The sequence below is a fragment of the Clostridium sp. genome (assembly GCF_029267215.1).
Lineage (GTDB): Bacteria > Bacillota > Clostridia > Clostridiales > Clostridiaceae > Sarcina.
Map to the genome: position 1 here is coordinate 1 of NZ_JARIDH010000066.1, position 52,644 is coordinate 52,644.

Here is a 52,644-nt window from a genome sequence, read left to right on the forward strand (position 1 = left end):
TGGCCTCATAGCTTTAACTATAAAACCAGACCCTTTTATATAATCAGTCTAAATATTTAATTTTAAAAATTACTTAGAAACTAAGCATTTTAAAGTTCTGATTAATTGGTTAGTGTATGAAGCTTCATTGTCATACCATGAAGCAACTTTAACTAATTGTTGTCCGTCAACTTCCATTATTTTAGTTTGAGTAGCATCGAATAATGATCAGAAGCTTGTTCCGATAATATCTGATGATACTATTGGATCTTCAGTATATCCGAATGACTCGTTTGAAGCAGCTTTCATAGCAGCGTTTACTTCGTCTACTGTTACTTTTTTGTCTAAAGTACAAACTAACTCAGTTAATGAACCAGTTATTACAGGTACTCTTTGAGCGTTTCCGTCTAATTTACCAGCTAATTCTGGGATAACTAAACCTATAGCTTTAGCAGCTCCAGTTGAGTTTGGAACTATGTTAGCAGCAGCAGCTCTAGCTCTTCTTAAATCTCCTTTTTTGTGTGGAGCATCTAAAGTATTTTGATCGTTAGTGTAAGCGTGGATTGTAGTCATGAAACCTTTGTTTAATCCGAAGTTATCATTTAAAGCTTTAGCCATTGGAGCTAAGCAGTTTGTAGTACATGAAGCACCTGAGATAACATCTTCGCTTCCATCTAATATATCATGGTTTACATTGTAAACAACTGTTGGAAGGTCGTTTCCAGCAGGAGCTGAGATAACAACTTTCTTAGCACCAGCAGTTAAGTGAGCTGAAGCTTTCTCTTTTGATGCGAAGAATCCAGTACATTCTAATACTACATCTACTCCTAATTCTCCCCATGGTAATTCAGCAGGATTACTCTTAGCAGTTACTTTTATTTCTTTTCCATTAACTACGAAAGCTCCTTCTTTAACTTCGATTTCTCCATCGAATCTTCCTTGTGCTGAATCGTATTTGAATAAGTGAGCTAAAGTTTTAGCATCAGTTAAGTCGTTGATTGCTACAACCTCAAACTCAGGGTTGTTAATCATTAATCTTAATGCTAATCTTCCTATTCTTCCAAATCCGTTAATAGCTACTTTTACCATTATAAATACCTCCTAAAAGATGTTGTTTATTTTTATTTATATATAAAATATTAAAAAATATTTTAAACAAAGTTATTTTTAGAGATTTCTATTTTTTTTATTCATCTCTATCTAAAAAATTTAATATTTCATTTGCTGCTCCTTCATCGGTAACTAAAATAGCATTTGCATTCCCATATATTGTAGTTAATATAGCTTCTGCTTTATTTTTACCACCTGCTACAGCAATATGATTTTTTATTTTTCTTAAATCATTTATTGTAAATCCTAAAGTAGGCATTACATAAACAACTTCAGATTTATCATTGAAATAACATCCTACAGCTTCTCCAATAGCTCCTAATTCAAGAAGTTTCATAACTTCTTCCTTTGGAACTCCTCTTTTATCCGCCATTTTTTTAGCTTGACCTATTCCATATATCAGCATATCAGCATTTTTTATGTTTGATATAAGTTCTTTCATATCTTCTTGTTTCATCAAAGCATCCATTACTTCCTTGCTTATATTATCTGGAACATGAAGCATTTTATAGTTACCATTCAATTTTTTAGCTAAATTAGCAGCTAATGTATTTGACTGAGTTTCTACTTTCTTACCCATACCACCTCTTGCAGGTACCACTAATATATTATGTAGATTTACCATTTCCGGAAGTTCATCTATAACTTCTTTTACAGTACTTCCACCAGTCACAGCAATTGTATATCCATCTTCAATGATATTTTTAGAATAATTTGCAGCTGCTTTTCCAAGTTCTTTTATAGTACTCTCATCTTCACAGCTGTCTCCAGGAACAACTATTACTTCTCTTACATTTAGTAAATCACATAATTGTTTTTCCAGATTAGATAGGCCTTTTATTTCATGTATAAATCCTTTTAATGACTCTAGCATGAATTCCCCCTTTGAGGTTACAGACATACCCGGAGTGTTTATTTGAATAAGATTTTGAGATTTTAAAAAACCTATTTCTGTTCTTACAATTCTTTCACCTAAATTTAAATTATTTGCCAAAGCTCTTCTTCCTATTGGCTGATTATAATAAATTGTTCTGATTATATTGTATCTTTTTACTAATAGTTCAACCATTTCAGGAACTATTATTTTTTGCAATTTTAAAATCTCTAGCAAATCTAACAACTCCTTTGGACATTCAAAGTCCCACTAGTTTCTTAAATGTCCCACACGTTTATTATAAAACATATTAAAAAAAATTTAAAGGGTTTTTAGAAATTTTTTTAAAAAAATATAGAGAGATTACCTAATCTCTCTATATTTTTCAATATTAATAAGCTTTTTTTAAATTTTAATTGCAATTTATTTAACATTTACCTATTTTTAAAATCTTTTTCTTTTACTAGATGATTTTATACCAATTTCCTCTCTATATTTTGCTACCGTCCTTCTTGAAATAGCTAATCCTTTTTCTTTTAGTATTCCACTTATTGCTTGGTCTGATAATGGCTTTGATTTATTTTCTTCTTTTATTATTTCTTCTAGCGCCTTTTTTATATTTATTACTGTGATATCTTCTTCTCCACCTCCTAATTCTTTATTACTTATAGAATTCACAAAAAGATCCTTTATTTTTATGGTTCCCATAGCAGTTAAAATATACTTATCTCTTATTGCTCTTGATACAGTTGATTCATGCATTTTTAATTGTTCTGCAATTTCTTTAAGAGTCATAGATTTTAAATACTTATCCCCATTATCAAAGTACTCTTTTTGTTTTTCTAATATTTTTTCCAAAACTTTATATAGCGTACTTTTTCTTTGTTCTATACTTTTTATAAGAAACATAGCTTTTCCCATTTTCTCTTTTACATACTCAAAAGCTTCTTTATCACTACCACTCTCTTTTAATATGGATGAGTATAAAGGATTTACTGAAAGCATAGGAAGTACACCATCATTCATTATTATAAAAAATTCCCCATCAATTTTTCTTATTTCTGCATCTGGAATTATAAATCCAACTTCATCACCTGTATAAAAACCTCTAGATGGTTTTGGTTCTAATCTCTTTATTAAATCACCATAATCTTGTGCCTTTTTAGGAGTTATTCCTAAAGACTTAGCTATAACTTGATATTTATTATCTGCTAAATCGTCCAAATGATTTTCTATTATTTCCTCTAAAACTTCATCAAACTCACCTTTACGTTCTAGTTGTATTCTTAAACATTCTTTCAAATCCTTAGCACCAATCCCAGCTGGTTCTAAATTATGAAGAACTATAAGAACTCTTTCAAAAATTTCTTCAGAACAGCCAAGTTCTTTTAAAACTTCCTCTTTAGATATGTCTAAGTATCCTTTATGATCTAAGCATTGAACCATATAGCTACATACGCTTCTCTCATAATCATTAATAGGTAATTCTCTTATTTGTGATTCTAAATAATCTAAAAGAGATTCTGGTTTACTTATAAAAGTAAATGGAGAAACACTTTCTTTATCATATTCTCCATAACTTTGAGAACCATAATTATCTGATTCTAAATATTTTACCAATTCTTTATAATCTAATCTATCTTGCTCTTTTACTATTTCTTTTTGAGATTCATACTGAGCTTCTAAAACTGGATTTTCCGAAAACTCTTTTTCTATATATTCTCTCAAATCATATGTAGACATTTGCAAAAGCTTAATTGAAAGTTGCATTTGCTGAGTCATTATTAATTTTTGTTCCTGAGTTAAATTTAAATTAAAATCCATTAACATATATATCACCTAAAATTATATAAATTCTAAATTATTAGCTTTTAAATAACCTTCCTTATTTTAATTATCTACCATATTATAATATTTTTCAACATTGTAATATGGTAGATAATAATTCCTGTATTTATATTTCACTTAAAATATGTAATATACACGGTATAATAAAGTTTAAGACCTTCATATCTTTATCACCTTATTGTTCCTATTTTAATTAATGGAATTTTTATTTCTTTTTTTATTTTCTTCAAAATTTCCTCATTACACACAAAAAGCAATGCTGTAGAAGGGCCTGCTGATTTTTTTAGCAACTCTCCTTCATACTCTAATTCAATATCAACACCGTTACTTCTCTCTATTTGACCTATTTCATACAAAGCACCCTTAGATCCTATAGGAAGTATTTCTTTTATATTGTTTTTCAATAAAATTTTAATATCTTTAAAGCTTATTATTTCGCTTTTTTCACCTTTTATATCTTCTAGCAAAGCCTCTCCAACTTTAGGAATTCCAAGAAGAAATATATTTTCTCCTTTTTCTATCTTCTTTTTATCTTCTTTTCCTTTTTCTCCTATTATCGTTAAGCCCAAAAAGGTTTGAAGTGTTTTAATATTATCTTCTGTACTTCCAGTTAAACATTCTTTTAAATTTATTTTTCTTGAAAAACCTGCTTTATTATATTCCTTTATAGCTTTATTTATTCCCTTTATTATATTTTCACCATATTTCTCCATAGGCATACCTAAATTATTTACTATTACATTAGGATATGCCCTAAAGGCTAATAATTCAAAAATACAAACTCTTGCTGAAAAATATCCAACAATTTCATTAGATGTTCTTACAATATCATTTTCCATTTCACCTATTCCACAACAACTATCACAAGCTATAACAATCTTTTCGTTTTTTCCACTATCAATTATTGTTAGATCTCTAAATTTGTATATTTGCATTTCTTACCCCTTTGGCTATAATAAAAGCTAGTACTATATTAACGAAACTTGCTAAAGTAAGAGGAAGTCCCATTAAACTTAATAGTCCAATAGGTGTTGTTCCACCTAAGAATATCTTCATAAAAAATCCAGTTATCAAAGTAGAAACTATTCCATTTAATAATATTCCTGTTATTCCAGCTAATAAAACTTTTCTTCTCTTATATATAATTGATGTTATATACACTACAACAAACATTTCAAATCCTATAAGTATATGTATAGGTATAGTAAATGGAAATCCTTTCAAAAGTGATGTAGCCAAATGACCAATTAGACCTATAATTCCCCCAATAACCGGTGAAATTAATATTCCTCCTATAAAAGCTGGCATAGAATCAAAAGATATTGTAGAAAAAATAGTTACATTTGATAGTATTACACTCAATGCTATCAAAATAGCTGTAAAACACATCTTCCTAACACTAAATTTATTACTTTCATTAAATAATTTCACTGTAAGCCTCCTAAAACATTTAAAATAATATTTTTTTATTTTATCATAAATAATTTAATAAAAAAACTGATAGGAAAATTCCTATCAGCCAACAAAATGATATACTAACTATTTAAAATATTATTAAAGAAAAATTTTTTGTCACTTTCCCTGTTGTTTATTAACCTTAAAATTTTCTAATTCCTTTAATGTTTTAGGCACATCCAATTCTCCATTTATTATTAATTCTTTGTAGTTATTAACAATATTTAAAATTTCTTTAGGAACTAAATTTTTAGTTGATTCTGCAACCTCTATTCCATTATTCTTCAATCCATTTTCCATAACATTATCAGGTCCTGACTTAAAATTGCTATTTATAACTTCTTTAGATGTATTATAAATTGCTGTATCTATATTTTTAAGCATAGATGAAAGTATATTGTTTGCGTATTCGGGGAATATAGCTGCTGCATCAATATCAACACCTATAGCGTATTTATTACGTTCTTTAGCTGCCTTAAACATTCCTAATCCAACATCTCCTGCAGCATTAAATATAATATCTACTCCCTCATCATACATTTCATTAGCTATTTTATATCCATCCTCTTGATTTTCAAAATCCCCTACATATTTTATAAACTTAGCATTTTCCATATTTTTATAAGCTTCTTCATTTGAAATTTTGATTCCTGATAAATATCCTGATAAAAAATTTTCTATAACATCAGACTTAACCCCTCCAATAAATCCAACTTTATTACTTTTAGTCATGTTTCCAGCTATTAATCCCATTAAAAAAGAACCTTCTTCATCTTTAAAATCTATAGACTTTACGTTTGGCAACTCTGATATAGTATCAACTATAGTAAAATTTTTATTTGGATAATCCTTAGCCACATTATCTAAACTTTCTAGAAACTTAAATGTAGAAGCAAATGTTAAATCATTATTTTGAGCAGCTTCTCTAAGTCTTTTTTCATAGTCTTTTTGAGAATTTGTATCAAAAATTTCTATTTTAGCCCCATATTCTTTCTTTATTCTTTGTAATCCATCTACAGCTAAATCTGTGAAATAATTTTTTTCATTAACAAAATTATCCTTTATGAGAGCGAAATTGTAAGTTTTCTTTTCTATAATATCTAATTTTTCCACAGAAACAGACTTATTTGATAAACATCCTACGTTTAGGAAGCTAAATAAAAACAATATTAGTAATAAACCAATCTTTTTTAACCTCATATTAACTAACACTCCTTATCTTTTACATCAAATAATATTATTTCTATGAAACACTTAAATTATGTATAAAAAAAGTAATTTACCACTTGGTAAATTACTTTTAGTTTTAATATTCTTCTACATAGAATAAAGCACAAACCTTAGTACCTGAATGTATCGCAACAGAACATCCTAAAGGAAGTTTCATATACTCTATATTATTTTCTTCTAAATATTCTTTTATAGGAATATATATATCTTCGTTCTCAAGTTCAACTAAAATTATAGGTTCCCCCTCTTTTTTAGGAATAGAAGCAAATTGTTCAATCATTTCTTTAACCATCTTTTTAGTTCCTCTTATCTTACCTTGAACATTCATTTCTCCATTTTGAACATTTAACATAAGTTTTATTCCTAAAGCATTTACAAATAAAGCTTTTCCCTTTGAAAGTCTTCCCCCTCTTACTAGGTTATCTAAACTTTCAAAAGCTATTGTACTTTTTATATGATCTCTATATTCTAATATTTCTTTTTCTAATTCACTTAAACTTATTCCCTTTTCTATTAAATTAGCAGCTTTTAATATTACAAGACCTAATCCAACAGTTACATTTTTTGAATCAATTACAACAATATCATCACTTTCTAACTCGCTTTTAGCCAAACATGCTGATTGGTATGTTCCACTCATGTGAGATGATATATGTATAGATATAACTTTGTAACCTTCATCTAAGTACTTTTTATACCTCTCAATAAATCTACTTGGAATTATTTGAGCTGTTGTTGGAAGAGTATTTTCTCTTTCAATTCTATCAAGCATAGCATCAACTTTTATTTCAACACCATCTAAATAACTATCTTCCCCAAAATTTATTAACATAGGCATAACATCTATGTCATACTTATCTATAATCTCTTTAGATAAGTCACACGTACTATCCGTTATAATCTTTATTTTCTCCAAAATTTATTTCCCCCTTATTTCATACCTGGAAATCTTATTTGTCTTAATGCCTCATATGTTATTATGGCAACAGTATTTGATAAATTTAAACTTCTTGTAGTTGTATTTATCATTGGAATTTTTATTCCATGATGTGCATTATGAACATCTTCAGGAACTCCTGCAGTCTCTTTCCCAAACATAATAAATGATCCTTCTTCATACTTAACTTCATCATAATGATCAGTAGCATGAGTTGTTGATAAGTATATTTTGTTATGTCCGTATTTTTCCATAAAAGCCTCATAACTTTCATGTATTTCTATATCTAACTGATCCCAATAATCAAGTCCAGCTCTTTTTACACGCTTATCATCTATTACAAAGCCCATAGGTTTTATTATATGAAGCTTTGAATTTGTTAAAACACAAGTTCTTGCTATGTTACCTGTATTTTGTGGTATTTCTGGTTGATATAAAACTATATTAAGATTCACCTTTGTCCCTCCAAATAAATGTAAAAATATATAAATTTTTAATTCAAGTTATAAATATATCATAGTATCTAATCGAATAAATTGCAAGTTAATCATTTTTTAATATAAATTACCTTAATATAAAAAAACTGTATCAAAAAATTATTTTGATACAGTTTAGAAAAATCACTTTATTCTAAGCTTTGTTAGTAACCTTAGAACTTTCAGCATTTTGTGTATTCTGAGATGTTGTTGTACCTTGAGTAACTGGTTTCTCAGGTGTTTGGTTTGATGGCACAGGTTTTTCATTTTTTGATGGTGTTGGTGCTGGAGTAGGAGTTGGCGCTGGATTTGGTGTTGGTACCGGTTTTTCTTCTGCTTTCTTAGTTCCCACTTTTATTATTTCATCCTTCATCTTGTAAACATCATGAGCTATAAGTTTTTTATCAATTTCTTTTCCATCTTTATATGTTACCAAATAACCAGTTGACTTATATCCAGTAACAGGTCTTTGTTCAATAACTCTTTGCCCTACTGGAAGATTAGGATCATCTACAGTTTTGACAGATGGTGTTAATTTTTCATTTATTACTGTTTGTAATTTATATGTTTTTCCATCCATACCTTCTTTATTTCCATATATATTGAATACTACATGTCTATCACTTGTATATCCTTGAATATATATAGGAAAGTCATATGTATTTTTAAATTGGTAATCTAATGATCCCCATGCCACAGTAGAATCTCCACTAGGCCCAGAATAACTAGTTGTCATACTATGATTGTGTCTTTCTGTTGGTAATATACCCGCTCTTAAAACTGCTCTGTATAAAGTTGTTGAAACTTGGCATATTCCTCCACCAGTTACCATAACAACTTTATTAGCTATGTAAGCTGCTCCATCTCTATAACCTTTCTCTTTAGTTCTTTCTCCTAAAGTATTATTATAACTAAATGTTTCTCCTGGCATTAATATTTTCCCATTAACAGTTCTTGTTGCAATCTCAACATTCGCACTTCTGCTTGCATCTGAACTTGCATAACTAGTTGAAAAACTTCCTATTACTCCATCTATCTTTAAAAGCATATCTTTTGTAATTTTAGGTTTAGTTACATTTACAGGTATTTCCACAATATTATTTCCATTTGGATTAGTATTTATGGCTTCCTTAAGTAAAGTAGCCATTTTTTCTTTTTCTATCTCTTGTCCATCTTTTCCTTCAAGGATACTTATATTATCACCATTTATTTTTATTGTAGCATTTTTTGCATTCCTATTAACCATTTTAGATAACTTATTTTCATATTCAGCTAATTTGCTTTCATCGTATGTAAAATCTAAATGTAATTCTTTCTTTTCATCACCTGTTATTAAACTATTCTTTTCAAAAAGACCTAAATTCTTTCCATATTCCATAACTCTTTCAACAGTTGAATTTATATTGTATTTTGGAGATAAATCAGTATATTTTATTTTTATGCTTTTGTCTCCTGCCTTAACTGTTATAACCTTATTTTCTATAGGCTTCATTATCTTTTCATTCAAAAGATTTATTGCTTCTTCTTTATTTAATCCTGATAAATTTATATTTTCAACGTATATGTTAGGATATATCTTACCACTCCACTCTTCAACTCGTTTTTGAACACTTAATACATATACGCCTACCAAACAAGCTAAAATAGAAATAATAACTAAAATAGAAATTATTATTTTCTTTTTACTTTTAAAGAAGCTTGTATTACTTTTTTTATTTTCGCTCACAATAATTCTCCTCTCTTTAGTTCTTCTATGTATGATAATATAATGAAATTAAAAGTCATTATTTTATAATAACATTTTTATTATAACAAATTTCTTACAACTTTGAAAAAAAATTAAATAGAGTTAAAAACTTTTAACTCTATTTAATTTAAATAACTTTATTAATCTATTATAAATTCACTTCTCTCTTTAGAAAAATCCCCAGTAACATCAAATGCTTCTATAGAGATTTTAATAGGCTTTCCTTTTGGTAAGTAAAATTTATTTTTATTTATAACAAATTTAGTTGCTTTTCTTGATAATGTACCTGCATAATTATCATTAACAAATATATTATATCCGTTTAAATCATCTTCTTTGTTACTATTCCAATAAACATATATATTATCATTGTCATCATAAGCTTTTAGTCCAGTTACCTTATAAGGTGGCATAAGTCTAGCCACACTATTTGGTCCCCAGTTTAAATCTAGAGGATTTCCTACCCCATCTAATTTACCCTCATCTGTATATTGCCATATAGTCCATCTTCTCCACCCACCAATATTTGGTGGTATTTTAGGGTTTGAAGGTATTCTTTTATACATAGCAATCCATAGTGGCATATCACTTAGAGGATATCCTTTTCCTGTAACTTTAAAACCATCATACAAATCTATAAAGAATAATCCTGTATAAAGCATAAGTCGTCTTCTTGTTTTCTCCTCAAATCTATCTCTAAACTTATCAATCCAATTAACAAGTTCAGTAGTAGTTAGGGATTTATTAACAGGAACCTCAACATCCAAAACAGGAAACAAATCACCATAGTCTCCTTTTCCAAAACCTTGTTGAAGTACATCAATGAATTGATCAGCTTGTTGAACTGCCGTTTGTAAGTCCTTGTAAGGTTTTGCAAAGTGATATGCTCCACATGGAATTCCATATTTTCTACATTCTTTAGCAAACTCTATAAATTTTTTATCAATCCTTAGTTTTCCAGTTCCTGAACCAGATCCTCTTAAATATATAAAGTCTGAATTTTTTGCTAACTTCTCAAAGTTAACATCCTTACTAAATTCATTTAAATCAGGTCCAAATGTACTTAGTGGATTTTTATCTTGCATAAATACTCTCCTGAAAATTAATTCTCATTATAAAATATAATTTTCAAAATGAATATGTTCCTATTTAAGACTATTCTCTATTAACCTTTAAAGATTTTTCTATTATTGTATCTAAAAGATTTTCAAAACTCATTCCATCCCCTGCTGCACTTTTAGGGAATAAACTATTTTTAGTCATACCTGGTAATGTATTAACTTCTAATATATAAGGAACATTATCTCTTATAAGCATATCAACTCTAGCATAAACATCACATTTTAATAATCTATATGTTTCTAAAGCCATAAATTCAACTTCTTTATGAAGATCTCCATTTAAGTTTACTATAAATTCATCTGCTCCACCATCTGCATATTTTGATTCTATATCAAAGAATTTTCCTTTTGGTTTTATTGCAATAACAGGTAACATTCTACCATTAATTATAGGACAAGTTATTTCATCACCTTTTATATATTCTTCTATCATTACTTCTGTATCATATTTTAAAGCCTCAGAAACAGCATTTTCTACATCTTCTTTCTTCTCAACTAATGTAGTTGCAACTGAAGAACCTCCATTATTAGGCTTTATGAATACTGGATATCCTAAATTCTCTATTTCATCGTAGTTTATTCCTTCTACTGAATTAACCATAGTCCATCTAGCTGTTCTAACATTTCCAAAGGCTAATATTCTTTTTGTCATATCTTTATCCATGCATATAGCACTACTTAAAGAACCACATCCTGAAAAAGGTATTCCTAATGTTTTAAGAACAGATTGAACAGTTCCATCTTCTCCAAACTTCCCATGTAAAGCTAAAAGTGCAAAATCAATTCCTTTAACTTTTTTTATTAAATCTTCTTTTTCATTTAAAACTATAGGAATAGCTTCATATTTATCTTTATCTAAGGCATTTACTACAGCATTACCACTTTGTATTGATATCTCTCTTTCTGAAGAAATACCTCCCATTATTACTCCAACTTTCATATTTTCTCCTCCAAAACAAAAAACAAATTAAGGACTTGTTTTTTTAACAAGTCCTTAATATTATATCACTATACTTTTAAAATATAAAGTTTGTCCTCCTATTAAATTCCTTTTAATATATTTCATAAATATCAGCAAATTCAATAGATATTTTTTCAAATTCTGTTTTATAATCTAAACTTTCTCTTTTCTCTTCATTCTCTTTAAGCCTTATGTTAGGAATAAGTACTGAAAATTCACTTCCTAATTCACTACTTTCTCTTAAAAAGGCCTTTCCATTATGAAGCTCCACTAATGATTTAACTAAAGACAATCCTATTCCACTTCCTTCTTTGTTCCTATTTAATGACTTATCATTTTGAATAAACCTTTCAAATATAAATTCTTTCATATGAGAAGGAACACCAATTCCAGTATCCTTAATTCTTATGTCAACCCATTTATCATTAGTTATTATATTAACATCTATCTTTCCTCCTGATTCTGTAAACTTTATAGCATTAGATAATAGATTTAATATAATTCTTTCAATTTTATCTGGATCGCACTTTATCTCTAACTCTTCACAATCAGTATCAAATAGCATATCTATATTCTTAGATTCAACATATGGTATTACAGACATAGTTATATCTTCTGCAAGTTTTATTATGTCATAATTTACAAATCCCATCTTCATAAAACCTGAATCTATTTTAGTTATATCTATAAGATTATTTACAAGTCTTAACATTCTAAAGCAATTTTGCTTTAGAGTTTTCTCATATTTTTCATAGAAATTAGAAAATCCAACTTCATTTTTTTTATTATTATTTAAAAGTTGTATGCAAGAATATATTATATTTATAGGTGTTCTAAGTTCGTGTGATAAATTAGCAAAAAACTCACTTTTCACCTTATCATATTGTTTTATCTCTTCAAATTTATTTTTTAAAAATTCAATTTCTTTAACGTCTTCAATATTTCTAGCTACTTTTACCCATCCTAGTGTTCTATTTTTGTTATCTATTATTCTACTTGATATTGATTCTAGTTCCACAACAGATTCCTTACTTTTCACCTTATCTATAGTAAGAATTTTGTCCTTATCAAAACAATTAGAATCAATAAATTTTGCATTAGATTCTATAAGTAAAAAATCAAAATATTCTTTTCCAATTAGTTCATTTTCATCATATCCTAAAACATCTTTTACCGCCTTATTAACATAAGTTATTTTCCCATCAACATCTATTGTTATGATTAAATCTTTGATATTTTCAGTTATTCCTCTTAGCCTTTGTTCATCTAATTTAAGTTGTTTTTCCATTTTATATTTTTCTGTAATATCATTAATTCTTAATACATAATAAATCTGATTTCCTTTTTTTAAGTTTTGAATATTAACATTTAAAACCTCATCTTCATAATTTAATTTTATTATTCCATTCCATTCGTTCTTATTTTTTAAAACACTTTCTATATTTAAAATATTTTTATTATATAAAAACTCTTTAATTTTCATCTCAAGTTCAGAATATTTATTATCTTTTTCATTTGTTAATCTATTTTTCCTACACTTCTCATTTGCATAAATAACCTTCAATTTATTACTAAGCAATATAATTTCACTATTACAATCAAATTCTATTAGATTAAAAAAAGCCTTTAAATCTTCTTGCATAGATTGTTTATTTTTCATAATTTGTAAATAATCAAAAAATGTTCCAAAAACAAAAACTATGAATGATATAAAGAATAAAAATATTATATTAATTTTAAGGATGTAATTTCCAGTTATTATTAATGATACTGAATATATAAACTTAAGTAAAAGCATTGCTACACTAATCATTATTACTAGATAAATTAATTCTTCATTTTTAAATGTTTTAATAAATGATATTATTACAATCAAAATATATAATATCATTATAAGCACTATAAGCGTTTTAAATATAATATTATTTTTATCTGTAATAAAATATTGTGAATTAAAATTTTTCAAAATACAAGTTATAAAAACTACAAAAACTATAGCTGTTTTTTTATATTTACATATTAAATTTTCAAACCACTTATAAGATGATATTGATAAGAAAAATAAACTTACTCTAAATAATATACTTAATAAATTCAAATCATAAACTTGAATAGCATTTGTTGTTTTGTTAATAACCATAGTTATCATTTCTGTAACTATACTTATATATACTAATGAAATTCCAAAAAAGCATTTTTTATTTAATCCTCTATAATAAATAAAACATATACTAAGAACCATAAGAGAAAGTAAAATAATAGTTAATACTATAATTTCTTCAATAGCACAATTTATATCTATCCCAGTAAATACCCCCTCATTGGTTCCTTTAAATATATTTAAACATTTTATATAAAATAAAGATAATAGAATAATTGACACTATAGCTATTATCCTTATATTTCGTCCCTTTAAATTAAAATCATCAAAAATTTCAATAAACATATTAATCCTCTCATTTTCCCTTTTATGCTATTATTATATATTAAATCCTTATTTATAACAGTTTTATTTGTATATTTTTTCAAAAACTTATTTATTTCTTCATAAAATTACCATATTTTTATTAATATTGACCATTTTCTTTCTAAGAACTACAATAATATTATAAAAAATTTTAATATATAGGAGGATTAAATGAATAATAAAACAAAAGGGATAATTTTCATACTTATATCTGCTTTTAGTTTTGCACTTATGAGTACTTTTGTTAAATTATCTGGAGATTTACCATCCATAGAAAAAAGTTTCTTTAGAAATTTAGTAAGCTGTGGTGTTGCTTTTTATTTAATAAAAAAAAATAAAGCTCTTTTATTTGGACATAAAGAAAATCGATTAGCTTTAATAGGACGTGCTACCTTAGGAACCTTAGGAATTTGGGCAAATTACTATGCAATTGATAATCTTATATTATCAGATGCAACTATTCTTAATAAATTAAGTCCATTTTTCGTTATTATATTTTCTTATTTATTTTTAAAAGAAAAACTAAAACCAATTCATATAATTTCATTATTAGTTGCTTTTTTAGGAGTATTATTTATAGTTAGACCAACTGGAAACTTGACTAGTAATTTAATTCCATCAATATTAGGATTATGTTCTGCTGCATTTGCTGGTGGTTCTTACACATTTGTTAGATATTTAGGAGGGAAAGAAAAAGGAGCTACAATAGTATTTTTCTTTTCATTCTTCTCACTTGTAACAACATTTCCTATTATGATTGCACAATTTGAAATGTTTACTTCATACCAATTTATGTTTTTAATCTTAACTGGAGTAGCAGCTTCATGTGCTCAGTTTGCATTAACAGCTGCATATAAATATGCCCCTGCTAAAGATATATCAATATATGATTACACTCAAGTAATATTTACAGCATTAATAGGATTTACTTTATTTGGGGATTTTCCTGATAAGATTTCTTTAGTAGGATATTTATTAATACTTGGTGCATCTTTTGCAATTTTTTTACACAATAAAAAGGAGTCAAAATAAAAATAAGCTACACAAAAGTGTAGCTTATTTTTATTTTATATTCTTAAAAAAATCACAATATTTATTTATTGGACACAAATCACATTTTGGCTTTCTAGCTATGCAACATCTTCTTCCATGGAATATTAATAAGTGATGAGTTAAAGACCACTCTTTTTTAGGTAATTCCTTTTGAAGTTGCCTCTCTGTTTCCAAAACATTATCAGAATGAGCTAAGCCAATTCTATTAGATACTCTAAATACATGTGTATCTACTGCTATTGATGGCACTCCAAAAGCATTTGATAATACCACATTAGCTGTTTTTCTACCAGCCCCTGCTAAGGATGTTATTCCTTCCATAGTCTTTGGAACCTCACCATTAAAATTTTCTTTTAATTGGTGAGCCATCATTATTAAATTTTTAGCTTTATTTCTATATAATCCAATTTGTTTTATCCTATCTTCTAACTCATCTTGAGTTATATTCAAAAAGGAATCTAAATCTGGATAATCCTTAAATAAAGTTTCTGTTACTTCATTTACCTTTTTATCAGTTGTTTGAGCTGATAAAATTGTAGCAACCAAAAGTTGAAAAGGTGTTTCATAATTTAGCTCACACTTTGCATCTGGATACTCACATTTTAAAATTTCTAAAATTTCTTTAGTTTTCTTTTTCATAACAATCTACCTCTAATCTTTATAGAAACCTCTATAACTTTCAGGTAAAAGATTTGCAATCTTTTTCATAACATAATAAAGACATTTTTCTTCATATTTATGTTTATCCTCATCTTTTTCCTTCTTAGATAAAGTTAAAGGAGTACCAAATTTAATATTAACTTTTGCATGATGAAATTTCTCAGATCCCATATCACTATCATTAATAGGCATAAGGTTTTGTGTTCCAGTCATTCCAAATGGAACTATTTTAGCTTTAGTAAGCCTTGCTATAAGTAAGACTCCTTTTTTTGCTTCTATCATTTCACCAGTTCTACTTCTAGTTCCCTCTGGAAATATAACTATATTTTGTCCTGATTTTACTTCTTTAACTATTTTACTTAAAGATTCTCTATCTGCTGAATTTGGCTTTATTTTTATATTTTTAACCAATCTAGTTCCAATATTAGTTAAAGCCTCTCCATCAAGTTTCACTCCTGCTATAAAATAAGGATCATAATCCTTTCTTAAAACTTTATCTAAAACTAAGCCATCAGCATTGCTTAGGTGATTCCCTATAAATATAAATGGTCCTTTTTCATCCTTCAAATTTTCAAGTCCTTCTACTTTTAAGTCAGCATATTTATTTAAACATCTATCAATTAAAATTCTTGCTGCTGGTTTAAATATGCTATCTGGTAATCTAACTAATAAATTAGCACCAATACGACTAAACATCATACTAAAACTTACCTCCTTAATTGAATTTTAATGATATACTATTATACCTCATAAAAATTCAAAAGTCTATTTTTTACCTCTTTTAAAGCCTCTGAGTTAACCTTAAATTTTGATATATCCTTATGTTCAAATAGAGCCCTTCTTATCATCACATTTCTTAAAATTATATTTTTACCTCTCCATCCACAGGATGTTTTCTTAAAAGTCTCATTAAATTCTTTTTTGCTAATTTCGTCTAATCCCTCTAAGTTTTCATCTTGCATAAAACCAAAAGGCTTAAAACCTTCTATATTACTATATTTAACATTCTCATTATAAGGACATTTTTTTTGACAACTATCACACCCAAAGACTCTTCCATTCATAAGTTTTAAAAATTTATCTTCAATTTCCTTTTTCTGTGTTATGTAAGACATACAAGAATTTGTATTCTTTATGTTACTTCTATTTAAAACTTTTGTTGGACATTCTCCATAACAAATTTCACAATCCCCACACTCTTTAAATTCTCTCAAAGATTCCAAATTCCTTTTTTCTTCACAATCAATATCTAAATTTGTTATTATTTCTCCTAAAAAAACAAAAGAACCATATTTTTTAGTTATAAGCATATTATTTTTCCCTATAAATCCCAAACCTGCCAAATAAGCTATGTATCTCTCTGGAAGAGAATTACTATCAACTAATCCTAAAGCTTTCCCACCTAAACTCTCTATATATTCACATATCTTCTTTAAATAAGATTGAACAACCATATGATAATCTCCTCCTCTTGTATAAAGAGAAAATCCATTATCAACATACTCTTCTTCATACAAATAAGGAAAGGCTATTGATATAATAGTTTTTCCATCTTCCATATATATATTAGGATTTATTCTTTTTTCTATATCACTTTCTTCAAAATCATTTTCAAAGCCTTTTTCTTTTCTAAGTTTATAAACTTCTTCTAATTCTAAAAATTTTCTACACTTAATAAATCCAACATTATCTAGCCCTAATTCACTACAAAACTTTATTATTTTATCTTTCAAAGATTATCACCTCATAAAATAAAAATAAGAGTTTTTAAATTATATTTTATATCTGCCAAATAAAATCCATATAATTAAGATAGCATCAACTGATTTATAATCTTCATAACTCTTTTTTTAAAATTTTCTTAATAAATTTAAATATTTATCTTATTAACTTCATATGTAAATAAGTATTGATTTAGAGATAACTTGCCTATAAAATAAAAAATATCTCTAAAATCAATACTTCTCTTTAATCAATAAACTAATTCTTTATAACCGCAGGTATTCCAACAGCTGTTTTTCCTTCTGGAACATCTTTTAAAACCACAGCATTAGCACCTACTTTAGAATTATCTCCTAATTCTATAGGCCCTAAAACCTTAGCACCACAGCCAATTATAACATTGTCTCCCACTGTCGGATGCCTTTTTCCTTTATGCTTTCCTGTTCCTCCCAAAGTAACACCATGATATATTGTCACATTATCACCAACTTCTGCTGTTTCTCCAATTACTACACCCATTCCATGATCTATAAATAAGCCTTTTCCAATCTTAGCACCTGGATGTATTTCTATTCCTGTAAAAAATCTTCCAAGTTGAGAAACTAATCTTGCTAAAAAGAATCTCTTCCACCTATATAATTTATTTGCTATTCTATAAAAAATTAAAACATGAATATTTGGATAAAGCATTAATACTTCTAACTTTGTTCTAGCAGCTGGATCATTTTTCATAACATTTTCTATATCATATTTAAGTCTTTCAAACAAACTTTTCACTCCTATTTAATTACTCAAATAGTCCTGTTGAGAAATATTTTTCTCCCCCATCAGGAGCTATTACAACAATCTTTTTATCCTTACCTAATTTCTCTCTTATTTCTTTTGCTCCAACTAAGGCTGCCCCTGAAGATATTCCAACTAATATACCTTCTTTTTGTGAGAATTCCTTAGCCATCTTAAATGCATCTTCATTTGTAACCTTAATTATTTCATCAACAACAGTTTCATCATATATCTTTGGTATAAATCCTGCCCCAATTCCTTGAATTTTATGACTTCCTGATTGTTCACCTGATAATACTGCTGAAGTGCTAGGTTCAACAGCAACCACTTTAATATTAGGGTTTATCTCTTTTAATCTCTTACCTATACCACTTATTGTTCCACCAGTTCCAACCCCCGCTACAAAAACATCAACCTCTTTAACATCTTTTATTATTTCCTCTGCTGTTGTTTCATAATGTTTCTTAGGATTTGCTTTATTTAAAAATTGTTGTGGCATAAAGTATCCTTTTTCCTTAACTAACCTTTCAGCTTCTAAAATAGCTCCTTTCATCCCCTTACTTCCTTCAGTCAATATAATTTCAGCTCCATAAGCCTTTATCATATCTATTCTTTCTTTACTCATAGTTTCAGGCATAGTTAATATAACTTTATACCCTTTAAATTTCCCAATCATAGAAATAGCAATCCCTGTATTTCCACTAGTGGGTTCAACTATTACTCCCCCTTCTTTTAATAGCCCTTCTTTTTCAGCTTCTTCAATCATTCCTAAAGCTGCCCTATCTTTTATGCTTCCACCAGGATTAAATTTCTCTAACTTAACAAAAACATTTTTATCCAAACTTTTTTCCGCTTCTAATATTGGTGTATTTCCTATTAAAGCTAAAACATTTTTAAAAACCATATAATTTTCCTCCTTAAATATATAATAAAAAATCCCTACCTATTTAGAGACGAAGCTTATGCTCCGTGGTTCCACTCTAATTAGGTAAAGACCTCACTTAATCAAGTACAATAAATACTCTATCACTTTAACGGGTGATCCTCGAAAATTCCTACTATTTAAGTAAATTCAAAATTTCTGTTCAAAAGCGCACTTCTTATAAAGCTTAAGTGAAAGATTTCCAGCCCCACTTTCTCTCTGCAACCTATCTTTATAATACTTTACTTTATCACAACATTTATCCGACTATTTCGATATGAATTGTATATTTTTATTATATGCATTTATTAAATTTTGTCAACTAATCTGTATGCTTTTTCTTAAATTTTTTCTTTAAGTTGTTTGGAATTAATTCATCAACTATATCATGAATCAAAACTATTCCAACTAATTTTTCTTCATAATCAACAACTGGAATAGATATTAAATCATACTTAGTTGATTTTTCTATTGCATCTTCTATAGTACTATCTATATTAACGCTTATGGAAGAAGTATGCATAATTTCCTTAAGTCTATCATCATATTCATTCATTATTAAATCTCTTAAAGTAACAACTCCTTTTAACCTATCTTCCTCATCAGTTATGTAAACATAATACATAACTTCCTCATCGGCATTTAACTCTCTTAAAAGCTCTGTTGTTTCTTTTACTGTAAGATCTAAATTAAATGATATGAAATCTTTATTCATTATACTTCCTACTGATTCATGGGAATATCCCATAAGTTCCTTAACTTCTTTTGCATCCTCATTTTCTAAAGCAATAAGAACCTTTTCTCTTTCCTCTTCATCAAGTTCGTCTATAATATCTGCAATCTCATCATTTGGAATATTTTCAAAAAGTTCAGCTGTCTGTGAATGAGAAAGCCCCTTTATAATACTGCTTTGAACCTCAGGTTCAATTTCTTCTAAAGTATCTGCTGCTAAGTCCTCATTTAAACTATCAAAGACTTTTTTTCTATTAGTAGCATCTAATTCTTCTAATATATCAGCTAAATCTGCTGGGTGAAGTTTTTGTAATTTTTTATAGGGTATAGCTAGTTTTAAATTTTCATTTATCATTTCTAAAGACTCAACATCTTCCCACATAATAACTTTTTCTTGGAATTTTTCTTTAAATACCTTAGCTAATATCTTACCTAATGTCTCCATTCCTTTTCTTCTAAACTTAACTATTTTTCCAGTTTCAACTGCTATTACTCTAAATTCCCCAGCAATTTTTACAATTCTTAAATCATCAACTTTTACAACTTTCTTTCCATTTATATCTACTATTTTTCTATCTAATAAATTCTGTGATAATAAATAACTATAATTTCTAGGTAAAATCTCTCTACTTCCTCTTATTTGTATTTTTATTTTACCATTATCCTTTTGATAAAAGTCTATGCTCTTAAATTCATAGTCAAATATACTACCATCTCTTTTAACCTTGTATCCTATTATTCTTGGATACCCTTCTTCTGTGGTTACATAAACATCCTTTAATATTCCCATTACTTCATTGAATTCATCATATATTTTCCTGTTTATTATGTTACTGTAAAGAAACATTGTTAACTTATTCATTTTACCTCCTCCTTTTAATCCTAAAAATAAATTTTAAAATTAATTTAAATATTAAAAAAAGGAGAATCCATTAAGTTTTCTAAATGGAATTTTCACTCCCTCTTTTTTAATATATTCAACTTTTCCTTGGCACCTATCTTCTCGAGGGCTATCTTCCATTTAGTTTCACCACCTTTTTACAAAAAAATTATACAACTCTCTAATTTATTATATTATATAAACTCTAAATTGCAACTTTTTACTCTTAATTAAAAATAATTTAATTTAAAAATCCAATTGACTTCTTCACTTTATCATGATAAAGTGATAATAAATTAAATCAACGGAGGCGTTTATGAAAAGATTATTATTTTTATTATTAAGTATTTTTATTTTATCAACACTCCTTTATGGTTGTTCCTCAAAAGAAAGTATAAAAGTAAAAGATAAAAATACTGTTGTCATTGGAATTGACGATACTTTTGTTCCAATGGGATTTAGAGATATTAAAGGAAATATTGTTGGATTTGATATAGATTTAGCAAAAGAAGCATTTCATAAAATGGGATTAAAAGTTAAATTTCAACCCATAGATTGGTCAATGAAAGAAACTGAACTTAACAATGGAAATATAGATGTTATATGGAATGGATATACTATGACTCCTGAGAGAGCCAAAAAAGTAGCCTTTTCAAAACCATATCTAAAAAATAGACAAGTTATAGTAACCTTAGCATCTTCTAATATAAATTCTTTAAATGATTTAAAAGGAAAAGAAGTTTCAACTCAAGATGGATCTAGTTCATTAGATGTATTATTTGAAAATCCTAAGTTAGTTTCTACTTTTAAAGGAAAAGAACCTGTTTTATTTGATAGTTTTAACGACTGTTTTATGGACTTAGAAGCTAAAAGAAGTGATGCTGTAGTATGTGATGAAATATTAGCTCAATACTACATGAATAAAAGAGCTAAGGTACCATTTAAAATACTAAAAGAGGATTTAGGAAAGGAAAGCTATAGCGTAGGACTTAGAAAAAACTCTCCACTATTAGCTCCACTTAATAAAACCTTAGAAGAAATGAAAAATGACGGAACCATAAAAAAAATATCAATAAAATGGTTTGGAAAAGATTTAGAGAATTAAGAAGGAGGAAAAAATTTTGGATTATATTATTACATTAATACCTTCAATACTTGAAGGATTAAAAAATACATTAGGAGTTTTTGTTATTACATTATTATTATCAATTCCACTAGGAGTTGTTGTTTCCTTGCTTAGATTGTCAAAAATAAAATGGATAAACAATATATCATCATTTTATGTATGGGTTATGCGTGGAACTCCCCTTTTACTCCAATTAATATTTGTATTTTTTGGACTTCCTATAATAGGAATAAGTATAGACAGATTTCCTTCAGCAATTTTAGCCTTTGTCTTAAATTATGCAGCTTACTTTGGAGAAATATTTAGATCTGGGATAAAAGATGTTCCATCTGGTCAATATGAAGCTTGTGAAATACTTGGTTTTTCAAAATCTTACACATTTAAAAAGATAATATTACCTCAAGCATTTAAAAAGATACTACCTGCTATAGCAAATGAAGTTATCACTCTAGTTAAGGATACTTCCCTAGTATATGTTGTAGGTATTGGAGAGTTATTAAGAGCTGGTAAAATAGCAAGTAATAGAGATGCTTCTTTAGTTCCTCTTTTATTAACTGGTGTTATTTACTTAATCTTAGTTGCAATATTAACAAAATTTTTCAATAAACTTGAGAAAAAATATTCTTATTATAATTAAGGAGGATAAAAAATGATAGAAATTAAAAATTTAGAAAAATCCTTTAAAGGAAACAAAGTATTAAAAAATATAAACTTCTCTCTTTCTGAAGGAGAAATTCTAACATTATTAGGTCCTTCTGGTGCCGGTAAAACAACTATTTTAAGAATATTAAATGGTTTAGAAACCTGTGATAAAGGAAGTATTTTAATCGATGAAGAATATATATGTGATAATGGTAATTATAAAAATTTTTGTGACTTAACTTTTCTTCACAAAAAAATAGGACTAGTTTTTCAAAATTTTAATCTTTTCCCTCACATGAGTATATTAGAAAATTTAATAGTGGCTCCTATTCACACCTTAAATATGAGTAAAAAAGAAGCAATTTCTAAAGCTATGATAATTTTAAAAAATCTAGAATTAGATTCTAAAGCAAATTCATATCCCTTTGAACTTTCAGGTGGGCAAAAACAAAGAGTTGCTATTGGAAGAGCATTAATGTTAAACCCTAAATATATATGCTTTGACGAACCAACATCAGCCTTAGATCCAACACTTACACTAGAAATTGCAAAAATAATAAAAAATTTATCTAAAGATTCCATAGGAGTTCTAATAATAACTCATGACATGGACTTTGCAAAGGAAACTTCTACTCGTGTTATTGAATTGAATTCTGGTGAAATTTTAAATGATTCATTAGCCTGTGATTTTTTCAAATAACCAATTTATTTTTATTTTAAAACCCCAATAAAAAGCTTACAAACATAGTTATGATTAGATACTATTCAAATCACAAGATGATGTTTGTAAGTTTTTTATAAATATTTTATTCCTATACTTTTTAATTAATATTATTCTCTATTTTAACTTTTAGCTCCTTTATTTTTTCATCATTACTATTTCCATTTAAATATTTATCATATTCTGAAATCAAATCTTTTAAAATAGGACTATTCTTAACGCTCTCTACTCCACTTAATTCATTTTCAGCCTTCTTAAGTTCATTCATATAAGTACATTTAAAATTACTCCAATCTTTTTCATCAAAAGATTTATTATTTTCGGCCTCTTTTACTAATCTTTCATAAAGTCCTTTTATTCTAATTTTACCATGTTCCTCCTTAGAATTTTTATCCTCAGGAATTTCATTAGGATCTGGTGAAACTCCTTGTGCTGGATTTATTTGTTGAGTATTTGATTCTTCAGGAATTCTATCTGATGAACTCTTACATCCAAATGAAAACATAGAAATTCCTATTAAAAAAACTACAAGTATCTTTTTCAAAATTTTCACCTCCAGTAATTTTTAATAGTATTCCCTAAATTATAAAAAAATAAATGGATAGTTAAAAACTATCCATTTAAAAGCACTCTATTTTTTTTAAATGTATTAACAATATAAAAACATAAAAAAGTTAACATACATTCACTTATTACAAATCCATTTAAAAATTTTATTCCTATTAAACTCAGTAAATTTTCACCTAATATAATTACTGATACACATATTAAAAATATTAGCCCATTTTTATTTGAATGACTTTCCTTCTTAAAAAATAAAATAACTCCTAATATAAAAACTATTAAAATCGAATAAATCCCTCTAAAGAAAAGTTCATTTTCAACTCTTATAATATATCCATATTCCCAAGTTGCCTTAAAAAATGGCTTAAATAATAATATCATCCCTAAATAAAAGGCACCTAAAATACAAATTGCCCTATTTATTTTACTCACATTTAACTTATCACTTCTTAAAAATATATAAAAAGCCAATATAATTATTAATGGTATATAAAAAATATCTAAGAAAACCGTATACTTAAAAAAACTCACATAAATTTGTCTATTTACAATACCTAATACAATGAAAGATAATATTCTTGTAATCTGAAATAATAATGCAAAACCTATTGTAAGCCTTATCCTTTTAGGGGAATATTTATAGTTTTCCACCAAATTATTTATAGTAATGAAAATTATAAATAACAAAAATGTGTAATAAATAAATGTTTGATTCATAAATCCTCCTTAAATTATTACTAACCTATTTTGTTTACATATTAAAAGTAATCATTACTATAAATTATTATTAAATCTACTTATTTATTCCTAAAACTTTTATCCCATCTTTTATACATTGAACTCTTAATGGGAAGTTTGGCCCTTTTTCTCCATCTATATCAGTAGCAATATTCTCATCTGATTCTATAAGAAGTTCATCTGTTCTTATATATTCAATTCTTGAATCTTTTAAGTGCTCTCCCTTTAAAACCTTTATAAACATTGGTAATAATTCTGGTATATGACAAGCCTTAAATATAACTACATCTAATAATCCATCTTGAACCTTTGCCTTAGTTGCTAATTTAAAATTACCTGCTGTTTGCCCATTAAAAACAAGCATTATATACATAGGTTCATTAAAAACCTTACCATTTGCTGTTATTTTTATATCAAGCTTTCTGAAATTTGGCAATTCTTCTATACCTTTAATGTAATAAGCTAATTTTCCTATAGTATTTTTTAAATTAGTATCTGTTTTTTGAGACACATCTGTAAATAATCCTGTAGATAATACATTTACAAAGTATGAATCATTAACCTTACCTAAATCCACTCCCATAGGATATGACTCTAGTATTTGCTCAACACAAGCACCTGCATCTTGAGGCATTCCTAAATGTTTTGCAAAATCATTTGCTGTTCCTACTGGAATTATACCTATTGGTAAATCTATATTTCTTTTTTTCATAGCATTTACAACTGTATCTATTGTTCCATCTCCGCCAGCTATTAATATGTATTCATAAGTAGAATCTACTATATCTAAAGAATTTATAACATCTACCCCTTTTTGTATTCTATAAGGAACTATGGTATATCCTTTTTCTTGATGCATAGCTACTATTTTATCAAGCTCTCTTAATATTGCGTTTTCTCCCGAATATGGATTATATATAAATCTTACTTTTTTCACTTTTGCCCCTCCAATTTTAATTCCTTATTATAAATTGCATTGATATTTCTTTTAATTAATGGTATGATTTTTATTATATTACACAAATTCTACAATATTATAAAATTATATCATTTGTTAAAACTATTGTCGATAAAATAGTATTTTATCCTCATTTCTTTTAACATATTTTTGCAATATTATATATTATCATATATATGATGTAATTTTATTGTTGTCAATTAAATTATATAGGAGTGATTGTATGAGAAAAAGTAGTATACCAAATATATTTACTTTCATAAACCTTTCTTTTGGTATATTATCACTATTAGAAACTTTTAAATCAAACTTTTTTTTAGCATCAATATTTATATTATTAGCTGGATTAGTTGATAGATATGATGGTAGAATTGCTCGTTATTTAAATGTTTCTAGCGACCTTGGTAAAGAATTAGATTCATTGGCTGATTTAGTTTCATTTGGTGTTGCACCATCTGTATTAACTTTTCTATGTTATAACTTTGTTAATTTAGGTCCTAAGGGGATAATTGGATATGCTATATTACTTATTTTCCCAATATGTGGAGCTTTCAGATTAGCAAGATATAATGCAACTGAGTTTGATGGTGTGTTTAGAGGAGTACCTATAACAATTGCAGGTGCTGTAGTTGCCTTATTTATATTAATAACTCAAAGTAACCCTATAAACATATTTATTCCATTAATAATAATGATTTTATTCTCTTATTTAATGGTTAGTAAATTAGAATTGAAAAAATTTTAAAAAAAGCCTATTAAAGTTTTTAAACTGTCCTTAATAAATGGTACACTTTATTTCTTTAATAGGCTTTTTATTATTCATCTTCACGATTTGTGGAATTATCAAAAAGCAAATCTTCTTCAACTTCGGTTAAAATAATATCTTTAGATGCCTTTGAATTTAAAATCTCTGATTTAAGCCTTATATATTTAATATAGACATCTTCATTTTCTTTTATTATTTCTAAAACAGAATCTATTATTTCACCCATTTCTTTAACCCTATCTAATGCATCATCTAAATCCCTTTTTCTTACCTTATAAATATTATTTAACTCTCCAGCCGCTCCAACTAATAATCTATAACTATTAACATAGTTATTTAAAAGAGAACTTAAATTTTTTACTTCGTTAAAATGACTTTTGAAAACATCACTATTTCTCATTAAAACTTAGCCCCTTTTACTCTTCGCATAAAAGTTTAAAATAACCTTGCTCATATTTACAAAGAGGACACTCTTTAGGGACTTCTTTTCCTTCATATATATATCCACAGTTTAAACAAATCCATTTAAGCTTATTTTCTGAACTATATAAAGTTCCACTTTTATATTTTTCATATAACTTCATAAATCTTTCTTTATGAGCTTCTTCAACCTCTCTAAGTTCTTTATAAAATTCTGCTATCTCATTGAACCCTTCTTTTTTAGCTGTTTCTTCAAAATCTTTATATATATACTTATATTCATCTGTTTCACCCATAGCAGAGCTCATTAGATTTTCTTCAATACTTCCCACATTATTTAAAAATCTTTTATAAACTTCTCTTGCATGAGCATATTCATTTATTGCAGTTTCATCAAAAACACTTCCAATCCACCTATTCCCTTCTTCTCTAGCCTCTTCTGCAAATAAGTTATACTTTGCTCTTGCTCTACATTCCCCTGCAAATGTTTTATAAAGATTTTTTTCTGTCTGAGATCCTTTTAAATTCTTCATATTATCCTCATCATATATTAATTACCCTATATTTATATGATGATTTTTAATTATTCATCACACATAAATAAAATATCTTCACCATCTTTTCCTTTGCTTGTTAATGTAACTTTTCTTCCCCACAAAGTATTTATATATTTTAATGTCTTTTTAGTATATATAGACTCTAATTCTCTTCCATCAAAAACATGTTCTAAATTTAAAGTCATATCCTTTTTATTAAGTTCCTTAACTCTTATATATGGAATTGATCCTACTCCACATTCATCAGCTATTAAATTCCTAATAGTCATCCATCCTTTATGGTCAGATACTTCATCAACAATATAATCAAAACCCTTTTTAACATACTTAAAAAGATTTAATTCTTCACAAAGTTCAAAAGTTAAATACTTTCTTATAAAAGAATTATCTCTTTCTAAAGCTCTCACCTCAAAAATTTTATCCTTTCCATATCTCTTTTCTATATCTTGAAAAATTCTAAACCCAATATAATAAGGATTTAATCCATATTTAACTGGTGCTACTACATCATTATGCCTTTTTAAAAATTCTAAATGTAAATCCTGTGGTAATTCTAACTTTTTTAATATATTATAATGCCAATAACTTGCCCATCCTTCATTCATAATTTTAGTTTCTATTTGAGGAAGAAAATAAAGACTCTCTCTTCTCACTATCTTTAAAATATTTTTCTCCCACTCTTCTAAATTACTATAATCTATTATGAATTGAATAATATCATCCTCTGGAGTAAAGGGAATTTTACTTACGTCAGGTGGAAGTAAGTCTTCTAAAGTGTCTAAAGGCCCTCTATTAGCTTTTCTCTCATTGAATATTTCTAATATCCTTTTTCTTTCTTCTTCTTTAGACTCCTTTTTTTCCCCAATCACCCTTGGAATTTGATATCTTATAGAATGGGCAGCATCTAATATTCTCTCTACCTGACTGTATCCAATACTAGGATCATTTATATACCCTCTAATAATATCTGCATCTAATTTAAACATTTCTAAAGCGCTATCTGCATCTGTTCCCAATTTAAATAATCTATTATTTTTAAAAAAATCATTATGTCCATACACATGAGCCATAGTTAATATTTGAAGTAACAAGGTGTTATCTTTCATTAAATAAGCTAAACAGGGATTTGAATTTATAACCATTTCATATGGTAATCCAGTAATATTTAGTGAATATAATGTTTTATTTTTTTCATAAGCCTTACCATAACTCCAATGTGGATATTTAGAAGGCATTCCCACATAGGCTTCATAACTTAACATCTCATTATACCCAATAATCTCATATTCCTGAGGATAATAATCTAACCCTTCACCTTTAGCTATTTCTTCTATTTTATTGTTCCATACTTCTAAATCCCTTAAATTATAATCCATATTCTTAAAGCCCCTATCTTTAACATCACATATCTTCTTCCTGTAATTGCTCAGAAAGCATATATTTTATGGAATTCCACAAATCTTTCTTCTCTTTAACAACCACAGAAACAAAATTCTTTTTACTTATTTCTTTTTTGAACCTAGAAAACATTGTTGTAGAATAAGTAGATGGTAAAAGTTCAATATATCCAAACATATTACTTAAATCTGAAATTTCATTTACAGCATTTATAGCTTTTTTATTATCCTCACTCCAGTTATCTCCATCAGAAGCATAGAAAGGATATATATTCCACATACCAGGATTATATTTTTCTTTTATCAAATCAATAGCCATATTTACACCTGATGATATATAAGTTCCACCTGACTCTCCCTTATGAAAAAATTCATACTCTGTAACATTTTTAGCTATTGTTGTATGAGAAATAAATTCAAAAGCTATATTATTATATTTTCTTCTTAAAAATCTTGATAAAACAAAGAAAAATGACCTTGCTAAATATTTCTTTGTATTATCCATAGACCCTGAAACATCCATTATAAATATCATTAAAGCATTACTTTCTTTTCTTGGCTGTTTTTTTACTTTATAATATTTTAAATCATCCTCTCTAAATGGAAATCTTTCTATCTCAGGCGATTTTCCAAGTTCTAATAAAACTCTTTTTTTCCCTTGCTTTCTTGCAATCTTAGACATGACAGTTCTCTTCTTTGCAAGCCTTGGTCTTATTCCATAGTTTTGATATCCTCTTTTTCTAGCTGAACTTTCAACTATTATTTCAGAATATTTCTTTCTATCTAAATTAGGAAGATCAAGATCCTCAACTATATAATCCATAAGTTCCTCTAAGGTTATCTCTGTTTCATATATGTCTTTACCCTCTTGATTTCCAGCTTTATTATTTCCTATAGCTTTTCTCTTGTCACTAGATATTCTATCTCCTCTTCTTTCTTCTCCAGTTCCAGTTGTAACTCCTTTATCATTAGAACCATAAATAAATTGATATTCTTTTATCCCTCTAATTGGAATTTTATATTTTTTATTTTTAGTCTCTCCTATAATACTCTCCTCAGAAAGTATATCTCCTAAATTTTCTTTTATAGACTTTTCAACCAATTGTCTATGGCGCCTTCTATCTTCTATAGATCTATCATGTTCCACTTGATTTTCAGCTTGATATCTAAATATAGCCATATTTTAATCCTTCCATAGGTTATTAGCTGCGTACTTTAATATTACATCGCAACAATGAGGGCAATAACCATTTTTCTCCATTTGATTTACCATTGAATTATATTTCTTATCTTGATCCTTATCTCTTACTCTAGATTTTGTTATTATTCTAGATAAATCTTTTACTGATGCTGTTAACTTCTTTTCAATAGCTTCTTTTAATGGTTCATAAGATCTATAATCTATTTTTCCACCACTTCTAACAACATAGAACATATATGAAGTAACATCTGCTCTAAATCCCTTAGCTGATGCTTCTCCTATATCTATTTGCTCTTCTATACTTCTCATAAACTCTTCATCTGGTTCTAATTCCTCACTAGTTGAAGAATCCTTAATCTTAGTCTTGTTAACATAAGCTTCTGCATTGTCTATATAATTATTAAATAAACTTTCTGCTTGTTCCTTAAATGAATGAATAAATGCTTTAGTTATTTCTTTTTCAAGAATCTTATTATATTCTTTTCTAATAGTATCTTGAATATATCCTAAATATTTTTTCTTATCATCTTGGGATATATCCATATCTTTAACTGATCTTATTATGCTTTCCATAACACTTAATGGATTTATACACTTGTGCTCTGCATTAGATAAGGCATTATCAATAGCTTTTATAATAAATCTTGTTGATATACCTTTCATTCCTTCCATTTTACCTGCTTCTTCCTTAAGCTCTAAAACATCAATTCTCTTTGTAGTTCCCTTTTCTACTATTTCCTCTCCATTATAAAGTTTAAGCTTTGTCATTGGATCTACTTTCATAGATGGAAGTAATCTTGTAAGTATTGCAAACATAGAGGCAATTTCTATGGTATGTGGAGCTATATGAGCCTTAAAATTAGATTTATTTAATATTTTTTCGTAAATCTTTTTCTCTTCACTAAGCTCTAAACAATATGGCACCTCTATTTTTACAATTCTATCTAAAATAGCCTCGTTCGTATGGTCTGATTTAAACTTATTCCACTCAGCTTCATTTGAATGAGCTATAATAAGACCATCAAAATAAATCATAGATCCTTTACCTGGTGATGGAATAGATTTTTCTTGAGTTGCAGTTATAATTGTGTGTAAGTATTCAACATCATTTTTAAACACTTCTATAAACTCAACCATACCTCTATTACCAACATTAAAAGCACCATTTAAAGAGAATATTCTAGGATCATCCTCAGGATACATATCCATTTTAGAAATATCTATAGAACCTGTTAATATTGATGTATCTTGATTATTTGGGTCTACAGGTGGAACAACTCCTATTCCCTTTCTAGATCTTATTGAAAAATTCTTTGTTGAAACTTTAAATTTTTCATACTCTCCATTAAACTCATTTAATAATCTATATTTACATACTGGACATAAATCTCCCTCTATTTTAACTCCTAGCATATTTTCAAAGTCTTTTCTTAAATGTTTAGGAATTAAATGAAGAGGTTCTTCATACATTGGACAACCATCTAAAACATAAATTGGTGGTGCTTCTTCTAATGCTTTTTTAATTACTTCTACCAAAGAAGACTTACCTGCTCCAACTGGTCCTACTAAGTATAAAACCTGTCTTGCCTCTTCTCCTTTCATTGATGCTGAATGAAAGTAATTCATTATTTTCATTATTACAGTATCAATTCCATAGAAATCTTCCTTAAAGAAATTATATTTTTTAATTTTTTCATTTCCATAAATTTTTCTAATCTTAGCATTTTCCTCAGGTCTTAATATTTCAAATCCTTTATCAATTATTATGTCATATATTCTCTTATGAGAAAGCTTTGCAATATCAGGATTATCCTTTAAAATCTCTAAATAATCTATAAATGTTCCATTAAATTTCTCTTTGTTTTGCTTATCCCTATCACTTTTTATAAACTCTTTAAAATCCATGTATAACCCCTCCCTTACCATAAATATATTCAACATACTTTATGTTATATGACAAAATATTTTCTATAGATTCATAAAAACAAACAAAAAAAAATAAAGGGTAGTAATAAACTATCCTTTATTTTTATACCTCTCATAATCTTTTATAGTTGTTATTATGAAACTTCCATATTTAAGTATTTTTTGCTCTCCAAAACCCTTAACCTTTTTAAGGTCCTCCTTACTTTTTGGCATCAAATCTATTATCTCCATAATCATAGAATCAGTAAATATTATGTAAGGTTTAACCCCTTCTTTTCTAGATAAGTCTTTTCTCAAAATTCTAAACTTCTTAAATAATTCTAAATCATTACAAGTAATTTTTTCACTTTCTTTTAAATTAAGAAGAACCCTTTCCTTCCCCTTTAATATGTTAATTGATTTTTGATTTAGCTTAACCATAGAATATGTACCTTCTTTTCTTTCTAAAGCATGTACTTCTATAAGTTCTCTTATTATATCCTTTATAAACTTTGATGTATATTCTTTCATTATTCCAAAGGTACTAAGTTCATATAGTTTATATTTTTCTATTTTAGGGCCGTGAATTCCTCTTAAGATATCTATAAGTACACTCTCTCCAAAAGCCTCTTTTGTTCTATATATACAAGATAATATTTTTTGAGATTCCACTGTTCTATCCTCAAACTCTGTATTCTTCATACAATTGCTACAGTTATTACAATACTTTATGGAATTTTTTTCTCCAAAATAATCTAATATATATTTTCTTAAGCATTCATCATAATTACAAAACCTTATTATATCTTCTAGTTTACTAAATTCTATTGTTTTTCTCTCCATATTAGTTGTAGAACTTATTAAATAATCCATAGTTCTAATATCATATTCACTATAAAGAAGATAGCATTTAGCTAAGCTTCCATCTCTTCCTCCACGGCCAATTTCTTGATAATAACTTTCTATACTTTTAGGAAATGTAGAATGAATAATAAACCTAACATCTGGTTTATCTATACCCATTCCAAAGGCATTAGTTGCAATCATAACATTAAAATTATCATTTAAAAATTCCTCTTGATAATAAATTTTTTCTTTATAATTTAAAGAACCATGATATTTACCTACACTTTTCCCCCTATAAACCATATGTTTATAAAGCTCTTCAACCTCACCTTTAGTTGAGCAATATATAATTCCTGACTCTTCCTCATGTTCACTTATTATCTCGCTTATTTTCTCTATCTTATCAACTTCTTTTAATATATTAATTTCTAAATTATCTCTACTAAAACTTCCTTTATATATGAAAGGATTTTTAAGACCTAAAAGATTTATGGAATCTTTCATAACTTCTTCTGTGGCTGTTGCTGTGAAACAAGTTATAGTTGGTCTATTTTTAAGTTTCTCCACAAATGGTTTTATATTCTCATAACTTTTTCTAAAATCATGCCCCCATATAGAAACGCAGTGAGCCTCATCAATAACTATTTGATTTATTTCTCCCTCTAATATATTTTCTAAAAAAAACTTATTCTTAAGTCTTTCTGGAGAAATATAGAGCATTTTTATATTTCCATTTAGAAAATTGAAAACTCTTTCCTTAACCTCTTCAAAAGAATTATCAGAAGATATATACTCTGCCTTTATTCCAAGCGAATTTAATCCATCAACCTGATCCTTCATAAGAGATATTAAAGGGGAAATAACTAAAGTTCCTCTCTTAAATAAATATGCTGGAATCTCGTAGCAAAGAGATTTGCCCCCTCCTGTAGGAAGAATACAAAATATATCCTGTCCATTTAGTATCCTTTCTATAACCTCTAGCTGTCCTTTTCTAAAATCTCTATATCCAAAAATGTTATTTAATACTTCAAATACTTTTCTCATCTTTTTCTCCTGATTAAAATTAAATAAGGATTTAGTATAACTATATTTTTTTATTATCTTCAATCCATATATTTAAAAAGCTGTTTTTAATAATTATAATACAAAAAATTTTTCAATAAAAACTCTCTTTTAATTAATATCTATTTTAATGTGACTTATTAATAAATTTAAATAAATATAAATTTCTATTATTCCTAAATTATTTCCTTTAAAAATTAATATATTCAAATCACAAAAAAATAGTTTGTATCAAAGTAAACTTTGATACAAACTATTAAATGCTATTTATTAAGAATTTTTAAAAACTCTTTTGATTTTTCATAAATATCTGAAGCTTTCAAAAGTGCTGAAATAACTGCAACTCCATCTAAAAGTTCTAAATGTTCTTCTTTTAAATTATCTGTGTTTATTCCACCTATTCCATAAAGAGGTATATTAGAGACACTTTTTATTTCTTTTAATGTTTCCATGCTCATTAAAGTAGCATCATCTTTGCTGTCTGTTGAGAATAATGCACCTACTCCTAAATTATCCGCTCCTTCTTCTATGGCCTTTATTGCCTCTTCTTTATTATGAACAGTAACACCTATTACTGAATCTTTAGGAAGTATTTTTCTTGCTAAACTTAATGGCATATCATCTTGTCCTATATGAACCCCATGTGACTTCACAGCTAATGCAACATCTATTCTATCATTAACTAAAAATAACGCATTATATCTTTCACATAATTCTCTAAGTTTTAATGCTTCATAACACATATCCTTAGTACTCATATTTTTAGCTCTATACTGAACTATAGTAACTCCTCCTTTTAATGCACTTTCTATTTTTTCTAAAAGCTCATTAAATGGAATTCTATAATCTGTAACTAAATATAAATCCCTTTTTTTTGAATTACTCATAAAAAACTTTTCCCCTCTGACTTATTACATCTTCACTTATAAGTGATAAATTATCTAAAAGTTTATGCTTAAAAGTCATAAGACCTTCCCCTTCTTTTAAACTTTCATAAGCTAATTCTCCACATATCCCAAAAGTTTCTACTGCTTTTACAACCTCTTCAAAACTTAATTCTTTATCATCATAAAAACTTTGAGCAATTGTTAAAAGAGCTCCAAGCATACAGCCTGTTCCTGTGATTTTACTCATCATAGCTACCCCATTTTTAACAACTGCTGATTTTTCTCCATTAGTTATAAAGTCACAAACGCCTGATACCACAATTACAGCATTAATTTCTTTTGAATACTCTTTTATTTTACTCTTAACATTTTCACTTAAATCATCATCAAAGGAATCTATTCCAATTGAATTTGAAGTTTCTCCAATAAGAGTTTTTATTTCAGCTAAATTCCCCTTAATTAAAGTTGGATTTCCCTTTTTAATTATTTCACTAGCAAATTTCTTTCTTAAAGATGAAGCTTGTACACCAACTGGATCTAATACCCTTGGAATTTCTCTTCTCTTTGCAATTTCCATAGCTATTAAAGAAGCTTCCATTTGATATGGCTCTAAAGTCCCTATATTAACTAGAAGTCCACTAGCCATTCCAGTAATATCTTCTAATTCCTCATGATGTGTTGCCATAAGTGGAAGCCCACCATAATTTATTGTTATCTGAGCTAAATCATTAACTGTAACATAGTTAGTTATCATATGTATTAACGGATTTTCTTTTTTTAAAACTCTCATAATTATTCCACCTCATAAAATTTATAAAAATGATGTGTTGGTCCAACACCTTTTCCTAATTTGAATCCGTGCTTTATTGCCTCTGTTATATATTTTTTACCCTCTTTAACAGCATCAACTATATTCATACCCTTAGCTAAATTAGCAGTTATTGCAGATGATAAAGTGCACCCTGTTCCATGAGTATGTTTTGTATTTATTCTTTTCTCTTCAAATATTTCAAAATTTTCTCCATCATAAAGAAGATCTGTTGCTTCTCCTTCTAGATGTCCCCCTTTTATTAAAACATACTTAGCCCCCATTTTTTTAATATCAATAGCAGCTTTTTTCATATCATCTAATGTATGTATTTCTCTATTTAATAACTCCTCAGCTTCTGGTAAATTTGGTGTTATTAAAGTAGCTAAAGGAATTAAATTTTTTACTAATGAATCTTTTGCATCCCTTGATAATAGATTAAATCCACTTTTCGAAATCATAACTGGATCTAATACTATTTGTGGAAGTTTATTAGCCCTTCTTAAGGCTCTACTTATAGCTTCAATTGATTCTATTTTTGATACCATACCTATTTTTATAGCATCTACTTTTATATCATCAAAAATTACATCTATTTGTTTTTCTATAATTTCAGGTGTAACATCCATTATTCCAAAAACCCCCTGAGTATTCTGAGCTGTTATTGCTGTTATAATACTCATTCCAAAAACTCCATTTGCAGAAAATGATTTTATATCAGCTTGTATTCCAGCTCCACCTGAACTATCTGATCCTGCTATTGTTAGTGCATTTATTACTTTAGACAAATATATCCTCTCCTCTTAATAGCTTAATATATAAAAAAAGCATATATAGCCAAGGCTATATATGCTTTAAAATCAATTAAATATATGGTCTTTGGCTTCCCTACGTTGGCATTATCCAAATCAGGTAAAGGGTCAAGAAATTTTATTTCTACTCTCAGCCAGACACAACTGGCACCCCTAGCTTTTATTTTTCTTTTCCTCCAAATCATACCATACACTTTCTTTTTTTTCAATACCACTAAATTTTAATATTTACTAAATTTATTTAACTAGCCATAATTTCCCTTGGTGTAACATCTTATTTAGTATTTGTGGTGTACTTCCATACCAGAAATCCTTTTGTAATAATTCACCTTGTTCTGCATCTGAAAGTGAAAGCTTATCATTGTAAATCTTTACAGCCGTTGATTTTTCAACTACTGGAATGAAGAAACATGATTCATTAGTTAATTGCATCATTGTTTCAGTTAACTCCTCTGTAGTTTCTTTATCATTAGAGTTAAATAACTTATCAATAGTTTGAGTTACATTTATTTTTTCACCTGTTGATGGTACTTCTAAGAATAAATCTTGTCCATCTTCTTTTTTAATTCCTAATCTGTGAGGATATGAATTGTAAAGGTCATTATATGATTCCCATGGATGTGAGAATGTAGTACATGATCCTAAGAATCCATAAGCAAGGTCATGTTTACCAGCATTTACGTATTCCCAATAAGTTGATGAATCCATAGGCTTAAATTCAGTTGTTATACCATACTCTGTTAACATATCACTTGCTGCTTCAACTAATAAGCTTATGCCCTCAGCTGCAAATTCTAACACAACTAATTCTCCATTTTCATCTAACCATTTTCCTTCTTTATTTCTAGTCCATCCTATTGAAGTTAACAATTCATCTGCCTTTTCAGTATTAACATCATATTTTGTTAATGAATCTAAGAAACTCTTATCTGCAAATCTTTCTTGTAAGTTTTCTAAAACACCTGAATTTTTAATATCTCCTGGCCAGAATCCTGGATCTCCTACGCTAACTAAAACGTCTCTATCTATTACATAACTTATAGCCTTTCTAACTTCAACCTTATCAAGTGGTTTTTTGCTTGAGTTTATCATAATTGAAAGTTGTTCCATACCTGGAGAATAGAAAACTCTTAGTTTTCCTTCATATCTTTTTAATATCTCTTTATGTTGATCTGGAGATAATCCAGCTCCATCAACATCAAAGGTTCCATCAATTCTAGCTAAAGCTCCAGCTTCTCCACTACCTGGTTGTTGTATTACAACCTCATCTATATTTGAATCTATTCTATAGTGTTTATTTTCTTTTAATATTGCCTTATCTGAAGTAACCTTCTCAACAGTATATGCTCCAGAATAAACACCTTCTGAAATTGGAGGTTTATTTTTTATAATTCTTGTATTCATATCATTAATTTTCTTTAAAGTTTCTTCTGAGAATGTATAATATCCTGTTTTTTCATCTAATACTCTTTCATTTTCTGAAATTTCTTTAAGTTCTTTTGCAAATTCACCAAAAATATGATCTGGTGCTATTATAGCTGAACTAAAGAATAAATTTAATAATAGTTCTGGTGTGCTATTAAACGTAACCTTAATCTCTGTATCACTTAATTTCTCAATATTCTCTATATATTTCCATATAGAACTTTTACCAACTCTCATATAGGTATTACATAAAATATCCTCTGCATCTAGTGGTGTTCCATCTGACCATTTTAAATCTGGCTTTAATTTCATTGTTAAAACTTTATTTTCAAAAGTATAGCTCTCTAATAATGATGGTTTAAATGATTTTTCTGGGAATGGATTGTAATCTGCTAAATAATCATATAAAAATGGAACTAAGTCCCAGTTAGGTCCTGCTGAATCATATGGATTACCATTTATAGTTTCTGCTGAGTTAAATCCTCCAAGTACTGTTATTGATCCTCCTTCAGCTTTTTCTCCTTCTATTCTAGCTGGCAGATCAGATGGTTTTTGAGTGCTGATCATATCAGCTGTTGTTTGTGGTCTTTTTTCAGAAGCAGAATTATTTGAACTTTCTCCCCCACATCCAATAAATAAAGCTCCTGTTATTGTTGTTGCTAAGATTAAAGCTACAACTTTGCTAGTTTTAGTTCTTTTGAACATATAATTTCCCCCTTAATTCCCTTATTTATATTAATTTTAATTGATAACGCTTTTATTAAAAACTTTTTCTTAATAACTAAATAATATTTAATTTAAAACCCATTGTTTTCAGCTACAATTTTAATCCAATGGGCAGATTTTTTAGGTTTCTTTTCCATTGTTTCTAAGTTTAAAGAAATATACCCATATCTATTTTTATAAGCATTACACCATGACCAACAATCTATACCAGTCCACATATGATATCCTACACAATTTGACCCCTCTAAAATAGCTTTATGAAGCCATTCTAAATGTTCCCTTATGAAGGCTATTCTGTAATCATCTTCTATTATTCCCTCTGGATTTTTGTATTTATCTTCATTTGAAACTCCCATTCCATTTTCAGAAACATACCACTTTATATTCTTATACTCTTCTTGTATAAGCTTAGCCATATCATATAATCCTTTAGGGTAAATTTCCCAACCTCTATCTTTATTTATTCTTTTACCTGCCACTTTGCAATAATCATAATATTTTTCTGGCATCCAAGTATCAGATTTAAATTCACTCTCTTTTTTCTTAACTCTTCTAGGTGCATAATAATTTAACCCTAAAAAATCTACTGTATAATTTTTTATAATATCTAATTCTTCCTCTGTGCTTTCCCAAATAACTCCATCATTTTTCAGAATATCAGTTAATTCTTCTTTAAATATTCCTAATACTCCAGAATCTAGAAATACTCTATCAAATAAATCTGCTTTGTGAGCAGCTTTAACATCTTCTTCGTTGTAATAAGATCTTGGATAAGAAGGAGCCACATTTAATATAATTCCTATCTCTCCATCACAACTTAAATTTCTATATTCTCTAATAGCTTTAGCTGAAGCTAATGCTATATTATAGGATGCTTGCATGAATTTTTTTCCATCTATTAAACATGGGTAATGATATTGGTGCAAATATTGCCCATTAACAATAACTGTAGGTTCATTAAATGTAGTCCAGTATTTAACCCTGTCTCCAAACAATTTAAAGGCAGTTTTTGCAAATTTTGAGAATAAATCTACTACATGTTTAGATTCCCACCCACCAAACTTCTCATATAATTCAATTGGTAAGTCAAAATGATGTAAATTCATAATAACTTCTATATTATTTTTTATACATTCATCTATAATGTTATTGTAAAATCTTACTCCATCTTCATCAGGCTCTCCAGTTTCAAAATCTTTTATCAATCTTGTCCATTGAATTGAAGGTCTATAAGAATTTAATCCTATATTGCTTAACATCTTTATATCTTCTTTATAAGTATTATAAAAATTTGATGTTACGCTAGGTCCAACATTATTAAAAAAAGTATTTGGAGATATCTCATACCAATAATCAAATATATTCTTATGCTTTTTGTTAAATTGCCCCTCTGACTGTGGTCCTGAAGTTGCAGCTCCCCACCAGAATCTTTTCGGGAAATCATGTTTCATAATATTTCTCCTTTTAATCTCTAGCTCCACGAATTTTAATCATATGAATTAATTTTTTTATTAAATTTTTTATATGCAATAAGTGATATTAGAAACAAAATAATATTTAATCCTATTGTTATTAAATATATAACAGTAGCTTCTGATTGTTTATCAACAAAAAACAATCCTATTATGCTAAATATTATAAATGTTATTGATGTTACCATTATTAACTTTATTAAATCTACAACATTTGATAGTGTTATTACTATTCCTTGTTTTTTATTTTTTTTCTTTTTATTGGTTCTTCCCATTTTATTTCTTCTGCAAAGTGACATGCTACAAACCCCTCACCATATTTTCTTAAATTAACTTCTTCTTTTTCACATTTTTCTTTATAATGTGGACATCTAGGATGAAATCTACATCCTGATGGTGGATTAACAGCACTTGGCATATCTATACTTCTTAAAGGTAATTCATTAACAAAGCTTGTTCTCATATTTGGATCTGCAACTGGAACTGCAGATAATAAAGCATGGAAGTATGGATGTTTAGGACTTTTTATTGCATTTTCTATGGAATTCATTTCTATTACTTTCCCTAAATACATAACAACTATTCTTCCATTTTGAGCAATATATCTTGCTGTTGCTAAATCATGCGTGATATATACAAATGAAACATTATATTTCTTATTCATTCTTGACATAAGATCTAGCAAAGATATTCTAAGAGAAACATCTACCATTGAAACTGGTTCATCAGCTACTATAAGTTTAGGTTTAACTGATAAAGCTCTTGCTAATAATATTCTTTGTCTTTGTCCTCCACTTAACTGATGAGGATACTTTTCTAAAAATTGACTAGGAGGATTTAATCCAACTTCATTAAAATATTCACTTAATATTTCAAAAGCTTCTTCTTTATTTTTAGCAATTTTATGCTGTAACAAAGGAAGTGATAAGGTTTGAAATATTGTTCTATTTGGATTTAATGCTGCATAAGAATCTTGATGTACCATTTGAACTGCTAATCTATACTTCTCATATTCCTTCTTACTCAATTTAGACACATCTTTTCCTTCAAAGAAAAGTTGCCCTTCAGTTGGTGCATGTATATCAGTTATAACTTTTCCTAAAGTAGTTTTACCACATCCACTCTCTCCTACAATTGCTACAATTTCTCCTTGATCGACATTTAAATTAACATCCACTAAGGCTCCAACTTTAGCTTTTTTATCTGTATTGCTATTAAAATACATTGATATATTTTTAAGTTCTATTATACTCATAGCTTAACTACCTCTTTCCACATACTACACCTAGAAAATTGTCCTTTTTCAACTTCTATTAATTTGTTACTATTTCCATAGGTTCCCATACATTTTCCTTTAACTTTAAACATACATCTTTCTCCAAATCTACAATCCTTTGATATCCCTATAAGATTTGGAGGTGCTCCTGGAATAGCTTTTCTTGTTTTAACTTCATCAAACAATGATGGTATTGCATTTATTATTCCATAAGTATATGGATGTGATGGCTTTGAAAATATTGTGTAAACATCTCCATATTCCACAACTTGCCCTGCATACATAACAACTATTCTATCTACAACTGATGCTATAATTGATACATCGTGAGTTAAAAATATCATTGTAACTCCAAATTCTGTGTGAATTTTTCTTAAAATATCAATTATATACCACTGAGTTATAACGTCTAATGCTGTAGTTGGTTCATCTAATATTATTACCTCAGGATCTAATAATAAACTTAGAGCAATAATTGTCCTTTGCTTCATTCCTCCACTTAATTGATGTGGATAACAATCTAAGACTTTTTCATCTAACCTAACATACTTAAAAACTTCTTTAGCTTTATTAATTATTTCATCATAATTTCTATTAGGTTCATGAGCTAAAACGGTTTCTAAAACATGTTCTTTTATTTTTAAAACTGGATTCAAAGCATTTTGCGCTGCTTGGAAAACTGTAGCTATATTTGTCCATCTATACTTATTTAACTCTTCACTTGAAAGTTCATTTAAAAAAGTTTCTTTTCCTTCGCCAGCTATATAAGCAACTTTTCCAGAACTTATTTTCCCAGGGGATGTTACTAAATTTAATATGGCTGAGGCTAAAGTAGACTTTCCACTCCCACTCTCTCCAATTACACCTATAATTTCTCCCTTATATATATCTAATGATACATTATCAACTGCTCTTAATTTTCCTCTTTTTGTCTCAAAATCTACTGATATATCTTTTACTTTTAAAATAGGTTCCATTTACTTTCCTCCTTATGATCTTAATCTTGGGTTTAATGCTTCATCTAATCCAGTTGCAAATAAGTAGCATCCTAATTGGAATAAAAGTAATCCTGTAACTGGTGTTAAGAAGTAAACTATTGATGAAGACCCTAATAAGGCACCTGTAGCTGAAAGTGATAAACTAAGCATTACTCCCCAGTGATTTCCCTGGAAAGGAACAAGCCCAAGTACCATTAAACCAATTGCTGAAAGTATTGAACCCTTCATTATGGTTATGAAATTCATAGCTATATATGAAACGATATTTGGTATTATATCGTATCTTATTATATTAAATTTACTAATACCTAAAATCTTACTAGCTTCTATAAAATCTTTATGCTTTATGGCTAAAACCTGAGACCTTATAGATTTCGCAAGCCCTGCCCATGACCATAAAGATAATACAAGACCAAATGTTACAAAATTTTCTATTCTTATTAATAAAGCTAATATCATTGTTATTGGGAAAGTTGGTATAGTTAATATAACGTTAGTTATTAGCATTAAAATAACATCTATTTTCCCTCCTAAAAGACCTGATATAACTCCTACTAAAATTGCAAATAAAATTGCAAATATAGCCGCAACTAAAGCAACCAATAATACATCTTTAGATCCAAGTATAAATTGAGCTAATGTGTCTTTTCCGGCATAATCAGTACCTAATGGATGTTGCCATGATGGTCCCTGTAATCTGTTTAAATAATCAGCTTTAGGTGAATCTAGGAATATAGGTCCTAAAATAGCCATTAATATAAACACTGATAAAATTATAAATCCAGCTCTAGATTGTTTATTTTTCCAAATTATTTTAAATACCCCATCAATCTGAACTTTATTCTCATCTTTTTGTGAATTAATCTTTTTAATATTTTTTTTATTTAAATTTAATTGCATATCTTATTACCCCTTTACTCTTAATCTAGGATTAAGTACAGAATATAATAACTCTGCCACTAAACTAGCTGTTGTAACCATTAATATTATTAAAAAGAACATTCCCTGCATCATTGTAAAATCTCTTTGTCCAGTTGCTTGTCCTAAATAATAACCCAAACCTGGATATATGAATAAGTTTTCAACAAGTGGTGCTCCTCCAAACATAAATCCAAAGCTAATAGCTAAACTTGTTACCATTGGTAAAATAGCATTTCTACCTACATATGAAGTAATTATTCTTTTTTCTGATAATCCTCTAGCTCTTGCATATTGTATATAGTCTTCTCCAAGTACACTAGTACAACTTGCTTTCATTGACATCATCCATCCTCCAACTTGAGTTATAAAATAGGCTGTTATTGGAAGTATTGAATGTTTTATTACACTTAAGATAAAAGGCATATTAAATCCTCTTATAACATCTGCTCCATAAGCTCCCCTAGCTGGTAATAATCCAAGTTCTATAGATAATATAAATATCAAGATAAAACCAATTATATAGTCTGGTATAGCTCCAAATATAGATGAATACATTATAAGTACCGCATCCAAAACCTTATTCCTCTTTAGTGCAATATATATTCCTATGAAACATCCTACCGTAAATGAGAGGAATAAGGATACAGTAACTATGAGCAAGGTCCATGGCAATGCATTAAAAATAACCTCTGTTACAGGTCTTCTGTAATACATTGATTCTCCAAGGTCTCCTGTTACAATACCTTTTAAATATTTTGAAAATCTTTCATGTAAAGGTGTTTTTGGATCATAATTTAAAGTCATTTTTGCTCTTTCATAAGCCACATCATAAGTTAACCCCTCAGTTCTTACATAAGTATCAGCCATTACTTCTACAGGATTTCCTGGCATACCTTCTATTATTAAAAAGGTTAATAATAATGACAATACTACAGTTAAAGCTAATAACCCTAATTTCTTAAACATAAATCTCTTCCTTTCAACCCATTTTACTTTTTAACGTCTTTTGTTTTAACCATAGTCTTATGATATTTAAAGCTTTAAAAACCTTTATACAAAAGAAATAAAAACATTTTAAACTTATAATCTAATTAAAATTTATAACAATTCTATTTTTTATTTTTCTCTCCCTATTTTATTTTTGTAAACCTACTTTCCCTATTATTCATAAAATTTTTATAAATTAACGATTAATCACTAAGCATCGGATAACGTTTACAGAAAAGTTGTAATATTTCTTTATTTCTATTGCACTAGATCTTAGCTTCATCTTTAAAACTATATTACCATATCTATTTATATATGTCAATATTTTACATAATTTATTAACTTTTGTATTTTTAGTTTTTTATGTAATATAAATTTTCTAATAAAATATAAAAAAGGTAAGCATTTTTATACTTACCTATTTTTAATTTATACTATTTAAATCTTATTGAATTTCAAATTTAAAAATAGTTTTATGATTATACTCTTCTGAAGCTCTTAAAGTAATCTCTTCTATAAAACAATCATTATATCCTATAGGTAATCCTTGAGTTTCAAAACAAATCCCATCATGCTTATCTGCTTTTCTTCCCATATCTAATAAAAATTCATCTGGAAAATTCATCGAATAACAAACAACTCCTTTTTGATTGGTAGAGATTTTCATTATCCGCCCTGATTCTTCTTCCTTTATTTCAACATCCCACTTTTTCTTTTTATTTAAAATCCATGGATGATCATACCCTGAGGCTATTTCTAACTGCTTATTATCTAAATATATGTCTTTTCCAATTTCTTTGCTTATTCTAAAATCAAAAGGTGTACCATTAACCTTAATAAAATTTCCAGTTGGAATCAAAAATTCATCTAGTTCACATATGTTATCACTATCTATAAAAAGTTTATGTGATAACACACTTTTTTTATTATTTCCTGATAAGTTGAAATAAGAATGATTGGTTAAGTTAACTAAAGTATCTTTATCGCTTATTCCTTTATATTCAATAGTTAACAAATCTTCCTTAGTTAGTGTATATTTTATAGAAACTCTTAAATTACCAGGAAAACCTTCTTCTAAATCTTTACTCTCGTAATTAAAACTAACGCTACAAAAATCTTTATTTTCCTCTAATTCATATTTCCAATTTTTTTTGCTAAACCCTTCTATTCCTCCATGAAGACAATTCCCATTATTATTTTTTGGTAAAAAATACTCCTTTTCTCCTAATTTAAACTTAGAATTTCCTATTCTTCCTGCTACCCTTCCTATAGAAGCACCAAAGTTTGAAGGATTTTTAATATAATCTTCATCATTTAAATATGTCAAAACTATATTCTCTTTTTTTCCTTCTCTATCATTCATTAATATTCTTTTTAAAGTTGCCCCTAAATTTAAAAGCTCAATAGAAATATTCTTCCCTTCTATTTCTATTTTGCTAATTTTATCACTAATTTTTTTTTCTATTATTCTCATTTACTTCCCCCCTCTTATTTTTACAGGTTAATTTTAACAATTATAAAATATAAATTCAATATTTTATTGTATTATCTATTTACTAATAATTTTATTAAAGTTGTAATTAATTTAATAAAAAATATTCAATAAATTAATTGATTTATATATTTTATAATTGTATAATCAAATTACATTTATTATATTAGGAGGTATATTATGGAATTAAAATCACTTAAATTAGCTTTTATTGATATTTTTAAAAAGAAACCCGAATCTTTCTTTTTTTCACCTGGAAGAATAAATTTAATAGGTGAACATATTGACTATAACGGTGGATTTGTATTACCCTGCCCTATTACATTAGGAACTTATGCAGCTGTTTCTCTAAGAGAAGATAAAATTTTTAGAGCTTATTCTGTTAACTTTAAAAATATAGGAGTAATAGAATTCTCTTTAAATGATTTAAGCTACAAAAAAGAAGATAACTGGACAAACTATTTGAAAGGTATTTTAAAGGTACTTTTAAATAAAGGTTATAAAATAGATTGTGGTTTTGACATTGTTGTAAATGGAAATCTACCAAATGGTGCTGGTCTTTCCTCTTCTGCTTCTCTTGAGATGTTAATAATAAAAATATTAGACACCTTCTCATCTTTAAACATCTCAAAAGTTGATGGAGCCTTAATAGGAAAAGAAGTTGAAAATACTTATATTGGAGTTAATAGTGGCATAATGGATCAATTTGCTATTTCTTTAGGGGAAAAAGATAATGCAATACTTTTAGATTGTAATTCACTTTATTATGAGTATATTCCCCTTGAGCTTTACGATAACTCCATAATAATTATGAATACTAATAAAAGACGTGAACTTTCTGACTCAAAATATAATGAAAGAAGAAAAGAATGTGATGATTCACTTGAAATTTTAAAGAACTACTGCAAAATAGACAATCTTTGTGAACTCACTTCTTCAGAATTTGAAATTTATAAAGACAAAATAAATGATCCTAATAAAATAAAACGATGTGTACATGCTATAAGTGAAAATGAAAGGGTTAAAAAAGCAGTGGAATCATTAAAAAACAATGATTTAATCTCCTTTGGAGAATTACTTAATAAATCCCACATTTCACTTAGAGATTATTATAACGTTACAGGAATAGAATTAGATACATTAGTAAAAACAGCCTTAGAACAACCTGGTGTTTTGGGAGCTAGAATGACAGGAGCTGGATTTGGTGGATGTGCAATTGCTATAGTTAATAATAATTATATTAATTCATTTATAAAAAATGTAGGTGATATTTATAAAAAGACCATTGGTTATGAAGCCTCATTTTATATAGCATCTGTAGGAAATGGACCAAGAAAACTTTAATTTAAGCTAAGTAAGCCATCTAAAGGATGGCTAATTTTTATAATTTATGAGGGGGATTATATATGAAAAACTTATATTCATTAATAGATAGATTAATTTGTATATCTATAGAAAATACTCTTATTAGTGAAATAGACACAATTTATGTAAGAAATAGGCTTCTAAATCTTTTTAAGGAAAATTCCTATGAATATTGTAATGAAAAACTATCCTTATCTTTAAATGAAACTTTAACTCACTTAATAGAAATAGCCCTAAAAAAAGAGATTATTGATGATACTCTTTGCTCAAAAGATATATTTTCAAGTAATATTATGGATATTTTTATTCCTTCACCTTCTTCAATTAATAGTAAATTTAGAGAAAACTATTCTATTTCTCCCAAATTAGCTACAGATTATTTTTACTCCCTAAGTAAAAATTCAAACTACATAAGAACTGATAGGATTTCAAAAAATGTAAACTTTAAGTCAAATTCTAAATATGGTCTTATGGATATTACAATTAATCTCTCCAAACCAGAAAAAGATCCAAAAGAAATTGCCTTAGCTAGAAATTCTATTAAAAGCAATTACCCAAAATGTTTATTATGTGTTGAAAATGAGGGATATAACGGAACTTTAAACCATCCTGATAGGGCTAATCACAGAATGATAAGATTAGATTTAAATAAAAATAATTGGTTTTTTCAATATTCACCTTATGCTTATTATAATGAACACTGTATAATACTATCTGAAAAACATAGCCCTATGAAGATAACTAAAGATACTTTTAAGAATCTTTTAGAATTTTCTAAAATGTTTCCTCACTATTTCATAGGTTCAAATGCTGATTTACCTATAGTAGGTGGCTCTATTCTTTCTCATGAACACTATCAAGGAGGTAACTACACCTTCCCTATGCACAAAGCTTTAAAGTTATTTGACTTTAAATTAAATTCATTTGAAGATGTTCATTGTGAAGTCATCAACTGGCCACTGTCAACTATAAGATTAAGAGGAAATAATATAAATTCTTTAGTTGAAGCTTCCAATCTAATTTTGGAAAATTGGAGAAATTATTCAGATGAAGACTTAGAAATTTTAAGTTTTACTGATAATGAACATCATAATACCATAACACCTATGGTTAGAAGATCTTCTGATAACTTCATAGTAGAACTTTCTCTTAGAAATAATAGAACATCTAAGGAACATCCACTTGGTATATTCCATCCTCATAGTGAAGTTCATCACATAAAGAAAGAAAATATTGGTCTAATAGAGGTCATGGGACTTGCAGTTCTTCCTGGACGACTTTTAAATGAATTAGAGGATATAAAAAAATTTATTCTTGGAAATTGTGAAATTAGTAAAGTTAAAGAATATCATCATCCTTGGAGTATTTATCTAAAAGATAAATTCAAAAAAGAAAATTATTCTTCAATAGACACCTTTATAGAAGATGAACTTTCACTAAAGTTTTCTAAAGTACTAGAACACTGTGGAGTTTTTAAATTAAATCCTAAAGGTATAGATGGTTTTAAAAAATTTATCGATTATGTAAATGCGGGGCATACTTCAAAATAACTTTTTATAAAACTTAAAAATGTATTTTTATAATTCCCCTATTTTACTAAGAATTTATAATTATTACTTCGAAAATATCACTAAAGCTTAGAAATTTGCTCATCTTATACTAATCTTAGCTTTTTAAGGTGATATTTTCTACGTAATAATTTAATTATAAAGATCATTTATTCTCTTTATATTGTTTGTAAGTTTTATTATTATCTTTTTATAAAACTACTTTATAATTTTAATAGTAGTCTTAAAAAATATAAATATAATATTATTTCTAATATTTATAAAAACAACTGCCTCCAACAAATTCTCTTAATATAGAATTCTTAGGTACTTTATTTACATCTAAATCCACAAAGAATTTTAGTGAATTTATTATTCTTTTAGCTTCATAATAAACCTCACTATCTTCTTTTATTTTTTCTAATTCTTTTAAAGCATATTTTTTTAATACAGAGAGTTCATATACTAAAGTTGAATTAAACATAGCATCTGCCTCTTCTTGATATATAAATATATTTTCCTCTTCCCCTCTTTTTATAGAACTCCACATAGATAAAGTTTGTTCTGCACCATATCCTCTTGACAAAGAATCTCTTACTATTCTTCTAACCTTTCTAACATCAGTTGTAGGTATTCTATTATGATTGTCTATATTAAGCTGAGTTAATGCAGAAATATATATTTTAAACTTATTTTTTGATGGTATGCTTTCTGTAAGCTTAGGATTTAACCCATGTATCCCTTCTATAACAAGTATTCCATTTTCCGGTAAATTAATTTTATTTCCAACCCATTCTCTAACTCCAGTTTTAAAATTATAAGAGGGTATTTCAACTTCGTAACCCTTTAGTATTGAATTTAAATGACTATTAAATAAGTCTAAATCTAAGGCATTTATTGACTCAAAATCAGGTTTACCCTCTTCATCTAAAGGAGTATGAGTTCTATCTACAAAATAATCATCTAAGGATATTCCTATTGGCAAATATCCATTTACCCTAAGCTGCACTCCTAATCTTTTAGAAAAAGTTGTTTTTCCAGAAGATGATGGTCCAGAAACCAATACTACTTTTATATCTTTTCTATCAGCTATCATATCAGCTATATTTGCTATTTTCTTTTCATGTAAAGCTTCTGATATTCTTACAATCTCAAAGTCTTTATCATTTGACAATTTATAATCTAAAGATCCAACATCAGGAGTTCCTATAATATTTAGCCACTTTTCATTTTCTCTAAACACATTAAAAAGCTTTTTTTGTTCCTTAAACTTTGGTACTATAGTTGGATTTTTATGACTTGGTACCATTAAAACAAAGCCATGATTATAAAATAAAAGATCAAAATATTTTAATACACCCGTTGAATAAGCCATATCACCATAAAAATAATCATATCTATCTTCTAATTTATAAAGATTAACCCATTCACTCTCTACCCGTTTAAGTAACTCAACCTTATCACTCATTCCATACTTTTTAAAAATATCTATGGCTTTTTCTTTTTTCATCTTAACTTTTTCTATTTTAATATTTTTATTTATTATTTCTTGCATTTTTTTCTTTATATTTTTTATGTCCTCTTCATTTAATGCTTTTTCCTTGTGAACTTCTCCAAATATACCTTTACTTATTGAATGTTCTATAACTATTCTAGCATCACAAAACAAATCTAAAACAGCCTTTATAAATACAAATTGAAGAGTTCTACTATATGCTATTTTTCCTAAAGGATTGCTTATATTTATAAAATCAATTTCCCCATCTTCCTTTATATAATCCATAAACTCATAATACTTTCCATTTTGTTTTACTAAAGTTATTGGGATCTTTGAATCTATATAATCTTCTTTAAGTAAATTAAAAAATTTTTCTCCCTCATTGATTATTTTTTCTTCTCCATAAACTTTTATCTTAAATCTTTTCATAAACCACCATTCCTCTCTACTCATAATCCCACTTTATTGTTATTATACACTCAAAAACATAAAAAAGTTATTTGTTTTTGAATAAAGATAGCTTAAATTTGTTACCCTAAAGTACTAAAGGAGGTATTATAATGCTAGTAATATTTATAAGAACACTTCTCTTATATTTTTTAGTTATATTAAGTATTAGACTTATGGGGAAACGGCAAGTTGGTGAACTTCAACCTTACGAACTTGTTATAACTCTTATGATTTCTGATCTTGCTTCCTTACCTATGCAAGATACTAGACTTCCCCTTTTACTTGGAGTTATTCCAATAGTCACTCTTTTATTTTTAAAGATGCTTTTATCTGAATTTCAACAAAGAAGTCCTTTATTTGAAAGGATTTTAGATGGTTCTCCCTCAATAATTATAAGTCACGGAAAACTTAATTTAAGTATAATGAAAAAACAAAGGTTAACAATAAACGATATTTTAGAAGGACTTAGAAGTTCAGGATACCTAGATATTAGTGAAATACAGTATGCGGTAATCGAAAATAATGGAACAATTTCTGTTATTCCTAAAAGTCATTGTAATACAATAAAAAAAGAGGATTTAAATATATTTAATCCTGAAGCCAAAATTCCAATAGTATTATATATAGATGGTTATTTGAATAAAAGAGCCTTAGATACATTAAAACTAGACGAAGCATGGCTTGAAAACAAGCTAAAAAAATTAAACGCCCCTCCTAAAGAAGAAATATACCTTATCATGTTAGATTCAAAAAACAATATATTTATACAGGAAAAAGATGAAGATAGCATAGAGGATACCTTATTATGAAAAACTTATTAATATCAGCAATAATATTCTTCTTTATTTTAGGGTCAGCTATTTTTTTGCATACTAAATTAATCACTATCTGTGATACTGCATTATTAATAAGTGATAAAATAGAAACTTCATTAAGTTCTGAAGATTTTGAGGAAGCCTACAATGAATCTATTTCACTATATTCTTTAATAAATGATAAATACACTTTAATTTCTCTTTATATAAATCATGAAGAAATTGATTTTTTAAATACTGAGGTTTTAGAACTTAGTCAATTTACAAAAACAAAAAATCCTTCTGATGCCTTGGCATCTCTTCATACTGTAAAGAGTTCCCTGGTTCACTTAAAAGAAATCGAAAAGTTAAATATAGGAAATATTTTATTTTCTAACTTAAAAATATAATTTTATTGTGGAATTTATACTAATTTTAGTTTATAATGTTATTGTAAGGACAAAAGTCCCACATGGACTTTTTATGTCCCTATATATTTTAAATAAAAATTAATGTAAGATTTTGAAAGGTGGTAAACAAAATGGCATTAGTTAACACAAGAGAAATGTTAAATAAAGCAAGAGAAGAAAAATATGCTGTTGGTCAATTCAACATAAACAACTTAGAATGGACAAAAGCTATATTATTAACTGCTCAAGAAAACAACTCACCAGTTATATTAGGAGTATCAGAAGGTGCTGCTAAATACATGTGTGGATTCAAAACAGTAGTTGGAATGGTTAATGGAATGTTAGAAGAATTAAAAATAACTGTTCCTGTAGCATTACACTTAGATCACGGTAGCTACCAAGGAGCTTTAGATGCTATGGCTGCTGGTTTCTCATCAGTAATGTTTGATGGATCACACTACTCAATCGATGAAAACATAACTAAAACTACAGAAATAATAAACTTAGCTACTGCTAAAAACATATCAGTTGAAGCAGAAGTTGGTTCAATCGGTGGAGAAGAAGATGGTGTTGTTGGAGCTGGAGAAATCGCAGATCCTTCAGAATGTAAATCAATAGCTGATTTAGGAGTTACTATGTTAGCTGCTGGTATCGGAAACATCCACGGAAAATACCCTGCAAACTGGGCTGGATTAAACTTTGAAGCTTTAGCTAACATCAAAGCAGCTACAGGAGATATGCCATTAGTATTACACGGTGGTACTGGAATCCCTTCAGATATGATAGAAAAAGCTATATCATTAGGAGTATCAAAAATAAATGTTAATACTGAGTGTCAATTATCATTTGCTGAAGCTACTCGTAAATATATAGAAGCTGGAAAAGACTTAGAAGGAAAAGGATTTGACCCAAGAAA

At 27.6% G+C, this 52,644-nt stretch carries 48 protein-coding genes, 1 pseudogene, 1 riboswitch and 1 other annotated feature; of the genes and pseudogenes, 10 read left to right on the forward strand and 39 right to left on the reverse strand.

Features of this window, described 5'->3' with window-relative positions; genetic code table 11:
* Positions 1–69: 69 nt before the first annotated feature.
* The 12 genes and pseudogenes from gap to Q1K13_RS10980 all read right to left on the reverse strand — a co-directional run bounded on the left by gap (position 70) and on the right by Q1K13_RS10980 (position 14,184).
* Positions 70–1,068: pseudogene (gene gap, locus Q1K13_RS10925) on the reverse strand (type I glyceraldehyde-3-phosphate dehydrogenase).
* Positions 1,069–1,165: 97 nt separating this feature from the next.
* Positions 1,166–2,200, reverse strand: coding sequence for a sugar-binding transcriptional regulator (locus Q1K13_RS10930; RefSeq protein WP_300350728.1), 1,035 nt, complete (start codon positions 2,198–2,200; stop codon positions 1,166–1,168).
* A gap of 207 nt (positions 2,201–2,407) precedes the next feature.
* Positions 2,408–3,793: an RNA polymerase factor sigma-54 gene (rpoN, locus tag Q1K13_RS10935; protein WP_300350731.1), complete on the reverse strand. Its 1,386-nt coding sequence runs from the start codon at positions 3,791–3,793 to the stop codon at positions 2,408–2,410.
* A gap of 188 nt (positions 3,794–3,981) precedes the next feature.
* On the reverse strand, positions 3,982–4,746 hold the full coding sequence (locus tag Q1K13_RS10940; RefSeq protein WP_300350733.1) for a hypothetical protein: 765 nt from the start codon (positions 4,744–4,746) through the stop codon (positions 3,982–3,984).
* Positions 4,727–5,242, reverse strand: coding sequence for an ECF transporter S component (locus Q1K13_RS10945; RefSeq protein ID WP_300350735.1), 516 nt, complete (start codon positions 5,240–5,242; stop codon positions 4,727–4,729). Before Q1K13_RS10945 ends, Q1K13_RS10940 begins: the two co-directional genes overlap by 20 nt.
* Positions 5,243–5,383: 141 nt before the next feature.
* The gene (locus Q1K13_RS10950) at positions 5,384–6,466 is read right to left on the reverse strand and encodes a BMP family lipoprotein (protein WP_300350738.1); all 1,083 of its coding nucleotides are present in this window, start codon (positions 6,464–6,466) and stop codon (positions 5,384–5,386) included.
* 106 nt (positions 6,467–6,572) lie between these two features.
* Positions 6,573–7,412: a DegV family protein gene (locus Q1K13_RS10955; RefSeq protein WP_300350740.1), complete on the reverse strand. Its 840-nt coding sequence runs from the start codon at positions 7,410–7,412 to the stop codon at positions 6,573–6,575.
* Positions 7,413–7,426: 14 nt separating this feature from the next.
* A complete protein-coding gene (gene trmL / locus Q1K13_RS10960) occupies positions 7,427–7,888 on the reverse strand; it encodes a tRNA (uridine(34)/cytosine(34)/5-carboxymethylaminomethyluridine(34)-2'-O)-methyltransferase TrmL (protein WP_300350742.1) in 462 nt (153 codons plus the stop codon).
* Between the two features lie 175 nt (positions 7,889–8,063).
* Positions 8,064–9,635 (reverse strand): VanW family protein, encoded by a 1,572-nt coding sequence (locus tag Q1K13_RS10965; protein ID WP_300350745.1) that lies wholly within the window; start codon positions 9,633–9,635, stop codon positions 8,064–8,066.
* 161 nt (positions 9,636–9,796) lie between these two features.
* The gene (locus Q1K13_RS10970; protein WP_300350747.1) at positions 9,797–10,741 is read right to left on the reverse strand and encodes a glycoside hydrolase family 25 protein; all 945 of its coding nucleotides are present in this window, start codon (positions 10,739–10,741) and stop codon (positions 9,797–9,799) included.
* A gap of 70 nt (positions 10,742–10,811) precedes the next feature.
* Positions 10,812–11,717, reverse strand: coding sequence for a D-alanine--D-alanine ligase (locus Q1K13_RS10975; protein ID WP_300350749.1), 906 nt, complete (start codon positions 11,715–11,717; stop codon positions 10,812–10,814).
* A gap of 112 nt (positions 11,718–11,829) precedes the next feature.
* Positions 11,830–14,184, reverse strand: coding sequence for a sensor histidine kinase (locus Q1K13_RS10980; protein WP_300350751.1), 2,355 nt, complete (start codon positions 14,182–14,184; stop codon positions 11,830–11,832).
* A gap of 192 nt (positions 14,185–14,376) precedes the next feature.
* Between Q1K13_RS10980 and Q1K13_RS10985 the strand changes: the two genes are divergently transcribed.
* Entirely contained in the window at positions 14,377–15,237 is an 861-nt protein-coding gene (locus Q1K13_RS10985; RefSeq protein ID WP_300350753.1) for a DMT family transporter, read from the forward strand.
* 30 nt (positions 15,238–15,267) lie between these two features.
* Here Q1K13_RS10985 and nth read toward each other — a convergent pair whose 3' ends face one another.
* The 6 genes from nth to Q1K13_RS11015 form a co-directional block, all read right to left on the reverse strand.
* A complete protein-coding gene (gene nth / locus Q1K13_RS10990; RefSeq protein ID WP_300350755.1) occupies positions 15,268–15,897 on the reverse strand; it encodes an endonuclease III in 630 nt (209 codons plus the stop codon).
* A 12-nt stretch (positions 15,898–15,909) separates the two neighbouring features.
* Positions 15,910–16,614, reverse strand: a complete 705-nt coding sequence (locus tag Q1K13_RS10995) for a lysophospholipid acyltransferase family protein (protein ID WP_300350757.1) — start codon at positions 16,612–16,614, stop codon at positions 15,910–15,912.
* A 44-nt stretch (positions 16,615–16,658) separates the two neighbouring features.
* Positions 16,659–17,651, reverse strand: a complete 993-nt coding sequence (gene queG, locus Q1K13_RS11000; protein WP_300350759.1) for a tRNA epoxyqueuosine(34) reductase QueG — start codon at positions 17,649–17,651, stop codon at positions 16,659–16,661.
* A gap of 247 nt (positions 17,652–17,898) precedes the next feature.
* Positions 17,899–18,408 (reverse strand): serine O-acetyltransferase EpsC, encoded by a 510-nt coding sequence (gene epsC, locus Q1K13_RS11005; protein ID WP_300350761.1) that lies wholly within the window; start codon positions 18,406–18,408, stop codon positions 17,899–17,901.
* A 19-nt stretch (positions 18,409–18,427) separates the two neighbouring features.
* Positions 18,428–19,327, reverse strand: coding sequence for a cysteine synthase A (gene cysK / locus Q1K13_RS11010; RefSeq protein WP_300350763.1), 900 nt, complete (start codon positions 19,325–19,327; stop codon positions 18,428–18,430).
* Between the two features lie 42 nt (positions 19,328–19,369).
* Positions 19,370–19,608, reverse strand: a binding site (T-box leader).
* A 59-nt stretch (positions 19,609–19,667) separates the two neighbouring features.
* The gene (locus tag Q1K13_RS11015) at positions 19,668–20,939 is read right to left on the reverse strand and encodes a magnesium transporter (protein WP_300350765.1); all 1,272 of its coding nucleotides are present in this window, start codon (positions 20,937–20,939) and stop codon (positions 19,668–19,670) included.
* Positions 20,940–21,273: 334 nt separating this feature from the next.
* On the opposite strand from Q1K13_RS11015, the gene Q1K13_RS11020 reads away from it, so the two are divergent.
* The 3 genes from Q1K13_RS11020 to Q1K13_RS11030 are packed head-to-tail and all read left to right on the forward strand — an operon-like array spanning position 21,274 to position 23,425.
* The gene (locus Q1K13_RS11020; protein WP_300350767.1) at positions 21,274–22,062 is read left to right on the forward strand and encodes an amino acid ABC transporter substrate-binding protein; all 789 of its coding nucleotides are present in this window, start codon (positions 21,274–21,276) and stop codon (positions 22,060–22,062) included.
* Positions 22,063–22,078: 16 nt separating this feature from the next.
* A complete protein-coding gene (locus tag Q1K13_RS11025) occupies positions 22,079–22,720 on the forward strand; it encodes an amino acid ABC transporter permease (protein ID WP_300350769.1) in 642 nt (213 codons plus the stop codon).
* A gap of 12 nt (positions 22,721–22,732) precedes the next feature.
* Entirely contained in the window at positions 22,733–23,425 is a 693-nt protein-coding gene (locus tag Q1K13_RS11030) for an amino acid ABC transporter ATP-binding protein (protein WP_300350771.1), read from the forward strand.
* 121 nt (positions 23,426–23,546) lie between these two features.
* On the opposite strand, the gene Q1K13_RS11035 is transcribed toward Q1K13_RS11030, so the two are convergent.
* The 3 genes from Q1K13_RS11035 to Q1K13_RS11045 form a co-directional block, all read right to left on the reverse strand.
* Positions 23,547–23,990, reverse strand: coding sequence for a hypothetical protein (locus tag Q1K13_RS11035; protein WP_300350773.1), 444 nt, complete (start codon positions 23,988–23,990; stop codon positions 23,547–23,549).
* Between the two features lie 68 nt (positions 23,991–24,058).
* Positions 24,059–24,442 carry a hypothetical protein gene (locus Q1K13_RS11040; protein ID WP_300350775.1) on the reverse strand — a complete coding sequence of 128 codons (384 nt, stop codon included), beginning with the start codon at positions 24,440–24,442 and terminating at the stop codon, positions 24,059–24,061.
* A 361-nt stretch (positions 24,443–24,803) separates the two neighbouring features.
* Complete coding sequence (locus tag Q1K13_RS11045) at positions 24,804–25,685, reverse strand: YegS/Rv2252/BmrU family lipid kinase (RefSeq protein WP_300350778.1); 882 nt, start codon at positions 25,683–25,685, stop codon at positions 24,804–24,806.
* Between the two features lie 244 nt (positions 25,686–25,929).
* Here Q1K13_RS11045 and pssA point away from each other — a divergent pair, with 244 nt between their 5' ends.
* Positions 25,930–26,451, forward strand: coding sequence for a CDP-diacylglycerol--serine O-phosphatidyltransferase (gene pssA, locus Q1K13_RS11050; protein ID WP_300350780.1), 522 nt, complete (start codon positions 25,930–25,932; stop codon positions 26,449–26,451).
* 70 nt (positions 26,452–26,521) lie between these two features.
* Here the strand turns inward: pssA and Q1K13_RS11055 are convergent, their stop codons facing one another.
* From Q1K13_RS11055 to Q1K13_RS11135, 17 genes are all read right to left on the reverse strand, one after another.
* The gene (locus Q1K13_RS11055; RefSeq protein ID WP_300350783.1) at positions 26,522–26,872 is read right to left on the reverse strand and encodes a hypothetical protein; all 351 of its coding nucleotides are present in this window, start codon (positions 26,870–26,872) and stop codon (positions 26,522–26,524) included.
* Positions 26,873–26,888: 16 nt separating this feature from the next.
* On the reverse strand, positions 26,889–27,425 hold the full coding sequence (locus tag Q1K13_RS11060) for a rubrerythrin family protein (protein ID WP_300350785.1): 537 nt from the start codon (positions 27,423–27,425) through the stop codon (positions 26,889–26,891).
* A 50-nt stretch (positions 27,426–27,475) separates the two neighbouring features.
* Positions 27,476–28,825, reverse strand: coding sequence for a SpoVR family protein (locus Q1K13_RS11065; RefSeq protein ID WP_300350787.1), 1,350 nt, complete (start codon positions 28,823–28,825; stop codon positions 27,476–27,478).
* A gap of 25 nt (positions 28,826–28,850) precedes the next feature.
* A complete protein-coding gene (yhbH, locus tag Q1K13_RS11070) occupies positions 28,851–30,026 on the reverse strand; it encodes a sporulation protein YhbH (protein ID WP_300350790.1) in 1,176 nt (391 codons plus the stop codon).
* A 3-nt stretch (positions 30,027–30,029) separates the two neighbouring features.
* Positions 30,030–31,952: a PrkA family serine protein kinase gene (locus Q1K13_RS11075; protein WP_300350792.1), complete on the reverse strand. Its 1,923-nt coding sequence runs from the start codon at positions 31,950–31,952 to the stop codon at positions 30,030–30,032.
* A gap of 111 nt (positions 31,953–32,063) precedes the next feature.
* Complete coding sequence (recQ, locus tag Q1K13_RS11080) at positions 32,064–33,842, reverse strand: DNA helicase RecQ (RefSeq protein WP_300350795.1); 1,779 nt, start codon at positions 33,840–33,842, stop codon at positions 32,064–32,066.
* A gap of 281 nt (positions 33,843–34,123) precedes the next feature.
* Complete coding sequence (gene thiE, locus Q1K13_RS11085) at positions 34,124–34,747, reverse strand: thiamine phosphate synthase (protein ID WP_300350798.1); 624 nt, start codon at positions 34,745–34,747, stop codon at positions 34,124–34,126.
* Complete coding sequence (gene thiM / locus Q1K13_RS11090; protein WP_300350801.1) at positions 34,740–35,537, reverse strand: hydroxyethylthiazole kinase; 798 nt, start codon at positions 35,535–35,537, stop codon at positions 34,740–34,742. The genes thiE and thiM overlap by 8 nt, the downstream gene beginning before the upstream one ends.
* Positions 35,538–35,539: 2 nt before the next feature.
* Positions 35,540–36,343: a bifunctional hydroxymethylpyrimidine kinase/phosphomethylpyrimidine kinase gene (gene thiD / locus Q1K13_RS11095; protein WP_300350803.1), complete on the reverse strand. Its 804-nt coding sequence runs from the start codon at positions 36,341–36,343 to the stop codon at positions 35,540–35,542.
* Between the two features lie 80 nt (positions 36,344–36,423).
* Positions 36,424–36,532, reverse strand: a riboswitch (TPP riboswitch).
* A gap of 72 nt (positions 36,533–36,604) precedes the next feature.
* A complete protein-coding gene (locus Q1K13_RS11100) occupies positions 36,605–38,497 on the reverse strand; it encodes an ABC transporter substrate-binding protein (protein ID WP_300350806.1) in 1,893 nt (630 codons plus the stop codon).
* Between the two features lie 92 nt (positions 38,498–38,589).
* On the reverse strand, positions 38,590–39,969 hold the full coding sequence (locus Q1K13_RS11105) for a glycoside hydrolase family 1 protein (RefSeq protein ID WP_300350809.1): 1,380 nt from the start codon (positions 39,967–39,969) through the stop codon (positions 38,590–38,592).
* A 35-nt stretch (positions 39,970–40,004) separates the two neighbouring features.
* Entirely contained in the window at positions 40,005–40,265 is a 261-nt protein-coding gene (locus Q1K13_RS11110) for a hypothetical protein (protein ID WP_300350811.1), read from the reverse strand.
* A complete protein-coding gene (locus tag Q1K13_RS11115) occupies positions 40,220–41,245 on the reverse strand; it encodes an ABC transporter ATP-binding protein (RefSeq protein ID WP_300350813.1) in 1,026 nt (341 codons plus the stop codon). Before Q1K13_RS11115 ends, Q1K13_RS11110 begins: the two co-directional genes overlap by 46 nt.
* Positions 41,242–42,243, reverse strand: a complete 1,002-nt coding sequence (locus Q1K13_RS11120; protein ID WP_300350815.1) for an ABC transporter ATP-binding protein — start codon at positions 42,241–42,243, stop codon at positions 41,242–41,244. Before Q1K13_RS11120 ends, Q1K13_RS11115 begins: the two co-directional genes overlap by 4 nt.
* Positions 42,244–42,255: 12 nt before the next feature.
* Complete coding sequence (locus tag Q1K13_RS11125) at positions 42,256–43,164, reverse strand: ABC transporter permease (RefSeq protein WP_300350817.1); 909 nt, start codon at positions 43,162–43,164, stop codon at positions 42,256–42,258.
* 6 nt (positions 43,165–43,170) lie between these two features.
* The gene (locus Q1K13_RS11130; protein ID WP_300350820.1) at positions 43,171–44,151 is read right to left on the reverse strand and encodes an ABC transporter permease; all 981 of its coding nucleotides are present in this window, start codon (positions 44,149–44,151) and stop codon (positions 43,171–43,173) included.
* A 466-nt stretch (positions 44,152–44,617) separates the two neighbouring features.
* Positions 44,618–45,646, reverse strand: coding sequence for an aldose epimerase family protein (locus Q1K13_RS11135; RefSeq protein WP_300350822.1), 1,029 nt, complete (start codon positions 45,644–45,646; stop codon positions 44,618–44,620).
* Positions 45,647–45,844: 198 nt separating this feature from the next.
* Here Q1K13_RS11135 and Q1K13_RS11140 point away from each other — a divergent pair, with 198 nt between their 5' ends.
* Both Q1K13_RS11140 and Q1K13_RS11145 read left to right on the forward strand, forming a co-directional pair.
* A complete protein-coding gene (locus tag Q1K13_RS11140) occupies positions 45,845–47,008 on the forward strand; it encodes a galactokinase (RefSeq protein ID WP_300350825.1) in 1,164 nt (387 codons plus the stop codon).
* Between the two features lie 62 nt (positions 47,009–47,070).
* Positions 47,071–48,579, forward strand: a complete 1,509-nt coding sequence (locus Q1K13_RS11145; RefSeq protein WP_300350827.1) for a UDP-glucose--hexose-1-phosphate uridylyltransferase — start codon at positions 47,071–47,073, stop codon at positions 48,577–48,579.
* A 268-nt stretch (positions 48,580–48,847) separates the two neighbouring features.
* Here the strand turns inward: Q1K13_RS11145 and Q1K13_RS11150 are convergent, their stop codons facing one another.
* On the reverse strand, positions 48,848–50,503 hold the full coding sequence (locus Q1K13_RS11150) for a nucleoside kinase (protein WP_300350837.1): 1,656 nt from the start codon (positions 50,501–50,503) through the stop codon (positions 48,848–48,850).
* Positions 50,504–50,634: 131 nt separating this feature from the next.
* On the opposite strand from Q1K13_RS11150, the gene Q1K13_RS11155 reads away from it, so the two are divergent.
* The 3 genes from Q1K13_RS11155 to fba form a co-directional block, all read left to right on the forward strand.
* The gene (locus Q1K13_RS11155; protein WP_300350829.1) at positions 50,635–51,333 is read left to right on the forward strand and encodes a DUF421 domain-containing protein; all 699 of its coding nucleotides are present in this window, start codon (positions 50,635–50,637) and stop codon (positions 51,331–51,333) included.
* Positions 51,330–51,728: a DUF4363 family protein gene (locus tag Q1K13_RS11160; RefSeq protein ID WP_300350831.1), complete on the forward strand. Its 399-nt coding sequence runs from the start codon at positions 51,330–51,332 to the stop codon at positions 51,726–51,728. Before Q1K13_RS11155 ends, Q1K13_RS11160 begins: the two co-directional genes overlap by 4 nt.
* Before the next feature lie 131 nt (positions 51,729–51,859).
* On the forward strand, positions 51,860–52,644 hold a 785-nt coding region (gene fba, locus Q1K13_RS11165), incomplete at its 3' end, for a class II fructose-1,6-bisphosphate aldolase (RefSeq protein ID WP_300350834.1).

What these genes read in the sequence shown, in the direction of transcription:
- Q1K13_RS11015 (WP_300350765.1), bottom strand. Translation starts at nt 20,939, where the DNA reads ATGAATAAGTTAACAATGTTTCTTTACAGTAACATAATAAACAGGAAA.
- Q1K13_RS11150 (WP_300350837.1), bottom strand. Translation starts at nt 50,503, where the DNA reads ATGAAAAGATTTAAGATAAAAGTTTATGGAGAAGAAAAAATAATCAAT.
- rpoN (WP_300350731.1), bottom strand. Translation starts at nt 3,793, where the DNA reads ATGTTAATGGATTTTAATTTAAATTTAACTCAGGAACAAAAATTAATA.
- Q1K13_RS11110 (WP_300350811.1), bottom strand. Translation starts at nt 40,265, where the DNA reads ATGGGAAGAACCAATAAAAAGAAAAAAAATAAAAAACAAGGAATAGTA.
- Q1K13_RS11065 (WP_300350787.1), bottom strand. Translation starts at nt 28,825, where the DNA reads ATGGATTATAATTTAAGGGATTTAGAAGTATGGAACAATAAAATAGAA.
- Q1K13_RS10940 (WP_300350733.1), bottom strand. Translation starts at nt 4,746, where the DNA reads ATGCAAATATACAAATTTAGAGATCTAACAATAATTGATAGTGGAAAA.
- Q1K13_RS11145 (WP_300350827.1), top strand. Translation starts at nt 47,071, where the DNA reads ATGAAAAACTTATATTCATTAATAGATAGATTAATTTGTATATCTATA.
- nth (WP_300350755.1), bottom strand. Translation starts at nt 15,897, where the DNA reads ATGAAAAAGAAAACTAAAGAAATTTTAGAAATTTTAAAATGTGAGTAT.
- Q1K13_RS10985 (WP_300350753.1), top strand. Translation starts at nt 14,377, where the DNA reads ATGAATAATAAAACAAAAGGGATAATTTTCATACTTATATCTGCTTTT.
- Q1K13_RS11115 (WP_300350813.1), bottom strand. Translation starts at nt 41,245, where the DNA reads ATGAGTATAATAGAACTTAAAAATATATCAATGTATTTTAATAGCAAT.
- Q1K13_RS11135 (WP_300350822.1), bottom strand. Translation starts at nt 45,646, where the DNA reads ATGAGAATAATAGAAAAAAAAATTAGTGATAAAATTAGCAAAATAGAA.
- Q1K13_RS11130 (WP_300350820.1), bottom strand. Translation starts at nt 44,151, where the DNA reads ATGTTTAAGAAATTAGGGTTATTAGCTTTAACTGTAGTATTGTCATTA.
- recQ (WP_300350795.1), bottom strand. Translation starts at nt 33,842, where the DNA reads ATGAGAAAAGTATTTGAAGTATTAAATAACATTTTTGGATATAGAGAT.
- Q1K13_RS11100 (WP_300350806.1), bottom strand. Translation starts at nt 38,497, where the DNA reads ATGTTCAAAAGAACTAAAACTAGCAAAGTTGTAGCTTTAATCTTAGCA.
- Q1K13_RS11140 (WP_300350825.1), top strand. Translation starts at nt 45,845, where the DNA reads ATGGAATTAAAATCACTTAAATTAGCTTTTATTGATATTTTTAAAAAG.
- Q1K13_RS10975 (WP_300350749.1), bottom strand. Translation starts at nt 11,717, where the DNA reads ATGAAAGTTGGAGTAATAATGGGAGGTATTTCTTCAGAAAGAGAGATA.
- yhbH (WP_300350790.1), bottom strand. Translation starts at nt 30,026, where the DNA reads ATGGCTATATTTAGATATCAAGCTGAAAATCAAGTGGAACATGATAGA.
- Q1K13_RS10980 (WP_300350751.1), bottom strand. Translation starts at nt 14,184, where the DNA reads ATGTTTATTGAAATTTTTGATGATTTTAATTTAAAGGGACGAAATATA.
- Q1K13_RS11030 (WP_300350771.1), top strand. Translation starts at nt 22,733, where the DNA reads ATGATAGAAATTAAAAATTTAGAAAAATCCTTTAAAGGAAACAAAGTA.
- Q1K13_RS11155 (WP_300350829.1), top strand. Translation starts at nt 50,635, where the DNA reads ATGCTAGTAATATTTATAAGAACACTTCTCTTATATTTTTTAGTTATA.
- Q1K13_RS11125 (WP_300350817.1), bottom strand. Translation starts at nt 43,164, where the DNA reads ATGCAATTAAATTTAAATAAAAAAAATATTAAAAAGATTAATTCACAA.
- Q1K13_RS11105 (WP_300350809.1), bottom strand. Translation starts at nt 39,969, where the DNA reads ATGAAACATGATTTCCCGAAAAGATTCTGGTGGGGAGCTGCAACTTCA.
- pssA (WP_300350780.1), top strand. Translation starts at nt 25,930, where the DNA reads ATGAGAAAAAGTAGTATACCAAATATATTTACTTTCATAAACCTTTCT.
- cysK (WP_300350763.1), bottom strand. Translation starts at nt 19,327, where the DNA reads ATGGTTTTTAAAAATGTTTTAGCTTTAATAGGAAATACACCAATATTA.
- Q1K13_RS11075 (WP_300350792.1), bottom strand. Translation starts at nt 31,952, where the DNA reads ATGGATTTTAAAGAGTTTATAAAAAGTGATAGGGATAAGCAAAACAAA.
- Q1K13_RS11120 (WP_300350815.1), bottom strand. Translation starts at nt 42,243, where the DNA reads ATGGAACCTATTTTAAAAGTAAAAGATATATCAGTAGATTTTGAGACA.
- Q1K13_RS11020 (WP_300350767.1), top strand. Translation starts at nt 21,274, where the DNA reads ATGAAAAGATTATTATTTTTATTATTAAGTATTTTTATTTTATCAACA.
- Q1K13_RS10950 (WP_300350738.1), bottom strand. Translation starts at nt 6,466, where the DNA reads ATGAGGTTAAAAAAGATTGGTTTATTACTAATATTGTTTTTATTTAGC.
- thiE (WP_300350798.1), bottom strand. Translation starts at nt 34,747, where the DNA reads ATGAGTAATTCAAAAAAAAGGGATTTATATTTAGTTACAGATTATAGA.
- Q1K13_RS10995 (WP_300350757.1), bottom strand. Translation starts at nt 16,614, where the DNA reads ATGTTTAGTCGTATTGGTGCTAATTTATTAGTTAGATTACCAGATAGC.
- thiM (WP_300350801.1), bottom strand. Translation starts at nt 35,537, where the DNA reads ATGAGAGTTTTAAAAAAAGAAAATCCGTTAATACATATGATAACTAAC.
- Q1K13_RS10970 (WP_300350747.1), bottom strand. Translation starts at nt 10,741, where the DNA reads ATGCAAGATAAAAATCCACTAAGTACATTTGGACCTGATTTAAATGAA.
- Q1K13_RS11160 (WP_300350831.1), top strand. Translation starts at nt 51,330, where the DNA reads ATGAAAAACTTATTAATATCAGCAATAATATTCTTCTTTATTTTAGGG.
- Q1K13_RS11055 (WP_300350783.1), bottom strand. Translation starts at nt 26,872, where the DNA reads ATGAGAAATAGTGATGTTTTCAAAAGTCATTTTAACGAAGTAAAAAAT.
- Q1K13_RS11060 (WP_300350785.1), bottom strand. Translation starts at nt 27,425, where the DNA reads ATGAAGAATTTAAAAGGATCTCAGACAGAAAAAAATCTTTATAAAACA.